General features: G+C 70.9%; 49 protein-coding genes and 1 pseudogene (1 of these 50 cut by a window edge). 24 read left to right on the top strand and 26 right to left on the bottom strand.

Going from position 1 to position 57,671, the window contains the following annotated elements:
- Window positions 1–1,511, bottom strand: partial view of an NHL domain-containing thioredoxin family protein gene (locus REH65_RS17845; RefSeq protein ID WP_406693188.1) — the 5' portion only. It extends 304 nt beyond the left edge of the window; 1,511 of the gene's 1,815 nt are visible here — the first part of the coding sequence; the start codon lies at window positions 1,509–1,511; its stop codon lies off the left edge, out of view.
- A gap of 173 nt (window positions 1,512–1,684) precedes the next feature.
- Window positions 1,685–2,596 carry a LysR family transcriptional regulator gene (locus REH65_RS17840; RefSeq protein ID WP_406688389.1) on the bottom strand — a complete coding sequence of 304 codons (912 nt, stop codon included), beginning with the start codon at window positions 2,594–2,596 and terminating at the stop codon, window positions 1,685–1,687.
- Between the two features lie 73 nt (window positions 2,597–2,669).
- Here REH65_RS17840 and REH65_RS17835 point away from each other — a divergent pair, with 73 nt between their 5' ends.
- Both REH65_RS17835 and REH65_RS17830 read left to right on the top strand, forming a co-directional pair.
- Entirely contained in the window at window positions 2,670–4,169 is a 1,500-nt protein-coding gene (locus REH65_RS17835; protein WP_406688388.1) for an MFS transporter, read from the top strand.
- Entirely contained in the window at window positions 4,108–4,809 is a 702-nt protein-coding gene (locus REH65_RS17830; protein ID WP_406688387.1) for a phosphotransferase family protein, read from the top strand. Before REH65_RS17835 ends, REH65_RS17830 begins: the two co-directional genes overlap by 62 nt.
- A gap of 573 nt (window positions 4,810–5,382) precedes the next feature.
- On the opposite strand, the gene REH65_RS17825 is transcribed toward REH65_RS17830, so the two are convergent.
- Both REH65_RS17825 and REH65_RS17820 read right to left on the bottom strand, forming a co-directional pair.
- Window positions 5,383–6,573 carry an AAA family ATPase gene (locus tag REH65_RS17825; protein ID WP_406688386.1) on the bottom strand — a complete coding sequence of 397 codons (1,191 nt, stop codon included), beginning with the start codon at window positions 6,571–6,573 and terminating at the stop codon, window positions 5,383–5,385.
- A 291-nt stretch (window positions 6,574–6,864) separates the two neighbouring features.
- A complete protein-coding gene (locus REH65_RS17820) occupies window positions 6,865–8,142 on the bottom strand; it encodes an acetyl-CoA C-acetyltransferase (RefSeq protein WP_406688385.1) in 1,278 nt (425 codons plus the stop codon).
- Between the two features lie 126 nt (window positions 8,143–8,268).
- Between REH65_RS17820 and REH65_RS17815 the strand changes: the two genes are divergently transcribed.
- Both REH65_RS17815 and REH65_RS17810 read left to right on the top strand, forming a co-directional pair.
- A complete protein-coding gene (locus tag REH65_RS17815; RefSeq protein ID WP_406688384.1) occupies window positions 8,269–9,600 on the top strand; it encodes a 3-oxoacyl-ACP reductase in 1,332 nt (443 codons plus the stop codon).
- A gap of 14 nt (window positions 9,601–9,614) precedes the next feature.
- Window positions 9,615–10,451, top strand: a complete 837-nt coding sequence (locus REH65_RS17810; protein ID WP_406688383.1) for a MaoC/PaaZ C-terminal domain-containing protein — start codon at window positions 9,615–9,617, stop codon at window positions 10,449–10,451.
- 70 nt (window positions 10,452–10,521) lie between these two features.
- Here the strand turns inward: REH65_RS17810 and REH65_RS17805 are convergent, their stop codons facing one another.
- Entirely contained in the window at window positions 10,522–11,193 is a 672-nt protein-coding gene (locus REH65_RS17805; RefSeq protein ID WP_406688382.1) for a TetR/AcrR family transcriptional regulator, read from the bottom strand.
- Between the two features lie 110 nt (window positions 11,194–11,303).
- Here REH65_RS17805 and REH65_RS17800 point away from each other — a divergent pair, with 110 nt between their 5' ends.
- From REH65_RS17800 to REH65_RS17790, 3 genes are all read left to right on the top strand, one after another.
- A complete protein-coding gene (locus REH65_RS17800; protein WP_281457567.1) occupies window positions 11,304–11,867 on the top strand; it encodes an SCP2 sterol-binding domain-containing protein in 564 nt (187 codons plus the stop codon).
- 472 nt (window positions 11,868–12,339) lie between these two features.
- Window positions 12,340–12,624, top strand: a complete 285-nt coding sequence (locus REH65_RS17795; RefSeq protein WP_406688381.1) for a hypothetical protein — start codon at window positions 12,340–12,342, stop codon at window positions 12,622–12,624.
- Window positions 12,625–12,718: 94 nt separating this feature from the next.
- The gene (locus tag REH65_RS17790) at window positions 12,719–13,189 is read left to right on the top strand and encodes a pyridoxamine 5'-phosphate oxidase family protein (RefSeq protein WP_281457569.1); all 471 of its coding nucleotides are present in this window, start codon (window positions 12,719–12,721) and stop codon (window positions 13,187–13,189) included.
- Between the two features lie 42 nt (window positions 13,190–13,231).
- Here REH65_RS17790 and REH65_RS17785 read toward each other — a convergent pair whose 3' ends face one another.
- From REH65_RS17785 to pdhA, 3 genes are read right to left on the bottom strand one after another with little or no spacing between them, the layout of a single operon-like run.
- On the bottom strand, window positions 13,232–14,611 hold the full coding sequence (locus tag REH65_RS17785) for a dihydrolipoamide acetyltransferase family protein (protein WP_406688380.1): 1,380 nt from the start codon (window positions 14,609–14,611) through the stop codon (window positions 13,232–13,234).
- Between the two features lie 13 nt (window positions 14,612–14,624).
- Complete coding sequence (locus tag REH65_RS17780; protein WP_406688379.1) at window positions 14,625–15,641, bottom strand: alpha-ketoacid dehydrogenase subunit beta; 1,017 nt, start codon at window positions 15,639–15,641, stop codon at window positions 14,625–14,627.
- Window positions 15,641–16,867, bottom strand: coding sequence for a pyruvate dehydrogenase (acetyl-transferring) E1 component subunit alpha (pdhA, locus tag REH65_RS17775; RefSeq protein ID WP_281457572.1), 1,227 nt, complete (start codon window positions 16,865–16,867; stop codon window positions 15,641–15,643). Before pdhA ends, REH65_RS17780 begins: the two co-directional genes overlap by 1 nt.
- Before the next feature lie 413 nt (window positions 16,868–17,280).
- On the opposite strand from pdhA, the gene REH65_RS17770 reads away from it, so the two are divergent.
- Window positions 17,281–17,922, top strand: coding sequence for a GPP34 family phosphoprotein (locus REH65_RS17770; RefSeq protein WP_406688378.1), 642 nt, complete (start codon window positions 17,281–17,283; stop codon window positions 17,920–17,922).
- A 54-nt stretch (window positions 17,923–17,976) separates the two neighbouring features.
- A complete protein-coding gene (locus REH65_RS17765) occupies window positions 17,977–19,392 on the top strand; it encodes a M20/M25/M40 family metallo-hydrolase (protein ID WP_406688377.1) in 1,416 nt (471 codons plus the stop codon).
- Between the two features lie 37 nt (window positions 19,393–19,429).
- Here REH65_RS17765 and REH65_RS17760 read toward each other — a convergent pair whose 3' ends face one another.
- The 6 genes from REH65_RS17760 to REH65_RS17735 all read right to left on the bottom strand — a co-directional run bounded on the left by REH65_RS17760 (window position 19,430) and on the right by REH65_RS17735 (window position 25,657).
- A complete protein-coding gene (locus REH65_RS17760) occupies window positions 19,430–19,627 on the bottom strand; it encodes a PspC domain-containing protein (RefSeq protein WP_406688376.1) in 198 nt (65 codons plus the stop codon).
- 214 nt (window positions 19,628–19,841) lie between these two features.
- Window positions 19,842–20,306 carry a hypothetical protein gene (locus tag REH65_RS17755; RefSeq protein WP_406688375.1) on the bottom strand — a complete coding sequence of 155 codons (465 nt, stop codon included), beginning with the start codon at window positions 20,304–20,306 and terminating at the stop codon, window positions 19,842–19,844.
- 30 nt (window positions 20,307–20,336) lie between these two features.
- A complete protein-coding gene (locus REH65_RS17750) occupies window positions 20,337–21,911 on the bottom strand; it encodes a glycosyltransferase family 87 protein (RefSeq protein WP_406693187.1) in 1,575 nt (524 codons plus the stop codon).
- A gap of 174 nt (window positions 21,912–22,085) precedes the next feature.
- Window positions 22,086–22,583 carry a hypothetical protein gene (locus REH65_RS17745; protein ID WP_406688374.1) on the bottom strand — a complete coding sequence of 166 codons (498 nt, stop codon included), beginning with the start codon at window positions 22,581–22,583 and terminating at the stop codon, window positions 22,086–22,088.
- Window positions 22,583–25,150, bottom strand: coding sequence for a transglycosylase domain-containing protein (locus REH65_RS17740; protein WP_406688373.1), 2,568 nt, complete (start codon window positions 25,148–25,150; stop codon window positions 22,583–22,585). The genes REH65_RS17745 and REH65_RS17740 overlap by 1 nt, the downstream gene beginning before the upstream one ends.
- A gap of 102 nt (window positions 25,151–25,252) precedes the next feature.
- Window positions 25,253–25,657 (bottom strand): DUF5318 domain-containing protein, encoded by a 405-nt coding sequence (locus REH65_RS17735; RefSeq protein ID WP_217649757.1) that lies wholly within the window; start codon window positions 25,655–25,657, stop codon window positions 25,253–25,255.
- 212 nt (window positions 25,658–25,869) lie between these two features.
- On the opposite strand from REH65_RS17735, the gene REH65_RS17730 reads away from it, so the two are divergent.
- A complete protein-coding gene (locus REH65_RS17730) occupies window positions 25,870–26,520 on the top strand; it encodes a PadR family transcriptional regulator (protein WP_406688372.1) in 651 nt (216 codons plus the stop codon).
- Window positions 26,517–27,638, top strand: a complete 1,122-nt coding sequence (locus REH65_RS17725; RefSeq protein WP_406688371.1) for an inositol-3-phosphate synthase — start codon at window positions 26,517–26,519, stop codon at window positions 27,636–27,638. Before REH65_RS17730 ends, REH65_RS17725 begins: the two co-directional genes overlap by 4 nt.
- Before the next feature lie 196 nt (window positions 27,639–27,834).
- Here the strand turns inward: REH65_RS17725 and REH65_RS17720 are convergent, their stop codons facing one another.
- Window positions 27,835–28,692: a GGDEF domain-containing protein gene (locus REH65_RS17720; protein ID WP_281457579.1), complete on the bottom strand. Its 858-nt coding sequence runs from the start codon at window positions 28,690–28,692 to the stop codon at window positions 27,835–27,837.
- A 329-nt stretch (window positions 28,693–29,021) separates the two neighbouring features.
- Between REH65_RS17720 and REH65_RS17715 the strand changes: the two genes are divergently transcribed.
- On the top strand, window positions 29,022–30,320 hold the full coding sequence (locus REH65_RS17715; RefSeq protein ID WP_281457580.1) for a glycosyltransferase 87 family protein: 1,299 nt from the start codon (window positions 29,022–29,024) through the stop codon (window positions 30,318–30,320).
- A 50-nt stretch (window positions 30,321–30,370) separates the two neighbouring features.
- On the opposite strand, the gene REH65_RS17710 is transcribed toward REH65_RS17715, so the two are convergent.
- Window positions 30,371–31,471 (bottom strand): hypothetical protein, encoded by a 1,101-nt coding sequence (locus REH65_RS17710; protein WP_406688370.1) that lies wholly within the window; start codon window positions 31,469–31,471, stop codon window positions 30,371–30,373.
- A 161-nt stretch (window positions 31,472–31,632) separates the two neighbouring features.
- A complete protein-coding gene (locus tag REH65_RS17705; protein ID WP_406688369.1) occupies window positions 31,633–32,403 on the bottom strand; it encodes a hypothetical protein in 771 nt (256 codons plus the stop codon).
- A gap of 471 nt (window positions 32,404–32,874) precedes the next feature.
- On the opposite strand from REH65_RS17705, the gene REH65_RS17700 reads away from it, so the two are divergent.
- On the top strand, window positions 32,875–34,050 hold the full coding sequence (locus tag REH65_RS17700; protein WP_406688368.1) for an AI-2E family transporter: 1,176 nt from the start codon (window positions 32,875–32,877) through the stop codon (window positions 34,048–34,050).
- Window positions 34,051–34,265: 215 nt separating this feature from the next.
- Here REH65_RS17700 and REH65_RS17695 read toward each other — a convergent pair whose 3' ends face one another.
- Entirely contained in the window at window positions 34,266–35,462 is a 1,197-nt protein-coding gene (locus tag REH65_RS17695) for a diguanylate cyclase (RefSeq protein ID WP_406688367.1), read from the bottom strand.
- A gap of 208 nt (window positions 35,463–35,670) precedes the next feature.
- Between REH65_RS17695 and macS the strand changes: the two genes are divergently transcribed.
- Together macS and REH65_RS17685 are read left to right on the top strand one after the other, a co-directional pair.
- Window positions 35,671–36,864, top strand: coding sequence for a MacS family sensor histidine kinase (gene macS / locus REH65_RS17690; RefSeq protein ID WP_406688366.1), 1,194 nt, complete (start codon window positions 35,671–35,673; stop codon window positions 36,862–36,864).
- On the top strand, window positions 36,861–37,541 hold the full coding sequence (locus tag REH65_RS17685; RefSeq protein WP_281457586.1) for a response regulator transcription factor: 681 nt from the start codon (window positions 36,861–36,863) through the stop codon (window positions 37,539–37,541). The genes macS and REH65_RS17685 overlap by 4 nt, the downstream gene beginning before the upstream one ends.
- A gap of 33 nt (window positions 37,542–37,574) precedes the next feature.
- Here the strand turns inward: REH65_RS17685 and ptsP are convergent, their stop codons facing one another.
- Window positions 37,575–39,224 (bottom strand): phosphoenolpyruvate--protein phosphotransferase, encoded by a 1,650-nt coding sequence (gene ptsP / locus REH65_RS17680; protein ID WP_406688365.1) that lies wholly within the window; start codon window positions 39,222–39,224, stop codon window positions 37,575–37,577.
- A gap of 254 nt (window positions 39,225–39,478) precedes the next feature.
- On the opposite strand from ptsP, the gene REH65_RS17675 reads away from it, so the two are divergent.
- Window positions 39,479–39,787, top strand: coding sequence for a hypothetical protein (locus tag REH65_RS17675; RefSeq protein WP_406688364.1), 309 nt, complete (start codon window positions 39,479–39,481; stop codon window positions 39,785–39,787).
- Between the two features lie 271 nt (window positions 39,788–40,058).
- Here the strand turns inward: REH65_RS17675 and REH65_RS17670 are convergent, their stop codons facing one another.
- Window positions 40,059–40,325, bottom strand: a complete 267-nt coding sequence (locus REH65_RS17670) for a glutaredoxin domain-containing protein (protein ID WP_406688363.1) — start codon at window positions 40,323–40,325, stop codon at window positions 40,059–40,061.
- 176 nt (window positions 40,326–40,501) lie between these two features.
- On the opposite strand from REH65_RS17670, the gene REH65_RS17665 reads away from it, so the two are divergent.
- Window positions 40,502–41,221, top strand: coding sequence for a TetR/AcrR family transcriptional regulator (locus REH65_RS17665; protein ID WP_281457590.1), 720 nt, complete (start codon window positions 40,502–40,504; stop codon window positions 41,219–41,221).
- A 7-nt stretch (window positions 41,222–41,228) separates the two neighbouring features.
- On the opposite strand, the gene REH65_RS17660 is transcribed toward REH65_RS17665, so the two are convergent.
- On the bottom strand, window positions 41,229–41,606 hold the full coding sequence (locus REH65_RS17660) for a hypothetical protein (protein WP_406688362.1): 378 nt from the start codon (window positions 41,604–41,606) through the stop codon (window positions 41,229–41,231).
- Window positions 41,607–42,286: 680 nt separating this feature from the next.
- On the opposite strand from REH65_RS17660, the gene REH65_RS17655 reads away from it, so the two are divergent.
- From REH65_RS17655 to REH65_RS17640, 4 genes and pseudogenes are all read left to right on the top strand, one after another.
- A complete protein-coding gene (locus tag REH65_RS17655) occupies window positions 42,287–43,486 on the top strand; it encodes an ATP-binding protein (protein ID WP_406688361.1) in 1,200 nt (399 codons plus the stop codon).
- Complete coding sequence (locus REH65_RS17650; protein ID WP_281457593.1) at window positions 43,483–43,884, top strand: roadblock/LC7 domain-containing protein; 402 nt, start codon at window positions 43,483–43,485, stop codon at window positions 43,882–43,884. Before REH65_RS17655 ends, REH65_RS17650 begins: the two co-directional genes overlap by 4 nt.
- Window positions 43,881–44,229, top strand: a pseudogene (locus tag REH65_RS17645) (DUF742 domain-containing protein). The gene REH65_RS17650 and the pseudogene REH65_RS17645 overlap by 4 nt, the downstream one beginning before the upstream one ends.
- Window positions 44,230–44,238: 9 nt before the next feature.
- Complete coding sequence (locus tag REH65_RS17640; RefSeq protein WP_406688360.1) at window positions 44,239–45,519, top strand: cytochrome P450; 1,281 nt, start codon at window positions 44,239–44,241, stop codon at window positions 45,517–45,519.
- Here the strand turns inward: REH65_RS17640 and REH65_RS17635 are convergent, their stop codons facing one another.
- The 3 genes from REH65_RS17635 to leuS form a co-directional block, all read right to left on the bottom strand.
- Window positions 45,520–46,467 (bottom strand): hypothetical protein, encoded by a 948-nt coding sequence (locus REH65_RS17635; RefSeq protein ID WP_406688359.1) that lies wholly within the window; start codon window positions 46,465–46,467, stop codon window positions 45,520–45,522.
- A 97-nt stretch (window positions 46,468–46,564) separates the two neighbouring features.
- Window positions 46,565–48,538 carry an acyl-CoA dehydrogenase gene (locus REH65_RS17630; protein ID WP_406688358.1) on the bottom strand — a complete coding sequence of 658 codons (1,974 nt, stop codon included), beginning with the start codon at window positions 48,536–48,538 and terminating at the stop codon, window positions 46,565–46,567.
- A gap of 293 nt (window positions 48,539–48,831) precedes the next feature.
- Complete coding sequence (leuS, locus tag REH65_RS17625; protein WP_406688357.1) at window positions 48,832–51,717, bottom strand: leucine--tRNA ligase; 2,886 nt, start codon at window positions 51,715–51,717, stop codon at window positions 48,832–48,834.
- Between the two features lie 278 nt (window positions 51,718–51,995).
- Here leuS and REH65_RS17620 point away from each other — a divergent pair, with 278 nt between their 5' ends.
- On the top strand, window positions 51,996–52,397 hold the full coding sequence (locus tag REH65_RS17620; RefSeq protein WP_406688356.1) for an SdpI family protein: 402 nt from the start codon (window positions 51,996–51,998) through the stop codon (window positions 52,395–52,397).
- Between the two features lie 61 nt (window positions 52,398–52,458).
- Here REH65_RS17620 and REH65_RS17615 read toward each other — a convergent pair whose 3' ends face one another.
- Both REH65_RS17615 and REH65_RS17610 read right to left on the bottom strand, forming a co-directional pair.
- Window positions 52,459–53,031, bottom strand: a complete 573-nt coding sequence (locus REH65_RS17615) for a YqgE/AlgH family protein (RefSeq protein WP_406688355.1) — start codon at window positions 53,029–53,031, stop codon at window positions 52,459–52,461.
- A 181-nt stretch (window positions 53,032–53,212) separates the two neighbouring features.
- Complete coding sequence (locus REH65_RS17610) at window positions 53,213–54,697, bottom strand: CCA tRNA nucleotidyltransferase (protein ID WP_406688354.1); 1,485 nt, start codon at window positions 54,695–54,697, stop codon at window positions 53,213–53,215.
- Between the two features lie 114 nt (window positions 54,698–54,811).
- Here REH65_RS17610 and REH65_RS17605 point away from each other — a divergent pair, with 114 nt between their 5' ends.
- Complete coding sequence (locus REH65_RS17605; protein ID WP_406688353.1) at window positions 54,812–55,390, top strand: NUDIX hydrolase; 579 nt, start codon at window positions 54,812–54,814, stop codon at window positions 55,388–55,390.
- Window positions 55,387–57,612 carry a DUF6049 family protein gene (locus tag REH65_RS17600; protein WP_406688352.1) on the top strand — a complete coding sequence of 742 codons (2,226 nt, stop codon included), beginning with the start codon at window positions 55,387–55,389 and terminating at the stop codon, window positions 57,610–57,612. The genes REH65_RS17605 and REH65_RS17600 overlap by 4 nt, the downstream gene beginning before the upstream one ends.
- Window positions 57,613–57,671 lie beyond the last annotated feature (59 nt).

Here is a 57,671-nt window from a genome sequence, read left to right as displayed (position 1 = left end):
GGCGGCGTGAACACCACCGCGAGCTCCACCTCGCCCGACCCGATCTCCGTGGAGGGCCGCTTGACCTGCTGCGACGCGCCCTCGATCAGCTTCGCGGCCAGGCCCGGCGGGACCGGGCGCTCCAGCCGGTGGGAGGCGGAGGCGACCACGACGAGCTCGCCGTCGACGACGGTCGCGCCCGAGGGCTCGGCGAGGTCGGTGGCCAGCGTGGACACCTCGCCGGTGCCGGGCTCGTAGCGGCGGATCGCGCCGTTGTAGGTGTCGCAGATCGCGACCGAGCCGTCCGGCAGCACCGCCACGCCCAGCGGGTGCTGCAGCAGCGCCTTCTCGGCGGGGCCGTCGGCGTGGCCGAAGTCGAACAGGCCGGTGCCCACCGCTGTGCGCAGCGCGAACCCGGCGCCGTCGGCCTCGACCCAGCGCAGCGCGGAGGTCTCGGAGTCGGCCAGCCACAGCCGGTCGCCGCCGTCGGCGAGACCGGACGTCTGGGCGAAGAACGCCTGGTCGGCGGCACCGTCGCGGAGTCCTTCGACGGTGGTGCCCGCGAACCGGCGGACCTGGCCGGTGCGGGGGTCGAACAGGCCGAGCGTGTGGTTGCCGGCCATCGCGATCACCACGCCCCCGGCGGGTTCCCACCAGGCGACGTCCCACGGGCTGGTCAGCGGCGTTTCCAGCGCGGGCCCGCTGTCGGAGCCGTCGCGCCACTGCTCACCGGTTCCGGCCAGCGTGGTGACGTGCCCGTCGGCGAGCCGCAGGCCGCGCAGCAGGTGGTTGACGGTGTCGGCGACGACCACGTCGTAGCCGACCTCGGCGGCGAGCTCGGTGGGCAGCAGCGCGAGACCGGCGGGTTCGGCGAAGGTCGGTTCGGTGCCGTCGGCGCGACCGCGCTCACCGGTGCCGATGCGGCGCACCACGGTCTCGCCGTCGGGTTCGAACTCCACCAGCGAGTGGTTCGCCGAGTCCGAGACCAGCAGGTTCCCGTCGTCCAGCGCGACGACCTTGCCGGGGAACCGCAGCGTCGTCTCCGGCGCGGGCGGCGGAACGTAGGGACCGTCGCCGCGGTGCAGCGTGCCCTTGGCGTCGTGCTCGGCGATGACCTCGGTGATCACGCTGCGCAGCGCCTCGACGTGCCCCTCACCTGCGGCGACGTGCACGACGTAGCCCTCGGGGTCGACGACGACCAGCGTCGGCCAGGCCTTCACCGCGTAGTTCTGCCAGGTCGTCAGCTCCGGGTCGTCGAGGACCGGGTGGTGCACGGCGTAGCGCTCGACGGCCGCGATCAGCGCGTCCGGGTCGGCCTCGTGCTCGAACTTCGGCGAGTGCACCCCGACGGTCACGACCTCGTCCGCGAACTCGGCTTCCAGCGGCCGGAGCTCGTCGATCACGTGCAGGCAGTTGATGCAGCAGAAGGTCCAGAAGTCGAGGATCACGACCTTCCCGCGGAAGTCCTGGAGCCGGAGCTCCTTCCCCCCGGTGTTCAACCACTGCCGCCCCACGAGCTCAGCGGCCCGCACCCGACCTCGACGTTTCTGCTGCTCACTCACACTAAGAGTCAACAACACGCCACCATCCCGTGTTCCCGGAGGTGGTGGGGTTCATGACGTCGACCACCCGGCCCTCGGAGGCTCGCGATTTCAATGGAAGTCGGGTCCCCGATTTCCATTGAAATCGGGAACCCCCGCACCGGTCACGGGGGCGGGAGGAGGGTTGCGGCCGTGGTGGTGAGGGTGGTGAGGGCCGTTTCGACGACCGGGTGCCGGGCGCCTCCGAGGCGGGTGGCGGCGAGGATGCGGCGGGCCGGGGCGGGTTCACCGCGCAGCGGGATGCGCACGACCGGCCAGTCGTGGAGGCGGGCGAGGCGCGGGACCAGGATGATCCCGAAGTGGTGCGCGACCAGGGCCGTTCCGGTGTCCCACTCGTCGGCGTAGTGGGCGATGTTCGGGCTGAAGCCTGCTGACGTGCAGGCCGCGCGGACCAGCTCGTGGTACGTGCTGCCCGGGCGGCCGACGATCCACTGCTCGTCGGCGACGTCGGCGAGCGAGACGCGGGAGCGCTCGGCGAGCCGGTGCCCGGCGGGCACGACCAGGTCCAGCGGATCGTCGACGAGGTGTTGCTGGTCGAAGCGCTCATCCGCGGACGGCGGCAGGTCCGCGGTGTTGATCACCAGCGCCAAGTCGGCCTCACCCGCCAGCAGCAGGTCGAAGCAGCGAGCGGGTTCGGCTTCGATCACCCGGACCCGGACCTGCGGGTAGTGCTCGCGCAGCGCGGCCGCGGCGGGCGGGAGCAGGTGGGTGGCGGCGGTGGAGAAGCCGCACAGCGTGAACGGGCCGCTGGGCTCGTCCGCCGCGGCGGCGAGCTCGGCGTAGGCGCGCTCGACCTGGGCGTGCAGCAGCTCGGCGTGCCGCAGCACGGTCCGCGCTGCGGCGGTGAGCTTGACGCCGCGCCCGGACTGCGCGATCAGCTCGGCCCCGAGCTCGTCGGCGAGCTGGCGCAGCTGGTACGACACCGCCGACGGCGTGTAGTTCAGGGCCGCCGCGGCGGCGGTGACGGTGCCGTGGTGGGACACCATCTGCAGCACCTTGAGCCGAGGATCGATCATGCAACCATTTTGCACGATCTGATGAAGGAACGTCTGATTTTCTTCAGCGGTTTTCGTCGGCAACCTGGAGACCGTGATCCCCTCGGCGTCCCCCGCTAGCTCGGTCCGCACCGGCCTCTACGTCCTCGTCGTCCTCACCGTCGGCGCCTACCTCCCGAGTCCGCTGCTGCCCGGTTACCAGCACGACTTCGGGTTCAACGACCTGACCACGACCCTGATCTACGCCACGTTCGCCCTGGTCAGCGCGCCCGCACTGGTACTCCTGGGGCCGGTCACCGACGTCGTGGGCCCGCGTTCGGTGCTGCGCGCGAGCCTCGTCGCGGGCGCGGTGGCCTCGCTCTGCTTCGCCCTCGCCTCCGGCCCGCTGTGGCTGGTGGCCGGCCGAGCGGCCCAGGGCATCGCGCTCGGCGCGGCCACCGGCGCCGCAGGCGTGCTGATCAGCGAGAACTCCCGCCGAGGCGCCTTCCTCGCCAGCACCGCCTTCGTCGCGGGCACCGCCGCGGGCCCCATCGCGGGCGGCGTCCTCGCCCAGCACGCCCCGGCCCCCTACGTCCTCCCGTACCTCCTCCACCTCGCCCTCCTCGGCTACGCCTGGCTCCGCGTCTCCGCCCTGACCGCTCCTCGCGTCGAGAACCGCGGTTCTCGCGCGGCGAGTGCAGGGGTTCTCGACGCGAGGCTCCTGTCCGGCGTGGTGCGGTTGGGGCTTCCGGTGGGGGTGCGTCGGGTCTTCTGGTTCTCGGCCGCGAGCGGGTTCTCGGCCTGGACCGCGGTGGGGTTGTTCCTCTCGTTGATCCCGGTGCTGCTCGACCGGGCCGGGAACACCGACCTGGCCGTGTCGGGCTGCGTGGTGGGGTCCGTGCTGATCTGCTCGGTCGCCGCTCAACCTCTGGTGTCGCGTCTCGGGGCGGTGCGGGCGCAGGGGCACGGGCTGGTCGCGCTGTTCGCGAGCCTCGTCCTGCTGGCCCTGACCAGCGGTGGGTCGATGGTGGTCACGGCGATCGCGGCCGTCGCGGCCGGGATCGGGCACGGGCTCGCCTACGGCGGTGCCGCCGGGGCCGTGGAGTCCGCCGCCCCCGCGGGTCGGCGGGGTGCGATCACCGGGGCGCTCTACCTCGCCTTCTACCTCGGGGCCGGGTGCCCGGCGATCGCGGTCGGACTCATCACGCTCGGGTACCCGCTGGAGACCGCGATGTCGTGGGTGACGGCCGTGGCGGCCGCGTTCGTGCTGCTGACGGCGGTGTTCGGAAAATCGCTCGCCCCGGTCAACGCCACCCGGCACCATCAGCGGAATGCGAGCGGACGAATCGGATCGCACTTCACGAGCGCTGAACGCGGCGGTGGCCGCAGGCCGGGACCTCGGCCTCGACGTGAGCGGGGCGACGGTGCTGCACGACCTGTTCTCCGTCGTCGTCCACCTCGCACCGGCGCCGGTGGTCGTGCGGGTGCCGGTGGTGCTGCCCCGGAGCAGCGACGTCACCGCCCTGGCGGCGCGCCAGCGGACGGAGCTCGACGTGGTGGCGTGGCTGGCCGAGCAGGGGCATCCGGTGATCCCACCGAGCCCGCTGGTGCCTAGGGAACCGGTTCTGCGCGACGGGTTCTCGATGACGTTCTGGCAGTTCACCGAGATCCTGGAGGCCGTCGAACCCGACTACGCGCGCAACGCCGGCCTGGTCGCCGACATGCACCGCGCGTTGCGCGGGTATCCCGGCGAGCTGCCGTTCCTGTCGGCGGCCGAACCGCAGATGATCACCGATTCCCTGGAGGACCTCGGCGGCGAGGTGGATCCGGCCGATCTCGACCGCGCCCGTCGGGAGTGGGCGGTGCTGGAACCGCTGGTGCGCTCGCGCTCGGCGTTCCAGGCGGAGTTCGGCGTCGACCTGCAGCCGATCCACGGCGACGCCCCGCCGTTCAACATCGCGCCGACCCCGAACGGCGAGCTCTACGCGGACTTCGAGCTGGTCGCTCTGGGCCCGCCGGAATGGGACCTGGCGGCGTTCGGACCGGAGTGCGAAGCCTCCTACGACGCCCGCGCCCGCGCGCTCGGCCTGCGGGAGCTGGACGAACGGGTGCTGCGGTTCGTCAACGCCGTCGGCATGCTGCGGTCGCTGTCGTGCCTGGCGCTGGTACCGCAGCTGCCGATGCTCGCCGACGCCCTGAAACCCGCGATCGAGCAGTGGCGGGAGATGCCGTTCGCCGGAGGACTGACCAGCTGAACCGGCCGCCCGGTGGTCGCGCGGCGGTTCGGGGCGGAGCGAGCTGTTCGACGAGCTTCCCGCTCTGGGCGGAGCACCCGGACCAGAACGATCCGGCGGAGGTCCGGCGCACCTGCTGGGGATGACGGGGTCCTCGTGCTGGACGAGATGCAGGGCTGATCAGGCGCTGCGCGGCCTGGAACTCAGGGCGGCCTGGAACTGCGGGAACGAGGCCCGGAAATTGGAAAGCCCCGCGATGCTGCCAGGTCGGGGGTCCGACAGCACCGCGGGGTCATCAGGAATATCGACACCCACCCAGCGTTCGTTACACACCTCCCGCAGTGTGTCTTAGGTCACTTCGAATCACCTGTACCGGCGACCCTTCGCGGCCGCACCCCCACGACCCGTGTCGATCTCACCGCCCCCGCCGACACCCCGCATCGCCCCGTATACGGGGCTCTAGATCTTGCGCTATACACCGGTAGAGAACGGAATCGAGCGGTAGCGGGTCGGGGCAGTGGACAGTTTTAGCCATAATCACCCATGATCGATGTCCTTTTTGTCCGGACAGTTATGGCTAAAACTGTCCCCTCCTCAGTCCTGGGTCAGCAGGTAGCGGCCGAAGTGGGGGACCGTGAACGCGATCTGGCCGCGTTCGCCGGAGTAGACGAGGCCCTTCTTGATCAGCGCGTCGCGGGCCGGTGAGAGCGAGGAGGGGCGGCGCTCCAGGTACTCGGCGATCTTGGCCGTGGGGGCGGGTTCGTCCTTGCCCTCCACCAGCTCGGCCATCGCGCGCAGGTACTCGCGCTCGGCCGGGGTGGCGCGCTCGTAGCGGGAGCCGAAGAACCCGACCGCCAGCTCCGACTCCGCCTCGGGCGCCGCGAGCCGGACGTCCTCCTCGGCGATCTCGGTGCGCACGGCCGCGTCCCAGGTCGCCTTGCCGTACGCCTGCACGAAGTACGGGTACCCGCCGGAGACGGTGAACAGCGTGTCGAGCGCGTCCGGGGTGATCTCGGCTTCCTCCCGCTCGATCGGCGCGATCACCGCGCGGTCGGCGTCGGAGCGGTCCAGCCGGTCGATGCGGACGTAGCGGAACAGCCGCTCCGAGTAGGACTTGCTGGCCGACAGCACCGCGGGCACGTGCGGCAGGCCCGCGCCGACGACCACCAGCGGAGCGCCCGACTGGGACAGCTCGTGGCACGCCGCGCACAGCGCCGAGACGTCCTCGGCCTGCACGTCCTGCATCTCGTCGAGCAGCAGCGCGATGCCCGTGCCGACGTCGGCGGCCAGGTCCGCGACCTCGGTGAACAGCTCCACCAGGTCGATCTCGATGTCGCCGGAGTCCGCCCGGCCGACCGCCGCGGGCACGTCGATGCCGGGCTGCCAGCGGTCGCGCAGCTTCGCGTCGTTGGGGTTCACCTTGAGCGCGAAGGCCTTGAGCACGGCCAGGACCTCCTCGACCCGGTCCGGCGCTCGGTGCCGGACGGCCAGGTCGCGGATCGCGCGGTGCAGCGCCGCGGACAGCGGACGCCGCAGTCCGGCCTCCGGACGGGCCTCGACCTTGCCCGCGCCCCAGCCGCGGCGGACCGCCATCGAGCGCAGCTCGCCGAGCAGGACCGTCTTGCCGACGCCGCGGAGTCCGGTGAGCACCAGGCTCCGCTCCGGACGGCCTCGGGCGACGCGTTCCAGCACGACCTCGAAGGCGTCCAGCTCGCGGGTGCGTCCGGCCAGCTCCGGCGGTCGCTGTCCGGCGCCGGGGGCGAAGGGGTTGCGGACCGGGTCCATAACCCTCGGACTGTATCCGCGTCTCTAGCGCAGATTCGATACTTGGCGAGATCCCGGTATCGCGTGTTGACCCCCGTCCGCGCGGGGCGACCGGATTACGGCCGCAATCCGACCCCGGAACACGGCCGCAATCGGGTCCCCGAACACGGCCGCAATCCGCCTCCCTCGGGGTGTATCGGAGTTTCTAGGAGATTCGCTAGAGAGGCGTATCAACGGGGATGGACGTGCGAAAGCCCCGGTGATGGGGGCACCGGGGCTTTCGCGGGGGGGTGGGGCTTTCGCGGGAGCGGGTCAGCGCTCGATGATCGCGGTGAGGCCCTGGCCGCCTGCGGCGCAGATCGAGACCAGGCCCTTGCCCTCGCCCTTCTCGGCGAGGAGCTTGGCCAGGGTCGCGACGATGCGGCCGCCGGTGGCGGCGAACGGGTGGCCCGCGGCCAGCGAGGAGCCGTTGACGTTGAGCTTCGCCGTGTTGATGTCGCCGAGGACCTTGTCGCGGCCGAGCCGGTTCTTGCAGAACTCCGGGTCCTGCCAGGCCTTCAGCGTCGCCAGCACCTGCGAGGCGAACGCCTCGTGGATCTCGTAGAAGTCGAAGTCGCCCAGCTGCAGGCCGTTGCGGTCCAGCAGCTTCGGGACCGCGTAGGCCGGGGCCATCAGCAGACCCTCGTCGCCGCTGACGTGGTCGACGGCGGCCGGGGCGATGTCCGACAGGTAGGCCAGCACCGGGATGTTGTTGGCCTTGGCCCACTCCTCGCTGGCCAGCAGCACCGTGGAGGCGCCGTCGGTCAGCGGGGTCGAGTTGCCCGCGGTCATGGTCGCGCCCTCGCCCTTGCCGAACACCGGCTTGAGCTTCGCGAGCTTCTCCACGGAGCTGTCCGCGCGCAGGTTCTGGTCCTTGGCCAGGCCCTGGAACGAGGTGATCAGGTCGTCGAAGAAGCCGCGGTCGTAGGCGGCGGCGAGCCGGTGGTGGCTGCGGGCGGCCAGCTCGTCCTGGGCCTCGCGGGTGATCTCCCAGGCCAGCGCGGTCTTGGCGGCGTGCTCACCCATGGACAGGCCGGTGCGCGGCTCGGAGTTCTGCGGGATCTCCGGCACGACGTGCTGCGGCCGCGCCCCGGTCAGCGCCTTGATCTTGGCGCCGGTGGTCTTGGCGTGGTTGGCCTTGAGCAGCACCCGGCGGAAGTCGTCGTTGACGGCGATCGGTGCGTCGCTGGCGGAGTCGACGCCGCCGCCGATGCCGACCTCGATCTGGCCGAGCGCGATCTTGTTGGCGACCGAGACGACGGCCTCCAGGCCGGTCGCGCACGCCATCTGCACGTCGTGGGCGGGGGTGCGCGGGTCGAGCTGGGAGCCCAGCACCGTCTCCCGCGCGAGGTTGAAGTCGCGGCTGTGCTTGAGCACGGCGCCGGCGACGAACTCGTCGACGGTCTTGTCGGCCAGCCCGAAGCGGGCGACGAGCCCGTCGAGCGCGGCGGTGAGCATGTCCTGGTTGGAAGCGCGAGCGAAGGGACCGCCGGATCGCGCGAACGGGATCCGATTGCCGCCGAGGATCGCGACTCGCCGAACGGTGGCCATACCTACTCCCTCGTTGCTGGTTCGTTCCTGGCCAATCTAACCTACCCGCGGGTAAGTTAGCCGTCGAGTGACCGTGCGACTTCGTGTCCGAACCCTCATGAACCGCCTCCTCGGGAGTGTCCAGAGATGTCCGATCGATACCAGCAGTTCACCCAGTCCGCGTTCGGGCGCCAGCTCGTCAAGAAGCTGGGGTTGCCCGACCCGACGCCGCTGCGCCGCTTCACGCCGGGCGAGCCGCTGATCGCCGGGCCGGTGCTGCTCGGCGGTTCGGGCAGGCTCGCCGACTCGGTCAACGCGACGCTGCAGGACGTCGGCGCCGACGTGCGCAAGGAGCGCGCCGACGACGAGCGCTACGCCGCGCTGGTCTTCGACGCCACCGGCATCACCTCCAGCCAGGGCCTGCGCGAGCTGTACGACTTCTTCGGCCCCGCCATCCGCCAGATCGACCGCTGCGGCCGGCTGATCGTGCTCGGCACCCAGCCCGAGAGCCTGTCCGACCCGCGCGCGGCCACCGCGCAGCGCGCGCTGGAGGGCTTCACCCGCACCGCGGGCAAGGAGCTCAAGCGCGGCGCCACCTCGCAGCTGGTCTACGTCGCCGAGGGCGCCGAGAAGGCCACCGACTCCACGCTGCGGTTCCTGCTGTCCGGCAAGTCCGCCTACGTGTCCGGCCAGGTCGTGCGCATCGGCCAGGCCGACGTGCCGGAGATCGCTCAGGACCGCCCGCTGCAGGACAAGATCGCGCTGGTCACCGGCGCTTCCCGGGGCATCGGCGCGGCCATCGCCGAGACCCTGGCCCGCGACGGCGCGCACGTGGTCTGCCTGGACGTGCCCGCCCAGGGCGGCGAGCTCGCCGAGGTCGCCAACCGCATCGGCGGCTCGACGCTGCAGCTCGACATCACCGCCGAGGACGCCCCCGCCAAGCTCGCCGAGCACTTCAGCGAGCGGTACGACGGCCTCGACGTCGTGGTGCACAACGCGGGCATCACCCGCGACAAGACGATCGGCCGGATGAGCGAGGCCCAGTGGGACTCGGTGCTCGCGGTGAACCTGACCTCGCAGGAGCGGATCGACGAGAAGCTGCTGAGCGAGGACTCGCCGCTGCGCGCGGGCGGCCGGATCATCTGCGTGTCGTCGATGAGCGGCATCGCCGGCAACGTCGGCCAGGGCAACTACGCCGCGTCCAAGGCGGGCGTGATCGGGCACGTGCAGTCCACCGCGCCGCTGGCCGCGAAGAAGGGCGCCACCATCAACGCCGTCGCGCCGGGCTTCATCGAGACCAAGATGACCGCCGCGATCCCGCTGTTCGTGCGGGAGGCCGGCCGCCGGATGAACAGCATGTCGCAGGGCGGCAAGCCGATCGACGTCGCCGAGACCATCGCCTGGTACGCCAACCCCGCCTCGGCCGGGGTGAACGGCAACGTGGTCCGGGTCTGCGGCCAGAGCCTGCTCGGCGCCTGAGGTCTGGAGGGACGATGCCGGAACTTTCCACCGCCCCCAGCCTGGGGCCGCTGTACCTCAAGGCCGCCGCGACCGGCCCGACCCGCCGCGGCGGGGAGCTGCCGGAGACCGAGTACGTGCGGCGCGGGATCACCGTCGATCCCGCGGAGCTGGCCGAGTACAACCGGGTCTGCGGGTTCAGGCTGCGCGACGAGCTGCCGATCACCTACCCCCACATCCTGTCGTTCCCCGCGTCGGTGCAGCTGATGACCGACAAGGGGTTCCCGTTCCCGCTGGTCGGACTGGTGCACGTGGCCAACCGGATCCAGCAGGACCGGCCGGTGCTGGTGACCGACGAGCTGACCCAGGTGGTCAAGGTCGCCGACCTGCGACCGCACCCGAAGGGCAAGCAGTTCGACGTGGTCACCGAGACCAGCGTCGACGGCGAGGTGGTGTGGCGGGAGACCTCCACCTACCTGCGCGTGGGCAAGCGGGACGAGAGCGCGCCGCAGAAGCCGCGCCGGGAGATCGAGCCGGGCGCGGCCTCGGGAACGTGGCGGGTGCCCGCGGGTCTCGGCCGCGAGTACGCGGCGGTCTCCGGTGACCGGAACCCGATCCACCTGCACGCCCTGACGGCGAAGGCCTTCGGCTTCCCGAAGGCGATCGCCCACGGCATGTGGTCCAAGGCCCGCTGCCTCGCGGCCCTGGAGGGACGTCTGCCGGAGGCGTTCACCGTGGACGTCGACTTCGCCAAGCCGCTGCTGCTGCCGTCGAAGGCCGACTTCACGATGCGCCGGACCGCCGCGGGCTGGGACTTCGCCCTCCACTCCCGCTCCGGAAAACCCCACCTCACGGGCTCCGTCACGGCCTGACGACCTGTCCTCGCGTCGAAAACCCCGGTTCTCATCGCGCGAGAACCGGGGTTTTGACGCGAGGGGTGGTTCAGGAGGGGGTGGGGGTTTCGGCGGTGGGGAACCAGGAGCGGCCTTCGACGAGTTCTCCGAAGCCGAGCCAGAGCATGTTCATCAGGCGCATGGCCATGCCCTCGGCCGTGTAGTCGGGGTGCTGGAACCACCACTCGACCAGGGCCTCACCGGCGCCGACCAGGGCGGCGGCGAAGGGTTCGGTCTGCTCGGACTGCATCGGCTGGGGCGAGTCCGTGGTCGCCTCGGCCAGCAGAGCCGCGATCAGGTCGGTGGCGCGAGCGCGCCACTCGGAGAGCTCCTGGACGTAGGGCTCGCCGGGCACGTCGCCCTGGCGGTGCAGCAGCTGCCACCCGGCCTTGTTGATCTTCACGTAGCCGAAGAACATGTGCAGCCGGTGCCAGAGCTGATCGGCAGGGGTCGCGGTCTCGCCGATGTCGGCGCCGATGGCCTCGACGAGCTTCGCCGCCTCGCGCCGGACGCACGCGATGAACAGCTCGTCCTTGGCACCGAGGTAGGCGTAGAGCATCGGTTTCGAGATGCTCGCGGTCTCGGCGATCTCGTCCATCGACGCGTTGTGGAACCCGTGCTTGGCGAACACCTCCACGGCGGCGTCGAGAATCTGACGCTCCCGCACCTCCCTGGGCAGGCGCCGGGACCGGGGGCGCTCGCTGTCCCGATGTTCTTCCATCTCACCTCATACGCTGGTAATTCGCCTCAGGTTAGTGGAGCGACTCAAGTCTGTGCGGCTTGCCCGCCAACCTACTCGCACGTAGTCTTACTCCCCAGTAACCAATGGAGGTGGCAGCGTTGCCGCAATCCCCACCGGACCCGATCGCCACCCTCGGCAGCGTCGATCCCCGTTCGATCGACAAGGCCGAGCTGGTCCGCCTGCTGCGCGCCGCCTCCGAGACCGCCACCTCCGGCGGCCTCGACCTCAGCTCCCTCACCCCCGAGCAGTTCGCCCGGCTGATCTCCCGATCCTCGGTCGACCAGCTCAACGCCGTGCTCGCCGAACCCGCGCTGCGCGAGAGCATCCTCGACGAGATCTTCCGGCGCATGGGCGAGCACTACCAGCCCGAACACGCCAAGCGCAGCCACGCCGTCGTGAACTGGCGGATCGGCAAGGGCGACGACCTGCTGCACTTCGAGTGCGTGCTGGCCGACGGCCGCTGCCAGGTGACCAAGGGCGCCCAGCACGCCTCGCCCACGGTCACCATCACCATGACCCCGCTCGACTTCCTCCAGCTGACCTCGGGAAACACCACCGCGCCGAAGCTGGTCATGGCGCGGCGGGTCCGGCTCGCCGGGGACATCGGCTTCGCCGTCAACCTGCCCAAGCTCTTCCAGATCCCGAAGGCGTGAATCTCGCGCACCAGACACCGGGTCGCCGGAAAGCCCCCCACGACGACCCGGGCCCAAGCGAACGGGCCGCGCTCCCGAACCCCCAGCGGAGCCCGGTCCGTTCGCGCGCTCCCCGGTGATTTCCCTAGCAGATCAACTTGTTCGCAGGGTTAACCGCAGGTCAGTGGCATATGACACGGTGCGGAATTGCACAACCCGTACCGGTGTTGATTCGGTAGAGGGCAGTATGCAGCCTGGCCGCGTTGTGAGATCGGTTCATCTCGCTGGATCGTGATCGCTGATGCACCATGTGCGTGGACAGGTGCAACGGCATTCGTCCGATTGGATGAATCGCAGACCGATGCGTCAGGATGAGCACCGGTCCGCGTCCCACCGATGAGTGAAGGGCCGACGGCCCGGAGCGCATCGAACGAGTTCTGCGGGGAGAGCTCGGCTCGGCCAACGCTTCGATGACGAACGGGAGGGCGAAGCGGTGAAGAAGTTGAGTACGCCTGAGGCGGAGACTCCGATCTTCCGAGAGATCAACAAGGAGCTCGGCGAGCTGCCGGAGATCGACATCCACGACTTCGACAAGCACGCGTTCGATTTTCTCCGCGAGTACGACGAGCAGAAGTCCCAGGAGGCCGTGCAGGAGACCCCTGCAGAGGAGGCCGAACCCGTCGCCGTGTCGGCAGGCTCCACCACCTCGGAGTCCGGTTCCGCAGGCTCCGAGACGTCCGGAGGCCGCCGAGGCGGGCGCCGCCGCAAGGGCAACTGACCAGACTTGACCGACGGCCCGCGCCATCCGGGGGGATGGCGCGGGCCGTTCGGCTGTCCTGAGGTTGTCGGACACCCGTGCCAGCCTGGTCGGCGTGACCGGATGGCGGGAGTTCACCGAACAAGCACCTGAGCTGGCCGAGGCCGCTCGGGCACGACTCGAATCCGCGCGGCACCACGTGCTGGCGACGCTGCGCGCGGACGGATCGCCGCGGGTCAGCGGCAGCGAGGTCGGCTGGTACCGGGACGAGCTCGTGCTCGGCTCGATGCCGGGCGCGCGCAAGGCCCGCGACCTGCAGCGCGACGGGCGGTTCGCGATCCACACCAATCCCGGCGACGGCACGATGACCGAGCCGGACGTCAAGATCTCGGGGCTGGCCACCGAGGTGACCGGCGACGACCAGGCCGCCTGGGTCGCCGAGGCCGGGCCGCCGCAGTCCGACGCGCACCTGTTCCGCTGCGCGATCACCGAAGTCGTCACCACCGCCGTCGCCGACGACCAGACCCACCTGGTGATCACCTCGTGGACCCCGGACCGGGGCGTTCGCGTCTTCGAGCGCGCGTGAGAAGGGGCCCCCGGGAACTCCCGGAGGCGCCCTTCGCGCGGATCAGTAGGTGAAGGCCAGGCTCGGGTTGGCCAGCAGCGCGCCGACGTCGGCGAGGTACTGGGAACCCTGCTGACCGTCGACCACCCGGTGGTCGAAGCTCAGCGCGAGCTGGCAGATCTTGCGCGGCACCACCTGGCCGTCGACCACCCACGGCATGTCGCGGATCGCGCCGAAGGCGAGGATCGCGGACTCACCGGGGTTGATGATCGGCGTGCCGGTGTCGACGCCGAAGACGCCGACGTTGGTGATGGTGATCGTGCCGCCGACCATGTCGGCCGGGGCCGTCTTGCCGTCCCGGGCGGTGTTGGTCAGCTGCTCCAGGGCCTCGGCGAGCTCGCGCAGCGACATCCCGTCGGCGTCGCGGACCTTGGGCACCACCAGGCCGCGCGGCGTGGCCGCGGCGACCCCGAGGTGCACGTAGTCCTTGTAGACGATCTCGCCGGCCGCCTCGTCCCACGTCGCGTTGACGTCCGGCGTGCGGCGGGCGGCCAGGCACATGGCCTTGGCCGCGAACGCCAGCGGCGTGATCTTCACGCCGCGGAACGCCGGGTCCGACTTGAGCTGCTCGCGCAGCTCCATCATCGGCGTGACGTCGACGGTCAGGAATTCGGTGACGTGCGGCGCGGTGAACGCGCTGTCCACCATCGCCTGCGCGGTCGCCTTCCGGACGCCCTTGATCGGCACCCGCCGCTCGCGCGCACCGGACGGGGCGGCCGCCGGTGCCGCGGGGGCGGCCGCGGTCTGGACGTCCTCGCGGGTGATCACGCCGCCCGTGCCGGACCCGGCCAGCGAGCGCAGGTCCACGCCGAGGTCCTTGGCCAGCTTGCGGACCGGCGGCTTGGCCAGCGGAACGGAGCCGCGCACCTCCTCGACCTGCGGAGCCCGCGGTTCCGGCGGCGCGGCGGTAGCCGTGCCGCGGGTGTCCGTGCCGCCGGTGTCCGTGCCGCCGGTGTCCGTGCCGGGGGTCGCCGTGCCGGGGGTCGCCGTGCCGTTGACCCGGTCCTTGCGGGGACGCCGCTTGGCCGACGAGGTCCGCGGGCCGTAGCCGACGAGCGTGGCGATCCGGCCGTTGGACTCCTCGCCGATCTTGCCGGAGCTCTCCTGCGGTTCCGGTTCCGGCTCGGGTTCGGGCTCGGCACCGGCCATCTCGATGCTGATGATCGGCGTGCCGACCTCCACGGTCTGGCCCGGCTCCACCAGCAGGTCGCGGATCGTGCCCGCCCACGGGCACGGCAGCTCCACCGAGGCCTTGGCGGTCTCGATCTCCACGATCACCTGGTTGACGGTGACGTTCTCGCCGGCCTGCACCTTCCAGCCGACGATCTCCGCCTCGGTCAGCCCCTCACCGACGTCGGGCAGGGGGAACTTCTTGAGCGCCATCGATGAACTCCCCTCAGTACGCCAGCGAACGGTCGACCACGTCCAGCACCCGGTCGAGGTCGGGCAGGAAGCCCTCCTCCAACTTCGACGGCGGGTAGGGCGTGTCGAACCCGGTCGCCCGCAGCACCGGGGCCTCCAGCGAGTAGAAGCACTCCTGCTGCACCCGGGTGGCGATCTCGGAGGTCACCGACGACTCCGCCGGGGCCTCGCTGACCAGCACCAACCGGCCGGTGCGGCGCACCGACTCGAACACCGGTCCCAGGTCCAGCGGGGACAGCGCGCGCAGGTCCACGACCTCCAGGTCCAGCCCGTCCTCGGCCGCGGCGGCCGCGGCGTCCAGGCAGGTCCGCACCATCGGGCCGTAGGCCGCGACGGTGACGGCCGAGCCGGACCGCGCGACGCGGGAGCTCAGCAGCGGCAGCGGGTCGATCGAGGTGTCGAGCTCCGCCTTCTCGTAGTAGCGGCGCTTGGGCTCGAAGAACAGCACCGGGTCGTCGCACTCGATGGCCTGCTGCAGCATCCAGTAGGCGTCCACCGGGTTCGAGCAGGACACCACCTTGAGGCCGGCGATGTGCGCGAACAGCGATTCCGGCGACTCCGAGTGGTGCTCGACCGCGCCGATGCCGCCGCCGTAGGGCACCCGGATCACGATCGGCATCTTGACCTTGCCCTGGCTGCGGTAGTGCAGCTTGGCGAGCTGGCTGATGATCTGGTCGAAGCCGGGGAAGATGAACCCGTCGAACTGGATCTCGCACACCGGCCGGTAGCCGCGGATGGCCAGGCCGATCGCGGTGCCGATGATCCCGGACTCGGCCAGCGGGGTGTCGAGCACGCGGTGCTCGCCGAAGTCCTTCTGCAGTCCGTCGGTGATCCGGAAGACGCCGCCGAGCTTGCCGACGTCCTCACCCATGATCAGCACCTTCGGGTCGCGCTCCAGCGACGCGCGCAGGCCCATGTTCAGCGCCTTGGCGATGGTGACCGTCTGGGTCCCCGACGGGGTGGTCGGGCGTTCGAGAGCGGGCGCGGCCATCAGCGAACACCTCCTGCCACGGTCTCGTCGGCGAATCCGGCCAGGTAGGACAGGTACTCCTCGCGCTGCGCGGCGAGCTGCGGGCTCTCCTCGGCGTAGACGTTCGAGAAGATCCGCTCCGGCGGCGGCTCCTGCATGGTGAAGCAGAACTCGCGGAAGCGCTCGGCGAGCTGGTCGGCTTCGGCGTCGACGGAGTCGAAGAACTCCTGGTCGGCGGCGTGCTCGCGGATCAGGTGCACCCGCAGCCGCTCGATCGGGTCCTTGAGCTTCCAGGCCTCCTGCTCGTCGGTCATCCGGTAGCGGGTCGGGTCGTCGGAGGTGGTGTGGGCGTCCATCCGGTAGGTGAACGCCTCGATGAGCACCGGGCCGTTGCCGTTGCGGCACTCGTCCAGCGCCCACTTCGAGACGGCGAGGCTGGCCAACACGTCGTTGCCGTCCACCCGGATGCCGGGGAAGCCGTAGCCGCTGGCGCGCTGGTAGAGCGGTACTCGGGTCTGCCGCTCCAGGGGTTCGGAGATCGCCCACTGGTTGTTCTGGCAGAAGAAGACCACCGGCGAGTCGTACACGGCCGACCACACCATCGCCTCGTGCACGTCGCCCTGGCTGGTGGCGCCGTCGCCGAAGAAGACCATGGTGGCCTCGCCGTCGGGGTCGCCGACCTTGCCGTCGAAGCGCTGCCCCATCGCGTAGCCGGTCGCGTTGAGGCACTGGTTGCCGATGACGATCGTGTACAGGTGGAACCCGGTGCTCGTGGGGTCCCAGCTGCCGTGGTCGGTGCCGCGGAAGATGCCGAGCAGTTCGGTGGGGTCGATGCCCCGAGCCCAGGCCACGCCGTGCTCCCGGTAGCTCGGGAAGGCCATGTCCTGCGGTTTCAGCGCCCTGCCCGCCCCGATCTGGGCGGCTTCCTGGCCCAGCAGCGGCACCCAGATGCCGAGCTGGCCCTGGCGCTGCAGCGCGTTGCCCTCCCGGTCGGCGCGGCGGACCAGCACCATGTCCCGGTAGAGGTCGCGCAGCTGCTCGGGTGAGATGTCGATGTCGAAGTCCGGGTGCTGGACCCGCTGACCTTCCGGGGTGAGGAGCTGAACGAGGTCAGCCCCACCTTCACTCGTCGCGCGCAAACCGGCGATCACCTGCTCCCGTGTGGGCTTGGCTGCGGTTGCGGCAGGGAGGTCGGTGCGCTTCGCGGGCGGTTCGCCGGATGAGGACGTCCATTGCTCGGGGGACATGTGTGATCTCCTCGTGTCGCGCCGATGTCACCGCTTGTGGCGGTGCTGATCGGCTGCCCCGCCGGCCTGCCGGTGACCTGGTGGGTCACCCGGTCGGCCGAGCGGAGCGGTGGATCGCTCCTCGTCATCCTGGCACGAAAACCCCGTGATCCGTGAGCCCTGCCACAGGGAGTGGATCGGTACAGCGGCGAGCGATCAACTCCCGTGCGGTCACGTTAGTTCTTCTGAGGACAGTGCGAATTCGCAGGTCATCGAATTAATGGAGGACCGACTAACGAGTTCCGGACCATTGCGGTACCGATATTGGGTCCGCCCTCGCTCCCGTTGCGGGAATACGACAACCGCCCACCCCGGTGACCGTGACCCGAACAGAGCAGCCACCATCCCGGCACCCCCGGTGCCACACTGCGCTCATGACGCACCTGAGCCTGCCCGAGGAGTTCGTGCTGCTGCTGCACAAGCCCCGCGGCTCCTACTACGCCACCGCCGACCACACCGGCGCCGCCGAGCTGGGCGAGCTGGTGCTCACCGAGCGCTTCGCGCTCACCGACAAGAAGCTGACCGTGCTCGACCCGGCGTCCACCGGCACCGCCTGGATCGACGAGTCCGTCGAGTTCGTGCAGCGCAAAGCGGGACCGAAGGGCAGGCCGCTGGCCGCGACGACGTTCATCCAGAGCCGCCGCAAAGCCCGCGAGCGGCACGCCGAAGCGCTCGTCGAGCGCGGGCTGATGCGCCGCGAGCGGCGGAAGGCGCTGTTCATCCCCTACGACCACTTCACCCCCGATCCGGGGACGCGGGACGCGCTGGCCGCCCGGATCCGGGCCGCCGCGCGCAACGAGGTCCAGCTCGACGAGCGCCTCGCGATGCTGGCCGCGCTGGTGCAGGCCACCGGGCTGCAGACGCACCTCGGCCTGGACAAGGCCGAGCGCAAGCGGCTCAAGGAGATCAGCAAGGGCGAGGAGCTGGGCGGCGCGGTTCGCGACGTCATCGCCCAGACCACGGCCGTGCTCACCGCCGTGACCGTCGCGGGCGCCGCGGCTGCGTCGGGCAGCTGACCGACTCGCGCCAGGTCCGGACGCGTCCCACCAGATGGGCATAGGATCGCGCTCGTGGATCGAGCTGCTGTTGCCAAGACCGTTGACCAAGCCTGGGACCAGGCGATTCTGCCGAGCCTGTCCGAGCTGGTGAGGATTCCCGCGGTGTCGCCGTCGTTCGACGCCGAGTGGGAGACCACCGGGCACCTCGACGCCGCGATCGAGCACGTGCGGGCGTGGATCGACGGCCGGGGCATCGAAGGCGCGGCGATCGAGGTCGTCCGGCTGCCCGGCCGGACGCCGCTGCTGCTGGTGGACGTGCCCGGTTCGGCCGGGGCGCCGGACGAGTCCGTGCTGCTCTACGGCCACCTCGACAAGCAGCCGCCGGTCGGCGGCTGGTCGGAGGGCCTGGGCCCGTGGACGCCGGTGGTGCGCGACGGCAAGCTCTTCGGCCGGGGCGCCGCCGACGACGGCTACGCGGGCTACGCGGCGGTGACCGCGATCGAGGCGGTCCGCGCGCACGGCGGCGAGCACGCGCGCTGCGTGGTGTTGCTGGAGACCGGTGAGGAGTCCGGCAGCCCCGACCTGCCCGCCTACCTGGAGCACCTGCGCGACCGGCTCGGCACCGTGTCGCTGGTCGTGTGCCTGGACTCGGGCGCGGGCGACTACGAGCGGATGTGGCTGACCAACTCGCTGCGCGGCATGGTGCAGCTGGAGGTCACCGTGCAGGTGCTCGACTCCGGCCTGCACTCCGGGATCGCCAGCGGCATCGCGCCCAGCTCGTTCCGGATCATGCGGCAGCTGCTGGACCGCTTGGAGGACTCCGCGACCGGCGAGATCCTGGTTCCGGAGCTCAACGTGGACATCCCGGCCAACCGGATCGACGAGGCCCGCTCGGCCGTCGAGGCCGTGCCCGGCATGATCCGCGACTCGGTGCCGTGGCCGGAGGGCATGCGGCCGGTCGCCGACGACGAGGTCGAGCTGGCGCTGAACAACACCTGGCGACCGACTCTGTCGATCATCGGCGCGGACGGGCTGCCCAAGCCCGCCGACGCCGGCAACGTGCTGCGGCCGTCGACGACGCTGCAGCTGAGCTTCCGGGTGCCGCCGACCGCCGACCCGCAGGCCGCGCTGGACGCGGTGCGCGCGAAGCTGTCCGCCGACGTCCCCTACGGCGCTCGCGTGACCTTCGGCCACTCGGAGGCCGGACTGGGCTGGAACGCCCCCGACCCGGCCCCGTGGCTGTCGAGCGCGCTGGACGTCGCGAGCGAGGAGATCTTCGGCGCGGGCTGGCGGACGATGGGCCTGGGCGGCTCGATCCCGTTCATGGGACTGCTGCACGAGGCGTACCCGGACGCGCAGTTCGTGGTCACCGGCGCCCTCGGCCCGGACAGCAACGCCCACGTCCCGGACGAGAGCCTCGACCTGGCCTTCGCGACCAAGATCACCAGCGCCATCGCCTGCATCCTCGACGCCCACGCCACCCGGTGACGGGTCGGGGCGGTGCTGGCCAGGAAGTCCCGGGCGCTCAGGACTTGGGGATGAGGAGCCAGAGGACGAGGTAGACCACGAACTGAGGTCCGGGCAGCAGGCAGGAGAGCAGGAAGAGGATGCGGACCGTCGTCGGTCGCATCCCGAAGCGGCGGGCGAGTCCCGCGCAGACCCCGGCGATCACCGCCTGGTCCTTGGGCCGGGACAGGGACTTGTTCTGGTGGATCGTCGTCATGTCCCCACGATGCGCCGCGCGCCGTCGCGGGACCTCAGGGACGAGCCCTGACCGCTCCCGGAGACGTCCCCGGCCGTGCGGACGGTTTTAGCCATAATCAACCATGATCAATGTCCGTTTTGTCCGGACAATTATGGCTAAAACTGTCCAGCGGCCGGGGACGGCACTCTCGGCGGAGAGGACCTCAGCGGGAGTCGAGCCGGTGGTGGGGTGGTCAGCAGGCGGGGGTGTAGGTGCGGGTGGCGAGGACCTGGTCCCCGGAGGTGACCTCGACCGTGCTGCGGGCGTTGTTCGGCAGCGGCGTGCTCGCCAGGACCAGGCCCTTGGCACCGACCGAGCCGGAGCCCTTGGTCTCGCCGTTGACCTTCACCGCGTAAGGCGTCGTCGGGGCGTCCGGGGCCGCGGTGATGCGGTACTCCACCGACGGCGTGTGCGCCGGGTCGGGGAACGCCGCCGCGAGCATCGGCATCGAACCGACCAGCGCCGACATGTCCTGGCACCGGGCGTCGCCGAGCTGGACCTGGACCGGGGCCGGAGCGGTAGCCGCGAACGCGGCGGGAACCGCCGCCGCAGCCACAGGAACGGCTGCCGCCGCGGTGACAGGAACGGCTGCCGCCGCGGTGACAGGAACGGCTGCCGCCGCGGCGGCGAGAACGAAGGTCAGCGTGCGACCGGGCATCTGCGAAGCACCTCCACGAGAACGAGCGGATCAGCGCCTCGAAGCTAGAGCTCCCCGGGTCAGCGCGACCGTCCGTTGCCCCCAACGAGCGACACCGGGTAACACGAACCGGTCGCGAGCACCGTCGAGCACTCCCCCGCACGGGTCGTCGATGCCGCCGGCGTGCTCGCCCCGCGTCGCCAGGGCGGTGCGCACCTTGTCGCGAGCCGGGTCGAGGATCTCGCGGACGATCAGCGCGCACAGCAGCACGACCATCGCGTCCCGGACCAGCACCGCGCCCAGGAACCAGTCCTCCGGCAGCCCCTTGTTGGCCGTGCCCAGGTAGTAGTACATGCGCGGCGCCCACACCGCGGCGTCGATGATCATCCAGGTCAGCAGCAGCCGCCAGCGCGGCAGCGCCAGCACCGCCAGCGGCACCAGCCACAACGAGTACTGCGGGCTCCACACCTTGTTCGTCAGCAGGAACGCCGCCACCACCAGGAAGCACAGCTGCGCCACCCGCGGCCGCGTCGGCGCGGCCATCGCCAGCCAGCCGATCGCCAGGCAGGCCACCAGGAACAGGCCGAGGCTCACCGCGTTGAGCACCACCGGCGTCGCACCCGGCGCCAGGTGACCGTCGAAGCCCTCCCAGGAGGTGAAGTACATCAGCGCGTTGTACAGCGAGTCCGGGTCGGCGGGACGCGAGCTGTTCAACCGGAAGAACTCGCCCCAGCCATCCGGGTAGGCCAGCAGGATCGGCACGTTGATCGCCAGCCAGGACAGGGCGGCGGCCAGCACCGCCCGCATCGCGTCGGGCAGCTTGCCCGCCCGCCAGGCCAGGACCAGCAGCGGACCGAGGAAGAACAGCGGGTAGAGCTTCGCCGCGCCGCCGACGCCGATGAGCACGCCCGCCAGCACCGGTCGTCGGCGCGCCCACGCGAGCAGCCCGGCGGTGCCCAGCGCCGTGGCGAGGGTGTCGAAGTTGGTGAAGGCGTGCGCGAACACCAGCGGGGACACCGCTGCCAGCGCGACGTCCCAGACCCGCCTGCGGGCCAGGAGCACCAGCGCCCAGATCGTCACCAACCAGGCCGCCGCCAGCCAGAACGAGGTGATGTTGAAGTACAGGACGCTGAGCAGTCCGCCCGGCAACCAGCCGAAACCGGCCAGCGTCGCCCAGCCGTCGGCGGCCCGCGCGTTGATCCACTGGAAGATCCCGGTCAGCACCGGGTACTCCATGTACCGGGTCTTCTCCTGCGGCGTGCCCTGGTTCTCCACCCAGCCCGTCTTGTACGGGAACGCGTTGTCGGGCGCGAGATCGCCCATGCCGTAGCGCGGGATGATGTCGGTGTAGCACATGGCGGTGTACTGCTTGCTGTTCCGCCAGTCCAGCTGCGGCCCGCTGGTCGTGTCGTAGGTGATCTGGCAGGGAGCCTTGAACAGCCACGCCGCCGCCAGCGTCAGCACCGCCAGCAGCAGGATCACCCGCAGCGGGGTCCAGAACCACTGCCGCCCCACCTGCGCGTGCCTGCCCAGCGGCCCGCCGATGATCCGGCCGGCCTTGCGGCCCAGCGGTTCGGTCCACGTCGGGGAGACCCGGTCGGCGGGGGAGAGCGACGTCGAGTCCACCGCCGCCGCAAAGGCTTTGCCCGACGTTGCCGCCGCACGAGCGTTGCCCGATGGTGCCGCTGCTTCCGGATCGGCGGTTTCGTTGGTGGACACGCCCGGATGCTACTTGGCCCGGAAAAGCCCGAGGGGCACCCGCCGGGTCGGCGGATGCCCCTCGGGACGAACGGGATCGGGCTAGCCGCCCCAACCCCCGTCGCGCGTGGGCGCGACGTCACCGGGCTGGTCCGGTTCGCTCGTGGACGACTCGCACGGCGGCTCGAAGAACCCGCCGCAATCACTGCCGCCCCCGCCCGGACGCGTCCGGGTGGCCGTCGGGTCCTGGCTCTCCGACTCGCTCGGCGGCGTGGTCGGGGGCATCGACGACGTCGGCGGCTCCGAGGACGTCGGAGGCGGCGGCAGCGGGATGTCCTCGAACTGACCGATGGTGTCGGTCTTCTTGAACTGCTCGACCTTGAGGCCCTTGTGGTAGTTGTTCATGAACTGCTGCCACACCATGGCCGGGTACTTGCCGCCGTAGAAGCTCGTGCCCGAGTTGTCCTCCAGCGGCACGTTGCGGCCGTTCTCGCTGGCCAGCATCGACACCGAGGTGGACAGCTGCGGCGTCGCACCGATCATCCACGCGGTCGCGTTGTCCTTGGTGTCCAGGTACTGGTGGGTACCGGTCTTGGACATCACCGGCGGCCGCCTTCGAGACCGCGCTTGGCGTGGTCGGCGACGTCGAACATCGACGCGATCGTGTTGTATGCCAGCTTCGCGGCCTCCGAGTCCGACTCGTCGTAGAGGTTCTTGGTCGGCTCGTTGTGGATCTTGATCGCCGGGCCCTCGCGCGGCGTGATCTCCCGGACCATGTGCGGCACGTGCGACTTGCCCTGGTTGGCCAGCGTCGCGTAGGCGTTCGCCATGTCGATCGGCTTCACCGGGTACATGCCGAGCGCGATACCGGACTGGGTCTGGCCGTCGGCGTTCTGCAGGGTCTTGGTCTCGCCCTTGCCCGACTTGTAGGCCTCCGGGACGCCCGCGGCGTGCGCGGCCTCGGCGACCGCCGGCGGACCGACCCGGGCGGCGATGTTGACGAACACGGTGTTGACCGACTTCGTCATCGCCTCGCGGACGCCGCACCGGTTCGGGATGTCGCAGGACACGCCCGGGGCGTTGGCGAAGTCCGTGCCCGCGATCTTCTGCGGGCTCGAACCGTCGTAGAACTCGCCGATGCCCAGGCCCTTGTGCAGACCGGCCAGCACCGCGAACGGCTTGAACGACGAACCGGGCTCGGTCGGCGCGACCGCCCAGTCGTAGCCGCCGACGTCACCGCCGCCGCCGTAGTAGGCCTTGACCTCGCCCGTCTTGGGCTCGACCGCCACCAGCGAGGTCTTGATGTTGTCCGGCAGCGTGTTCTCGGCCTGGCTCGTGGCGGCGTCGACCGCGGCCTTCTGGGCCTTCGGGTCGATCGTCGTCTTGATCTTGTAGCCCTCGCGGGCCAGCGTGTCCTCGTCGTAGCCGGCCTCTTCCAGCTCGCGGAGCACCTGGTCCTTGATCTTGAACTGGTCCGGCGTCAACCGCTTGTCGATCCGCCAGTCGCTCTGCCCGCGGGTCTCCGGCGGCGTCGTCAGGGGCTCGCGCTCGGAGGCGGGCAGGAACCCGTTCTGGACCATCTGGTCGAGCACGTAGTTGAACCGCGAGGTCGCCTGCTCCATGTCCTCGCGCGGGTCGTTGCCCTTCGGGCGCTGGACCATGCCCGCCAGGACCGCGGCCTCGCCCGGAGTGATCTCGCTGGGCTTCTTGCCGAAGTAGGCGTTGGCCGCCGCCGTGATGCCGTTGGCGCCGCGGCCGTAGTAGGCGGTGTTGAGGTACGACAGCAGGATGTCGTCCTTGCTGCGCTCGTTGGTGATCTTGAACGCCAGCACGATCTCCTTGACCTTGCGAACGTAGTCGGGGTCCGACTTGTTCAGCTCCAGGTCGAGCTTGATGAACTGCTGGGTGATCGTGGAACCACCACCGACGCCGGAGCCGGTGAACATGAAGAACACCGACCGGGCGATGCCCTGGAAGTCGAATCCGGGGTTCGTGTAGAAGCTCGCGTCCTCAGCGGAGATCGTCGCGTCGCGCAGCGGCTTGGACACCTGGTTGAGGTCGCGCACGACCTCCCGGGACCCGTCCGAGCTCACCGTCGCCAGCGGCGAGTCGTCCGCGTAGGTGATCGTGATCGGCTGCTTCATGTTCAGCAGCTTCTGCTCGTCCGGCGCCTCCCAGAAGAGGTAGCCGTAGATGAACACGATCGTCGGGATGATCACTCCCGCGGCCGCGGCCACGTAGCAGGCCCTGCGGACGCGCCGCCATATGACGGCGCGCTTGGCTTGAGCGGCACTCATGTCGTCGTCCGGATCCTCGCTGTCATCCGTGCCTCGGCCGTCCCCGCCCCGGAAACCGGCGGCGCCGACGTCGGCGGCACCCCCGGCCCTGCGGTCGCCGAGCGAATCGTTGTCGCCGTACGGGTCGTCATCAAGATCGTCGGCGTAGTAGTTGTACGTCGCCTGATCGGAGTGCGTGAGCAGGTTCGGCTCGCGACCGACACCCGCACCAGCGCCGGCTGCTCCAGCAGCACCAGCGGCACCAGCGGCTCCACCGGCGGCAGCCGCGCCGGACGCGCCGGAGCCTCCCCGGTCATCGCCCGGGGTCTGCGGGATGTTCTGGGTGGGCGCCTCACCGGGCGGCGGCGCGGGGCGGCCGGGGGGAGGCTGCTGGCCGGACGGGGGCTGGCCCGGACGTCCCGGAGGCGGAGGAGGAGGCGACGGCGAGTAGCTCGTCGCGTCGTCCTCCCCGTTTAACCTGCTGGTCAGCGGTGACGAGCCCGAACCGGGTGCGGAGTCGTCGTCGAACGACGGCGTCCACGCACCGGTCGTCTCCTCCGGCGCCTCGGCACCGGGCCCACCAGCACCGGGCCCACCAGCACCGGGCCCACCAGCGGGGGCTCCCTCGGCACCGGGCCACTGCGGCTGTCCGCCGGACGGCGCGCCGGGACGCCCCGGCGGGGGCGGCGGCTGCTGGCCACCCGCTCCCGGACGGGGACCGGGCTGCTGCTCGCCGGGCCACGCGGGACCACCGCTCGGGGGCGGCGGAGGTCCGGACGGGCGCTGCGGCGGCTGGCCCGGGTTCTGCGGCGGGGGTGGCGCGGGGCGACCGTCGGGGTTCGGATGCCGGGAGTGGCGGCCCTTGGCGTGGTCGTCACGCTCGTCGTTCACGAGTTGGCCTCCAGGACAGGCGTCGGGGCGACGCCGGTGATGCGTTCACGTCGGGGGTGCGCCGCATCGGCGCATGCGGTCGTGCCGGGTGCACGAACGATCTCACTCCGCTGCAGTCTTGCGTCCCGAGCGACCGTCGTTCAAGCCGTCGGTCCCGAGAACGTAAGACAGCACCAGGTGGTTCCAGTTACATGTGCGGCACACCTCGACGACGTAGACGTTGAACTCCTCGAACAAGGTGGCCATCCGGTCCAGCTCCTCGGGCTTGCGCGCCGATCCGGACGCGTGCTTGAGGGCGTCGCCGAACACCCAGGAGACCTGGGTCAGCTCTTCCTTCCTGCACACCGGGCAGGTGGTGTCGCTGGGCTCACCGTGGAACTTCGCCGCCTGCAGCAGGTACGGGTCGGCGTCGCAGACCTCCATCACCCCGACGCGACCAGCGTGCAACTGCGCCAGCAGCGCTCGGCGCTGCAACGCGTAGTCGACCACTTGCCGTTGGGTCCGCACGACCACAGGGTACGTGCCGCCCCGACGCGCTCCATGCGCCGTTCAGGGCAGGCGGGCACCCCCGGCGTCACGTGCGGTGATGCCGAACACCCCCGGCACCGCTCGACGGCGTGGTCCGATATATCGGCGCGATATAATCCGCCGGGTGACCCGGTCGGCGTTGACAGTCCTTATTATTCGCGGCGCCTATTAGACGCTGGTGGGAGGTGCAGATGCTCGAACTCGCGGTGCTCGGGCTGCTGCACAACTCGTCCATGCACGGCTACGAGCTGCGGAAACAGCTCAACGACACGCTCGGCGTGTTCCGGGCGCTCTCCTGCGGATCGCTGTACCCGACGCTGCGCAGGCTGTGCCGCGCCGGGCTGATCGAGGAGCAGTCGGACGCCGACGAGTCCAAGGCCTGGGGCCGACGCGCCCGCCGCGTGTACCGCATCACCGCCACCGGCGAGCAGCGCTTCGCCGAGCTGGTCGCCGACAGCAGCCCCCGCGCCTGCGAGGACAACGCCTTCGGCGTGCACGTGGTGTTCTTCTCCCGCACCCCCGCCGACGCGCGGCTGCGCATCCTCCTCGCGCGGCGCCGCCGCGTGGAGGAGCGGCAGGAGGGCCTGCGCAGCGCGCTGGCCCGGTCCGGCGAATGCCTGGACCGCTACACGCGGGAGCTGCACCGGCTGCGGCTGGACCACAGCGAGCGCGAGGTTCGCTGGCTGGACGACATCATCGAGACCGAACGAGCCGAGCAGGCCGCTGCCTCGGCGGCAGTGCCCGATTCGACCAGGCCCGATTCGACCGGGCCCGAACCCGGTGGCTGCCCGCGCGCGGGCGATCCGCCACCGGCGCAACTCAAGCAAGGACACGACAGATGACCAAGAAGGAGGGCCCTGCCATGGGCGGAGATCGTCCCGGTCGCTCGGTGCGAGTGGCGATCGTCGGCGTTGGGAACTGCGCTGCATCGCTGGTGCAGGGTGTGCACTACTACTCCGACGCCGAGCCGGACACCCGGGTGCCCGGTTTGATGCACGTCGCCTTCGGCGACTACCACGTCAGCGACGTGAAGTTCGTCGCCGCGTTCGACGTGGACGCCAAGAAGGTGGGTCGGGACCTCTCCGAGGCCATCGTCGCCAGCGAGAACAACACCATCAAGATCGCCGACGTACCGCCGCTGGGCGTCACCGTGCAGCGCGGCCACACCCACGACGGTCTGGGCCGGTTCTACCGGGAGACCATCGAGGAGTCCGACGAGCAGCCGGTCGACGTGGTCCAGGCGCTGCGCGACGCCGAGGTCGACGTGCTGGTGTCCTACCTGCCGGTGGGCTCCGAGGACGCCGACAAGTTCTACGCGCAGTGCGCCATCGACGCGGGCGTGGCCTTCGTCAACGCGCTCCCGGTGTTCATCGCCTCCGACCCCGAGTGGGCCGCCAAGTTCACCGAGGCCGGCGTCCCGATCGTCGGTGACGACATCAAGTCGCAGGTCGGCGCCACCATCACGCACCGCGTGCTGGCCAAGCTCTTCGAGGACCGGGGCGTGCACCTGGACCGCACGATGCAGCTCAACGTCGGCGGCAACATGGACTTCCTGAACATGAAGGAACTGGAGCGCCTGGAGTCGAAGAAGACCTCCAAGACGCAGTCGGTGACCTCGCAGGTGGACCGCGACCTGGGCAAGCGCAACGTGCACATCGGCCCGTCGGACTACGTGCCGTGGCTGGACGACCGCAAGTGGGCCTACATCCGGCTGGAGGGGCGCGCCTTCGGCGACGTGCCGCTGAACCTGGAGTACAAGCTCGAGGTGTGGGACTCGCCGAACTCGGCGGGCATCATCATCGACGCGATCCGCGCCGCCAAGATCGCCAAGGACCGCGGCATCGGCGGCCCGATCCTGTCGGCCTCCTCGTACTTCATGAAGTCGCCGCCGGAGCAGTACTCCGACTCCGACGCCTACCAGGCCGTCGAGGACTTCATCGCGGGCGACGCCGAGCGCTGACCCGGACCGGAAGCCAGAAGCGGGGCACCCACCTCACCGTGGGTGCCCCGCCTCGTTCAGCAGGGGTTACATGACCCAAGGTGTACCTCCTTCCGGGTCGGCGACCAGGTCTTTTTCAGATTCCAATGGTCATCTTGCGTGCTGCGGGGGTGGGGTTCCACGCCTCGCGGCTCCGCCGCTCGCACTCACTCCTCATTCAGGACCGCACCTTCGAAGTCAGCTGGTGTTCGGCTCGGGCGAGGACCGAGTGGACCGAGGCGTGGCCGTCGGTGGTGACCCAGGAGACGCGCAGGCCCGGGCGGACGCGCTTGCGCCCGACGCGCATCGGCCAGCCGGCGACCTCGCGGGCCTGCGCGGCGATCCGCTCGCCGGTGCCGCTCGGGTGCTCGGCGACCACCGCGAACTCGTCGCCGCCGTAGCGGGCCACGGTGTGCTCGTCCTTGAGCCCCTCGCGCAGCCGTCCGGCCAGCGTGGACAGCATCTCGTCGCCGCGCTCGAAGCCGTGCGCGGCGTTGAAGTCGGCCAGCCGCTGCACGTCGATGAGGACCAGGGTCGACAGCGTGCCCCGGGAGCGGGAGCGGACCAGCGACTGCTCCAGGCGGTCCAGCAGCAGCACGCGCCCGGGCAGCCCGGTCAGCGGGTCGAGCAGGCCGGAGGAGTGCGACACGTCGGTGTGCACCGACTGCAGCAGCACCAGCACTCGCCTGCGACCGCCGACGGTGACCGCGTGGTAATCGGCCCAGATGCGGCTCTGGGTGTGACCGCTGATGATGACGAGCGGGATGGACAGCGGGCAGCCCGCCCGCAGCACCTGCCCGGCCAGGTCGGCCCAGTCCGGCATGGGCGAGCCGGTGTCGTCGCGGACCTCCCAGTCGTGCGGGCGGGTGCCGGTGAGCATGTCGGCCTTGTCGAGCTGCATCAGCCCGGCGGCGACGTCGTTGGTGGCCAGCACCTGGCCGCGGTCGTCGGTCAGCAGCATCCCGACGTTGAGCCCGCTGACGAGTTCGTCCCACACCGGCGCCAGCTGGGCAGCAGCCACGTCGAGGACACTCATTCGGCCCCTCCCTCCCCACCAAACGGAGCAGTCCGTTCGAGCCTCCCCTTGTGACCGGGCGTTTTTCAAGAGCGAAGCGACCACCCGTAACGGTGGAATAACCGTCCGTCCAACACAGAGCGTCAAGGCTCTTGTCACACCTTCCCCACGCGTCACCTCGATCTTCGGAAATTGATCATTCGTGCAGGTGAAACACGATCGGGAAGACCTCGCCGAAACGCCACGAGTCCACAAGCGATAGAGAGAGCGTCACAACCGGACTCCGACCGTCGGAGACGACCGGACTCATCTCTACCCTGGGGCGGCAGTGGTAGCCGAGAGGATGGTGCATGTCCATGCCCGGAACCGCGGACCTGCGTCCGCTGGCCGAGCGACTGCGTGATCACAGGTCGTTGCTGGCCGTCATCGCGATCGCCGAGCTGATCGCCGTGGTGGTGGTCTCGACCGTCAACACCCACGACCACATCGACGGCGAGGTCTACCGGCAGGGCGCTCAGGCGCTGCTGGCGGGCCGCGATCTGTACCACGGCCTGCCCCCCACCGAGTCCGGGCTGCGGCTGCCGTTCATCTACCCGCCGTTCGCGGCGATCGTGTTCGCGCCGCTGGCGCTGGTGCCGAAGGCGATCTCCACCGCGGTGATCATGCTCGTCAGCCACCTCGCGCTGCTGACCACGCTGTACGTGGTGCTGCGCGAGTCGACGTTCCTGCAGGCGCACCGCGACAAGGTGCTGCTGGTGACCGCCGCCGTGCTGCCGATCGCCACGATCAGCGAGCCGATCATGGAGACGATCACCTACGCGCAGATCAACATCGTGCTGATGGCGCTGGTCGTCGTGGACTGCCTGTGGCGGGTCGAGGGCACCAAGAAGCTGCCCTACCCGCGCGGCCTGCTGATCGGCATCGCCGCCGGCATCAAGCTCACGCCGCTGGTGTTCCTGCTGCTGCCGCTGCTGCGCAAGGACTTCCGGATGATCGCCGTGTCGCTGCTGGGCTTCGCCGGCACCGCGCTGCTCGGGCTGCTGGTCACCTTCGACAACGCCCGTCGCTTCTGGCTGCACGAGATGTTCGCGACCAGCAACGTCAACTTCGGGCCGAAGTTCACCGGCGACGCCTCGACCTACGCGGGCAACCAGTCGATGAAGTCGCTGCTGGCGAAGCTGAGCGTGCCGCACCTCGGCCTGCTGCTGGGCGTGCTCGTGGTGCTGGTGCTGGGCCTGGCCGTGCTGGGGATGCTCAACGCGATCCGGCAGCGCGACCTGCCGACCGCCGTGGTGATCAACGGCGTGCTCGGGCTGCTGCTCTCGCCGATCTCCTGGTCGCACCACTGGGTCTGGGCGATCCCCGGCCTGGTGCTGCTCGGCGGCGCGGCCGTCGTGCGCCGCGACTGGGCGATGCTGCTGATCACGACGATGATCGGCTGCTTCTTCATGATGGGCCCGCACTGGAAGATGCCCCAGGGCAAGGGTCTGGAGCTGACCTGGAACGTCTTCGAGCAGTTCGTCGGCAACTCCTACGTCTACTTCGGGCTCGCCTTCCTGATCTACAACGTCGTCCTGTGGTGGCGGGAGCGGGACCGGGAACCGGTGGACATCCCACGGGTGGAGAAACCGCCTGCTGTGACGCCCTGAGACGTGAAGAAGGCCCCCTCCGCCGGAGGGGGCCTTCTTCGCTCTCGCCATCAGATGCGGTTCATGACCACGGTCTCGGCGTTGTCGAAGCGGTGCATCATCTCGGGGCTGACCGCCGGCATCGGCAGCGTGACGTCCGGGGCACCGGACAGCAGCGGCAGCTCGGAGCGGGAGGCGACCATCGTCCGCTCCGGCAGGACGGCGTCCTCCAGCGCAGCGGTGATCCGGTTCGGCGTCGGCGCCGAGGCCGAACCGTTCTGCAGCGCGTTGAGCTCGCCGAGGCCCGGCAGCGGCGCGGACAGGCCCGGGCCGCTGCGCTCGACGGCGCCCGGGACCTTGGACAGCTCCAGCAGCGACAGGCCGTCCAGCAGCGGCACCTCGGTGACCGGGGCCTGCCGCTCGCCCGGCACGTGCAGCGGCACGAATTCCGCGGGCGAGGCCGGGGGAGCGGGCGGTTCGGCCAGCGCCGCGGACAGCACCAGCGGCGGCACCGTGTGCAGGTCGCTGCGCAGCCCGCCCACGTCGGAGGCGGTCAGGTCGACGGCGTCGGTGGCCAGCAGGCCGCCTTCCAGCAGACCGGCGGGCTCGGGCTGCTCGCGGGAGGCCAAGGCGCCCTCGTAGAGGTCCATGATCCCGTCGGCCTGGCCGAAGCCGTCGAAGTAGACGAGGTCGTCGTGCGGGATGACCAGCTCGGCGGTCTGCGGCCCGCTGTCGCCCGCGGGATCGCGGACGACGTCGCCGATCGAGGCGGACCAGCTCAGCGAGCGGTGGAAGCCCTCGGCCGGGGTGACCGGCGCGGGCCCCTGCGCCGCGCGGCGCAGGTCCAGCGGCTTGGCCTCGGCCGGGTCCGCGGCCCACCCCGCCAGCTGCAGCGGCGACTCCTGGAAGCGCAGCGCGGGGATCTCGCGGGTCAGCTCGTTGGCGGACTCATCGAGGTGGTCACGACGCTGCGCACCCTCTGCGAACAGGTCTCCGGCCAGGCAACGGCCCAGCGGCGCAGTGTCGTCGAGCGCGGGCGGGAACACCGACTCTCCCAACGGCATCGGACGCTGCTGACAGGCGTCCCCGGCGGAAGCGACCCCCGTTCCGACGGCCAGCATGCCACCAGTGACCAGCGCGGTCTGAACGCCGCGCTTCGCCCAAGTCTGCATGGATCTTCTCCTTCACCAGGCTCCCCGCGTTCGGGGGGAAAATCAACTTCGAGCGCCGCACCGAAATCAGAACTTGATCATGGTCGGTCGGCGGTGGACTCAGATCGCGAAGTGACCGGCGCGCGGCATCGCCACGCTGCGAGTCGCGGCCGGTCAGCGGGTCAGTCGGGAGTCGCGCCGGGCTGCGGGGCCGGGACGCCGCGCGGCAGCTCGTGCCGATCGCCGGCGCAGGCGTCCGGCCGGGCGGCGTCGGCCCTCGGGACCGCCGGGTGCCGACCGAGCAGACCGGTGCCGTGCTGCTGCCCGTCCGCCGTCTTGGCGCACCCGGCGGGCGCGGGCAGCGCGGAGCCTCCCTCCGGGAGCTCCGGGTCGGGGGTGTCGGGAACGGGGTGTCCGCCCGTCCGGACCGGGTCGTCCGCATGCACCGCGGACGCGGGCTCCGGAACGGGGGCGTCCGCGGCGGGCCGCGGGACGTCCGCCTGCCGGTCCGGCGCGGCGGCGGTGTTCGGGGTGGGTTCCGCCGGATCCGCGGGCCCAGCGGCCTGCGGGGGTTCCGCGAACTCCGGCGGCTCGGCGGCGGTCTCCTCGTCGAGATCGCCGGTGAGCAGGTGCCCGACGGGTTCGGCGGGCACCAGGGAGAGCGGGTCGACGCGGTCGAGCGGGAACGAAGCCGGACCGGACACCCGCTCCACCGCCGCGGCCGGAACTCGCGCGACCTGATCGGTGAGCGCGGCCGCCCCGGACAGCGCCGGGGAGTCCGACAGGACGGGGGCGTCGGTGAGCGACTGCGCGGGCTCGTCCGACGCCGCCTCCGCGGGCTGGCCGATCAGCAGGGCCGCGGAGGTCCCGGCAGCCGCCGTTCCGGCCAGGACCAGGGCACGACCGAGCCACCGCCGTGCGGCGGTGAGCGTCGTGCGGTCGCGGACGGACATCGCGGTGCCAGAACCTCCTCGGCCTGCTGTGACTCCCCCACGGAGCTTCGTCCTCCCTCGCGTCCGGAACTCTGTCAAAACAAGGTCGACTTCCGTAAGCGCACGGAAGCCAGTTCGCTACATCGTGTTACACACCCCGACTTGCCGAACCCCCCGAACCGGACGTCCCGATCCGGGCGATGACCCCCGATCCCAATGGAGATCGGGTTCCTGATCTCCATTGAGATCGCGTCCCCGACGGGGCGGGGTGTCCGGATTGCGCCGGTGTTCCGGGTCCCGATTGCGGCCGCATTCCACGTACGACCCGGATTGCGGCCGTGTTCGGGTTCCGGAGAACGGCCGTAATCCGCGTACGACCCGGACTGCGGCCGTGTTCGGGTTCCGGAGAACGGCCGTAATCCGGTCGCCCCGGGCACGACGGGTGGCGGCGTTGGGGGGTTGCGGAATCAAGATCGGCGATACGGTGGCGGGGTGAGCGAGCCGAAGATCAGCGGGCCGGACGACGCCTCGACGTCGATCCCACGGGTGCTGCGGGTGTCCGCGGCGGTGAGCTGGCGGATGCTGGTGATCGCCGCCGCTCTCTACGTGATGGGCGTGATCATCACCCGGATCTACGTGGTCGTGATCCCGGTGGCCATCGCGCTGCTGCTGTCGGCGCTGCTGGCGCCCCTGGTGTCGTGGCTGGCCCGGCACAAGGTGCCCCGGTCGCTGGCGACGGTGATGGTGCTGGTCGGCGGCCTCGCCGTGGTCGGCGGAGTGCTGACCGGCGTCGTCAACGCCTTCATCAACGGCTTCCCCGACCTGCAGCGCCAGGTCGTGGCCAGCCTCGAAGCGATGCGGCAGTGGCTGGCCGTGTCGCCGCTGCACCTCAACGACGACCAGATCGCCAACTACATCCAGCAGGCGCGGGACTGGCTGCAGTCCAACCAGGCGGTGCTCACCAGCGGCGCCCTGTCCACGGCGAGCACCTTCGGCAACCTGCTGACCGGCCTGGTGCTGGCGCTGTTCACCCTCATCTACTTCCTGCACGACGGACGCCGGGTGTGGCTGTTCGTGATCCGGCTGGCCCCGCGCCACGTGCGCGACAAGGTCGACCGCGCCGGCATCGCCGGGTTCACCTCGCTGGTCGGGTTCGTGCGGGCCACCGCCCTGGTCGCGGTGGCCGACGCGCTCGGCATCGGTCTGGGCCTGGTGATCCTGGGCGTCCCGCTGGCGATCCCGCTGGCCGCGCTGGTGTTCCTCGGCGGTTTCGTGCCGATCGTCGGTGCGGTCGCCTCGGGCGCGGTCGCGGTCCTGGTGGCGCTGGTGACCAAGGGCTGGGTCGTGGCGCTGATCGTGGTCGGCATCGTGCTGGCCGTGCAGCAGCTGGAGGGCAACGTCCTGCAGCCGCTGATCCTCGGGCGCGCGGTGCAGATCCACGCGCTGGGCGTGGTGCTGGCGATCAGCATCGGCGTCGTGATCAACGGCATCGTCGGCGCGCTGCTGGCGATCCCGATGGTCGCGGTGCTCAACGCCGCCATCCGCGCGCTCGTCGCCGTCGAGGAGGAGATCCCGGACACCACCGGCCTCCCGCTCGAACCGTCCGATGAGGAACCCGAGGACGAACCCGCCGACGAGACCGAGGACGACGAGAAGAAGAAGGACTAGGCGATTCTGCGGCATGCGGCGGAGCCGCGTTCTCTTCCACCACCCCGGCAACTGGCACCGGAGCGGGTTCTGAGCGCCTTCGCGGCGAGCACGCCGGGACGCCGCGTATTCGAAATGCTCAAGGAGCGGCGCGCGGAGTCCACGGAGGCGCGGCGCCGTCCCTTCGGGGGTTTCCGCCACCCGCACCGCTGAGCAACGCGAGTCCTCAACAGTCCCTAGGCCACCGTCACGGCGTTCCGGCCCGCTGCCTTCGCGGCGAGCATGGCGGCGTCGGCGGCGAGCAGGAGGTCGGTGAGCTCGTAGTCGAACCGGCCGGTGACCGCGACGCCGATGCTCACCGTCAGGCCGGTGAGCTCGCGCTGCTCGCCCCGGATGTCGCGGACGGGCACCGACAGGGCGGTGGTGGCCGCGCGGATCCGGTCGGCCACCCGGTAGGCGGTCTCGCACTCGGTGCCCGGCAGCAGCACCACGAACTCCTCACCGCCGAAGCGCCCGGCCAGGTCCTCCCGGCGGACGTTGTTCCTGAGCATCCCGGCGAACCTGCCCAGCACGGTGTCGCCCGCCACGTGGCCGACCTCGTCGTTGACCCGCTTGAAGTGGTCGAGGTCGAGCAGCAGCACGGCGACCGGCTGCTGCCGCTGCCGGGCTCGCATCAGCTCCAGCCGCGCGAGCCGGTCCCAGTGGGTGGCGTTGGCGAGCCCGGTCTTGCCGTCGCTCTGCGCCGACCGCCGCCACTGCGGCAGCTGGCTGGCCAGGTCCAGCAGCACCATCGACGGACCGGCCAGCAGCGCGGCGAACGGCGCCCACTGCATCGCCACCGCCAGCAGACCGCCGAGGCTCGCCGCGACGATGCCCAGCAGCACGTCGATCGGCTCGCCCAGCACCGCGGTGCGGGTGGCTTCCGGCCTGCGCAACCGGATCCCGCCCGCGACCACCGAGGACCGCACGACCAGCAGCACGACGCCGGTGACGAAGAACCCCGGCGAGGTCCACACCGGCTCGTCCCAGCCCATCACCAGCCGCGCGGCGAACGTGGCGACGGTGGTGGCCGCGGTGGTGAACAACCAGCGGTGGGGTTCGGGCCGGTCGTGCAGGACCCCGTGCAGCGCGGGCCCGAGCAGCAGCAGGGCCAGGAGATTCGGTGGCAGCAGCAGGATTCCGGCCGCGAGGTAGACGATGTGCAGCGTCCAGGGGTTGCGCCGGATCTGCCGCCGGAGGTTGATCGATACCGAGGTGACCACGATGGTCGCGCCCGCCGTCACGGCCAGCGCCGCGAAGTGGGCGAGGTCGTCGGGATCGGGCCGCCGCCCGGTGACGAACACCAGCACGACGAGGGCCAGCGCGAGCGCTTGGACGAGCAGGACGTAGCCGATCGCAGCAGGGCGCATCCGCCACAGCGACCAATGCCCCATCTCTCACCTCCCGTCCGGAGCCTCGCACAGCGATTCGGCGGACCGAAGCACAACGTGAAAACGGTGAACGGCGTTTCGCGCCGAAGACCCCCGACCGGGCGTGACGGCTCGGCGGAACGGAGCAACGCGACGCGCGTCGCTTTCCCTCCCGCGCGATTCCGCCGCGGGCCGCGCGTGGGGCAGGATGGTCGGTCGGGAGGAGTTCGAGTTGACCGGTTCGCAAGCAGCGCCGACGCCACCTCAGGTGGCCGACGGGCGCACCCCGCTGTGGCGGGGGCACAACGTCTTTCGCGTCGTGACGTTCCTCTACGCCGCGTTCTGGTTCGGCATGAACTACAGCTCCTACGCGCGGCCTTGGCTGGCGGCCATCTGCATCAGCTGCATGGCGGTGTGGACGGTGTTCACGATCTGGCGCTACCGGACCCGGGCCGGGCGCACGAACCTCCTGGTGGCCACCGACGTGGTGGTGGTCAACGCGCTGTTCCTGCTCAACGAGTTCATCCTGACCGAGGCGCACATGAACACCTCGGACCCGTCGGTGGTGACGGTCTGGCACTCCACCGGCGTCACCGCGGCGGCGGTGCAGTGGGGGATGAAGGGCGGTGTCGTCGCGGGGGTTCTCGCCGCGGGGGCGAACCTGCTGATCCGCGGCCGGATCGGCTCGGACATGGCGATGGACACGCTGCTGCTGGTCGGGGTCGGGCTGGTGATCGGTCTGAACTCGGACACCGCGCGCCGGTCGACCGAGCGGCTCGCGCGGGCGCTGCGCGCCGAAGCCGCCACGGCGGAGCGGGAACGGCTCGCCCGGTCCATCCACGACAGCGTGCTGCAGGTGCTGGCCCGGGTGCGCAGGCGCGGCGCCGAACTCGGCGGCGAGGCGGCGGAACTCGCGGAACTGGCGGGGGAGCAGGAGATCAAGCTGCGCTCGCTGATCGCCACCAAGCCGGAATCCACTGAGGACGGTGAGACGGACCTGGCGGCCCGGCTCCAGGTGCTGCGCACCGCGCGGGTGCACGTGTCGGTGCCGGGAAACCCGGTTCGGCTGACGGAGCAGCTCAGCGCGGACCTCGCGGCGGTGGTCCGGGAGGCGCTGGCCAACGTCGACAAGCACGCGGGCGAGAAGGCCCAGGCGTGGGTGCTGCTGGAGGAGCTGCCGGAGGAGATCGTGCTCAGCGTCCGCGACGACGGGCCGGGCATCCCCGACGGACGGTTGGACGAGGCCGCCGCCGAAGGGCGGATGGGAATTGCGAAATCCATCCGGGGTCGGGTCACCGCCCTGGGTGGGATGATCACCCTCGACACCGCGCCGGGCGAGGGAACCGAGTGGGAGGTGCGCGTCCCGCGCGCTCCCGAGACCCCCCGCGCCCCCAGGAATGCACGCCGCAGAGGAGGAGAGCGATGAGCGAACCGCCGGTCACCGTGATGGTCGTCGACGACCACCCGATGTGGCGGGATGGGGTCGCGCGCGATTTGGGCGAGCGCGGTTTCGAGGTCCGCGCGACCGCGGGCGACGCCGCGTCGGCGCTGCGCATCGCGCAGGCCGTGACGCCGGACGTGGTGCTGATGGACCTCAACCTGGGCGACACCTCGGGCGTGCAGGCGACGCTGCAGATCACCCAGGAGATCCCCGGGACGCGGGTGCTGGTGCTCTCGGCGAGCGGCGAGCACGCCGACGTCCTGGAGGCCGTCAAGGCCGGCGCCTCGGGCTACCTGGTCAAGTCCGCCTCTGCGGAGGAGCTGGTGGACGCGGTCCGCCGCACGGCCGCCGGCGACGCGGTGTTCACCGCGGGCCTGGCCGGCCTGGTCCTCGGCGAGTACCGCCGCATGGCGATCACCCCCGACTCGGAGCACCAGGCCCCGCAGCTCACCGAGCGCGAGACGGAGGTCCTGCGCCTGGTCGCCAAGGGCATGACGGCCCGCCAGATCGCGACGAAGCTGGTCATCTCCCACCGCACGGTCGAGAACCACGTCCAGTCGACGCTCCGCAAGCTCCAGCTCCACAACCGCGTGGAACTCGCCCGCTACGCGATCGAGCACGGCCTCGACCAAGACGGAGACCCCGACCCCGAGGACTCCTGACCCGGCGCCACGTTGCCGCGTGCGGCGTCGAGGTCAGACGAGGGTCGTCTTGGTGGTTTGCCGAGCTGCTGCTGCGCTGGGGGCTTCGAGGGCTGCTTCAGCGGCCTTGCGGAACGTGTCGAGGGGGTGTTGGGCGAGGGCTGCGCCCACCGCTCGGACGGCCGAGGCGTTCATCGAGAGGCTGGTGACCCCGAGACCCGCGAGAACGCCCGCCAGGTGCGGGTCGGAGGCGGCTTCGCCGCAGACACCTACCGATTTGTCGACATGTCGACCCGCCTGCCCGACAATCGCGATGAGCCGCAGCAGCGCGGGCTGCCAGGGGTCGTTGAGCCCGGCCAGCGCGCCGGCCATCCGGTCGGCGGCGAAGACGTACTGGGCCAGGTCGTTGGTGCCGATGCTGACGAAGTCGACGGCCTGCAGGATCTCCGCCGCCGACAGCGCGGCGGCCGGGACCTCGATCATCACGCCGACTCGATCGATTCCGCGGGCGCGAGCGCGCTCGGCGAACCACGCGGCCTCGTCCGCGGTGGCGACCATCGGCGCCATCACGGACACCTCGGCTCCGGAGTCCTGAGCCGCTCCGGCGATCGCCTCCAGCTGGGTGTCGACCAGGTCCGGCCGGTCGAAGGCGACCCGCAGGCCGCGCACGCCCAGCGCCGGGTTCGGCTCGACGCCCATGTCCAGGAACGCCAGCGGCTTGTCCGCCCCGGCGTCGAGGGTGCGCACGACCACGGGCTTGCCCGCGAACGGCGCCAGCACCTCGGCGTAGGCGGCGCGCTGGGTGGCCACGTCGGGTTCGACGTCGGCGCCCAGGTAGCAGAACTCGGTGCGGAACAGCCCGACTCCCTGCGCACCGGCCTCGACGGCCGCGGTCGAGTCGGTGGCCGAGCCGACGTTGGCCAGCACCTTGACCGGCGCGCCGTCGGAGGTCTGCCCGACGCCGTCCCAGTCGGCGTGCTCGGGTCGCTCGGCGGCTCGGACCGCGACCTCGGCGTCGGAGAGCTCCACCGTCCCCTCGTCGCCGTCGACGGTGGCGCCGGAGGCCGGGACACCGGAGGCGGGGACACCGAGCACGCCGCGCACCGCGACGACCGCCGGGATCCCGAGCGCGCGCGCCAGGATCGCGGTGTGGCTGGTGGGCCCGCCCTCCTCGGTGACCAGCGCGAGCACCAGCTCGGGGTCGAGGTCGGCGGTGTCGGCGGGCGCGAGGTCGCGGGCGACCAGCACGCTCGGCGCGGTGATCTCGGGGACGCCGGGCGGGGTGACGCCCTCGATCACGGCGATGATCCGGTCCCGCACGTCGTGCACGTCGCGGGCGCGCTCGGCCATGTAGCCGCCGGCGGCGCGCAGCGCGTCGGCGAAGCCGTTGGCGGCCTCGAAGACGGCGCGGGCGGCGGGCAGCGACCGGGTCGTCACGAGCTGCTCGGCCTGGGAGGTCAGGGCCGGGTCCATGGCCATCGCGGCGGTGGTCTCCAGCACGGCCTTGGCGTCGCCGCCGACCTTCGCGGCGCGCTGGAACAGCCCTTGGGCCACCGCGTCGGCGGCGGGGCTGATCCGGGCGGCCTCGGCGACGAGATCGGCCGGGGCGGGCGTGGCGGCGGGCTCGGGCAGCGGGTCGGCGACCCGGACGATCGGCCCGGCGGCACGGCCGGAGCTGACTCCGACACCAGTCAAACGCGACATGGTCTAGACCATACCTTTCCGAGTTGCTCAGCAGAAGCGCGCGGCGCGGATACGACACGCACCTCAACACCCCGCTGAGACCAGCGTAGGGACGGTTTTCCCATTTGGCTTGATCGTGTGAGCCAGTGGGCTCCCGCGGGTCCGCCGCGGGTTCCTACGTCACCCGGATGCAGCAGCGGGTGGCGTTACTCATAGGTAACAACTGAGTAGCCGTACGGATCCGGCTCGCACCCCTGAAATCGCAGGCTGTGGGCATGACATTCACCGCGACGCTCACCGAGCCGAAACTGGACGCGCACCGCTTCACCGAGCGACTGGCCGCCCTCGTGACCTTCTTCGCGGCCCAACCCTCACCGTCCGACGACGACCCCGCGAGCCACCGCTTCCGCGCCGCCCAGGCCCCCCGTTCCCGGGCCGACGAGGACCGGGCCGAAACCGCCCCGGGCGAGCCGGTCGACACGAGCCACCACGACGAATCCCAGTCCCCGGTCGCCTCGACCGGGGAACCCGGCGAACGCGAACAGCGGAAAGGCCGGAAAAGACCGGGAAGGAAACGCGAGTAACGCCCTCACCAGGGAAAACACTCTGAATGCAAAATTTGATGTGCTTTCGGACACAGCGGATTATTCCGCTTGTGATCCACCGTTCGAGCGAATTCCGCTGTCAAGGTGGATCTTTTCCCCGGGCGTTGCCGTCAAACTGAACGGGTTGTCGCTCGTCGGTAATCGCGCCATCGACGATCGCAACCTGCTGTGGGCCGGCCGCAACGCCCCCCGTGCGGTCGGCCCACGGTCTCAGCTCCCCGGGCCCGCTTCCCGGGTCAGGACGACCCGCTCAGGCGGGCAGCAGGTGCGGAGCGCGCTCGGCCACCGCGGCCAGGACCTGCCGGGTCGACGGGTTGACCGCCTGCCAGTCCCCGATCACCACGGTGGGCACGGTCTCGTTGCCGTCGGCGATGGAGCGCACGACGCCCGCCGCCTCCGGGTCCTGCCAGATGTCGACCTCCTCGAACGCCAGACCGGACCCCTGCAGGCCAGCGCGCAGCGACATGCAGAACGGGCACCCCGGCCTGCTGTAGACGGTGACGTGTTCCGCGGACATCCGACCTCCAGTTCGCCAAGCTCCTCTGCAAGCTTCAACGATCCCGGCGCCGAATTCATCCGCCGGGAGACGCAGCTCATGTCGTCCACACAGGACCCCTTCCAGCGCAGCGGTGACGCCCGTTACGGTCTGACCGTCCGGCCGAGGGGCCGGGCCGGGACCGAGGGGTGGAGGACATGACGGAGCTGTCCCCGCGCGAGACGGAGCTGTCCCCGCGCGAGCGGGCGCGGGCGGCCACCGAGCAGGACATCCGGCACCACGCCCGGACGCTGCTCGTCGAGCACGGCAGCGACGCGGTGACGCTGCGCGCGATCGCGCGCGAGCTGGGCATCACCGCGCCCGCCCTCTACCGCTACTACGCCTCCCGCGAGGACCTGCTGCGGCAGCTCTGCGACGACGTCTGCGCCGACCTCTCCGAGGAGCTCTCGGCGGCGTTCGACCCGGTCACCGAGCACTTCCTGGACCGCACGTTCGCGGTCTGCCGCCGGTTCCGCTCCTGGGCGCTGGCGCACCCGAAGGAGTTCGCGCTGGTCTTCGCGACCCCGAAGGACCGCTCCCGGCAGCCGGACCGGTTCGCGGGCGTGTTCCTGAGCATCGTCGCCCCGATGATCTCGGAGAACCCGAACGCGCAGGAGAAGGTGAAGGCGTCGGTGGACCTGCCGGACCTGTCGGTGCAGCAGAAGTCGTTGGCCGACGCCTTCTCCCACGAGGGCATCGACATGCCCCCGGAAGCCCTGGACGCGGAGGCGGTGTACTTCCTGATGCGCTGGTGGGTGCGCCTGTACGGGCACATCGCGCTGGAGGTCTTCGGCCGCTTCCCGTTCGAGGTGATCCACGCCGATCAGCTCTTCGACGCGGCGCTGCAGGAGCTGGCCGAGGAGAGCGGCCTGATCTGAGCCTCACTCAGTGTGGTCGGATCAGCGCGGGCCCGAGCTCGACCTGCACGCGCGGGTGACAGACGTCCGCGTGGAACCTCTCGCGCAGGCGATGCGCCCCGATGTAGGGCGGCGGCTCCGTCCGAGCCCGCATCCGCGCCGTCCCGGGACGCCGGTCCGCCTCCAGCACGGCGATGAAATACCTTGCGAATTCGGAGAGTTCGCTCCGCTCGCGGATCGACTTCTGCAGCGCCCACACGGTCAGCGCGCCCGGCCCTGACCCCGCGTGCTGGCCGTTCCCACCGCGCAGCGGGAAGGTCAGCAGGACAACGGCCGTCACCAGGAGTGCACCCACTCCCACGAGCCACCCGGTTGAGAACACCTGAAGCGTGATTTCGTGAAACATGCTGTCATACCTCCACTTTCATCAGTCCGATGTGGAGAGACTAGCGACGCGCCCCCGAGGCCCCGCAGCGGCTCCGGCGGCTCTCCGGCCGCGCGGCATTGTCCCGTCGTTCCCGGGTTGCGGAGGGGGACGGTTTTTCCTCGAATCACCCATGATCAATGTCCGTTTTGCCCGGACAGTTCGAGGAAAAACCGTCCGCTGGCGAGGCGCGGCGCAGCGCGGAACCACCGCATGATCGTTTTCGGGTGATCGAAATTCGGGGGATTGTAGCCGTTCGGCAGGCGGTTCCGCGGAGGTTCATCAGATCGGGAAAACGGGGGCGATGGGGTCGTGTTCGCGGTCATGAATTCGGTTGCGCCGGTTCGCGGATTTCCGTCGTTCGGCGGAGCGGGAGGGCACCTGGGCGGAGTTGTCACAGAGCGCATCCGAATGGCGATCAGGAACGTCTCCCAGATCACGCGAGTGTCGCAATGGCACGCTACCTAGGCCACATCTTCGCTGGTCATACCGCCCATCTCGTCACGATCAGTGTTTGATTGCGCGGTAAATCGCTTTCGATCGTCGCCCCAACAGCGTGGTAACTTCGTCGTTCCCGGTGCTTTCGAATTCATTCACGCACGCTAACGACGGAGCACTCCCCAGTGGACGTGGCATTGTGGGTTGCCCTCGCGGCAATCGTAGTGATTCTGCTCGCCTTCCTGGTTTCCCTGCAGCGCCTCAAGTTCCAGATCCGGCTGCGCGATGAGGAAGCGCACCACTTGGTCACGCGGCGACTCCCGGCGCTGATGGACGCCGAGCGCGGCCTGCCCATCGACGTGCCCGGGCCGCTGCGCCCCAACCTCGCCGACACCGCCTTCCAGCACGAGCTGCAGACCGTCATCGGCCAGTTCGCGGGCTTCGCCGACGAGACCCGGCAGCGCGCCGACCGCGCCGCCAAGGCCACGCTGATCTCCACCATGCGCGGCGTGCAGAGCCTCGCCAACGAGCAGCAGCTCGCCATCACCGAGATGCAGCACGAGCACGACGACCCGGGCGTGCTCGCCGGGCTGATGAAGATCGACCACGCCAACTCGCAGCTCGTGCGGCGCGCCCAGGCCACCGCCGTGCTGTGCGGAACGTGGCCCGGCCGGCAGCGCTCCGCGGCGCCGGTGCTCGACGTGGTGCGCGGGGCGACCTCCCGCATCCGCGACTACCTGCGGATCGAGGCGCACGCCGAGAGCGAGCTCGCCGTGTCCAGCCGCGCCGTCGAACCCGTCGTGCTCGCGCTCGCCGAGCTGCTCGACAACGCGGCCCGCTACTCGCAGCCCGCCACCCAGGTCCAGGTGCACTTCCAGCCCGCGCACAACGGGCTGTCCATCGTCGTCGACGACGCCGGTGTCGGCATGAGCCCCGAATCCCGGGAACGCGCGAAAGCGCTGCTCACCGGCCGGGAAGTCGTCGACATCAACAAGCTCGGCGACCCGCCGCAGATCGGGTTCGCGCTCGCCGGGGTGCTCGCCGCGCGGTACGGGTTCAAGGTCTTCGTGGAAGCCGCCTCGCCCTACGGGGGCATGCGCGCGGTGCTGTTCCTGCCCAACGAACTGCTCACCAAGACCGAAACACCCGCTCCCGCACCGGCGATGAACGAACCGGCCGCGAACGAACCGGCCGGGCAGCAGGAGACCAGCAGCGGACTGCCCAAGCGGCAGCGCCGCAGCAGCACGACCGTGCCGACCCGGGCCCGTGACCAGGGGAACCGACCTGACCAGGGGAATCGGGCCGAGCAGGGGAACTGGGGAAGGGGCAAGCCATCGGTGATGGGGGCGTGGCAACGCGGCAGCCTCACCGGTCGCGGGTCCGAGGACAAACCGGACGACGAAGAGGGAACGACCGCATCATGAACCGACAACACGACCTGGGGTGGATGCTCGACGAGGCGCTGCGGATCCCGGAGGCCAGGCACGCGATCCTGCTGTCCTCCGACGGGCTGCTCATGGCCCACTCCGCGGACATCACCTCCGACGAAGCCGAGCGGCACGCCGCGGCCATGTCCGGCCTGCAGTCGCTGGCCCGCGCCAACGCAGCGTTCTGCGGCTCGACCGAGAAGTCCTGGCAGCAGACCATCACCGAGTACGACCACGGCTTCGTCTTCCTCGTCGCCGCGGGCCCGCGCGCCTACGTCGCCGCCTCCGCAGGTCACGGCGTGGACGTGGAGAGCATGACCCACCGGTTGATGGAGCTCGTCCAGCGGCTCGGGAAGGAACTCAGCGCCGGTCAGCGCGTCGGTGAGTTCGCGTGAAGCGCCGCGAGAGCGCGTTGGTCCGACCGCACGTCGTCACCGGCGGCCGAGCCCGACCGTCGCGCAACACCTTCGAGATGGACACCCAGATCTTCGCGGTCCGCCAGGCCTCGCCCGGCACCGCCGGACCCGAGATGCGGCGCGTGCTGGGGCTGTGCCGGGAGCGGCCGATGTCGGTCGCCGAGCTGTCCGCGCACCTCGCGCCCGCTCAGCGTGACGAAGGTGCTGCTCGGAGACCTGCTGGACAGCGGTCACATCGTGACGCGCAGCGCCCAGCGCGACCTCGAAGCGCCACGGCTGGAACTGCTGCAGGGCGTCCTCGACGGGCTCCGCGCCGGCCTGTAGGGAGCACTCGTGACCGACAACCGAACCCGGCTGCACGCACCGGAATTCGCCGCCGACCCGCAGACCGCCTACCGGCGGCTGCGGGAGGCGGGGCCGACCGCACCGGTGGAGATCGCGCCGGACGTGCCCGCGACGCTGGTGCTCGGCTACGCCGAAGCCCTGCAGGTGCTGCGCGATCCGGCGAACTTCCCGAAGGACCCGAGGTCCTGGCAGCGCACCGTGCCGCAGAGCTGCCCGGTGCTGCCGCTGATGACCTACCGGCCGAACTGCCTGTTCACCGACGGCGCCACGCACACCCGGTTGCGCGGCGCCGTGACCGACGCGCTCGCCCGCGTCGACACCCGGGAACTGCGCACCAACCTGGAGGAGACGGCCGACGCGCTCATCGACCGGTTCGCCGCCGACGGCAGGGCCGACCTCGTCGAGCAGTACGCGCGGGTGCTGCCGCTGCTGATGGTGACCCGCATCTGCGGGGCACCGCCGGTGATCTCGGAGAAGATCGTCTCCGGCGCGCTGGCACTGTTCGACGGGGTGGACAGCGGGCGGGGGATCGGTGAGGCGGTCGCCGAGCTCGTCGCCGCGAAGCGGGGCAAACCCGGCCCCGACGTGGTGTCCTGGCTGCTCGCCCACCAGGCCGGGCTCTCCGACGAGGAGGCGGTGCACCAGGTGGCGCTGCTGTGCGGGGTGGGCAGCGAACCGCTGCAGAACCTGATCGCGAACACGCTGCGGCTGCTGCTGGTCGACGAGCGGTTCGCCGGTGATCTCTCCGGTGGGAGCCTGCCGGTGGGCGACGCGCTCGACGAGGTGCTGTGGACCGATCCCCCGATCGCCAACCACGGCGCCGTCTTCCCGCCCCGGGAGGTGCAGGTCGGCGGCAACCCGGTGCCCGCGGACCAACCGCTGCTGATCAGCTTCGCGGGCGCGAACACCGATCCCGCGGTGGATTCCCCCGGGAGAGCGGGGAATCGGGCGCACGTCGCGTTCGGCGCGGGCAGGCACGCGTGCCCGACACCCGCGCAGCGCATCGCGCGGATGACGGGCACCGCGGCCGTCGAACGCGTCCTGGACCGGTTGCCGGACCTGGAACCCGCGGTGCCCGCCGACGCGCTGGAGTGGAAACCCGGCCCGTTCCACCGGTCCCTGGCCTCGCTGCCGGTGACGTTCCCGCCACCGCCCCAGCAGATCCGGCCGTGGCTCGGCTCGCCGACACCGGTCGTGCGACGGGAACCGGGCCCCTACCAACCCGTCGGGCGCTGGGGAGCGCTCCTCCGCTGGCTGCGCGGGGGCTGACTACAGCGAGCCGACCTTCGCCTGGTGCAGCTTCTTCACGACGTTGAGCGCGTCCGGGTACTGGCCGGAGCCGGATTCGTGCAGCACGTAGGCGGTTCCGCCGAGGTCGTCGATGCCCTCGGACATGCTCGGCGAGCGGAAGCAGTGGGTCGCCGGGATGTCGATGTCGGTGGCGCCCTTGGTGGTGACGTAGAGGTTGCTGCGCACGTCGCGGGACAGCGAGGTGCTGTAGACGAACTTGTCGCCGGTGACCATCAGGCCCTGGGTGCCCTTCGGGACCTCGTAGGACTTGCCGGTGGTGAGGTCTCCGTTCTCGGCGACGCTGTAGGCGTACATCTTCTCGCGGCCCTCGCGGCTGTACTTGCCCGCGTAGACGGTGTTCCCGTCGCCGGCCAGGAACGACGCGCCGTAGACCTCGCGGGCCTGGCCGGTCTGCTTGAGGTACGGGCTGCCCTCGGCCTTCAGCGCGTCGGCGATGCGGGAGAGCTCGTACTTGCGGATCGTGTAGTGGCCCTCGGAGTTGTTGCGGCCGGTCACGAACGCCCAGCCGCGGGCGATCGCGATGCCGCTGGCGTGGGTCTCGGCGATCTCGACGTCGCCGACGGTCTTGCCGGTGGCCGGGTCGACGCCGTAGATCTTGGCGTTCGAACCGTCCTTCCCGTACGCGGTGACCAGCAGCAGGCCGTGGCCCGCGCCGTCCCAGTCGTTCCAGGCGGCCAGGCCCTGCGGCGTGTGCTCGGGGATGCCCGGGATGTCCGGGCCCGCGCTGAACTTCTCGTCGTAGGTGTAGCCCGCCGAAGGCCCGCCGTAGAAGGAGGCGTCCTCGCCGCTGGAGTCGGAATCGCAGGTGATCGCCGCGCTCTCGGCGGCCGACCCCGTCACCGGAACCCCCAGCAGCAAGGCACCGCTCACCGCGGCCACGACGCTCTTCCGGACCAGCGCTCTCATCGTTTCTCCCTCAGTGGTGTTCAACGCGGACACGGTTGAGACGCAGCGGAACCGTTTCGGTTCCCTCCGCTTCGAACACCACCGGGGAAAAATCGCGTCAGGGGAGCGGGTTCGCCCTGTCGTGGGCGATCTGCGCGCCCTGGCGCGCGGATTCGGCCCCGGTCGCGATGGGGGCCGTGAGCCACTGGCGGGGCATGCCGAAGGCCTCGACGAGGTCGACCGCGTGCGGGCGGAGTTCGCCGCAGAGCGTGTTGATCGCCTGGGTGATGGCCTTGGCGCGGCGCGGGCTGATGCGCTCGTGTTCCAGGAACCAGGCCTTGTCCTCCTCGACGATCGACAGCGCGTAGAGGTCGCAGAGCTTGTCGAGGAGTTCGGCGTTGCGCGGGTCCCGGCACCGGTCGACGGCGGCGACGAACGCGTCCAGCACCAGCCGGTCGATGTGCACCCGCGCGGCGCGCAGCACGTGGTCCTGGGCGTTGTTGAACACGTCGAAGGCGTTGTCCTTGTTCGCCTTTTGCAGCCGGCGGCCGAGACCGTCGAGCACGTGCTCCTCGCGGTCCTGGAACGCCTTGAGCTGCCAGCCGCGGTCGAGGATGTCGTCCTTGTTCGAGGCGTCGATGATCCGCTGCACGATCGAGTGCGCGGCGGAGCGCTCGATGACCGCGCCGACGAACTGGTCGGCGACGAACTTCGCCAGGCCCAGCGTGCCGATCCCGTCGAACTGGTCCTTGTAGTTGGTCAGCAGGCCCTTGGCGACCAGCTGCAGCAGGACCGTGTTGTCGCCCTCGAACGTGGTGAACACGTCGGTGTCGGCCTTCAGCCCCGCCAGCTGGTTCTCGGTGAGGTAGCCCGCTCCGCCGCAGGCCTCGCGGCAGGTCTGGATGGTGTGCGTGGCGTGCCAGGTGGTGACCGCCTTGAGCCCGGCGGCGCGGGACTCCAGCTCGCGCTGGGCCCGCTCGTCACCGCCGCGCTGCACCTCGTCGAGGGCCTGCACCAGCTCCTCCTGGGCGAAGTGCAGGGCGAACGACTTCGCCAGCGCGGGGAGGAGTTTCCGCTGGTGCGCCAGGTAGTCGAGGACCACGACCTCCTCGTCGCCGCCCGGCCGGTCGAACTGGCGGCGCGCGTCGGCGTAGCGCAGCGCGATCTCCAGGGCCAGCTTGGCGGCGGAGCCCGCGGTGCCCGCCACCGAGATCCGGCCGCGGATCAGCGTGCCGAGCATCGTGAAGAACCGCTTGCCCTCGCTGTCGATCGGGCTGCTGTAGGTGCCGTCCTCGGCGACGTCGCCGTAGCGGTTGAGCAGGTTCTCCCGCGGCACCCGCACCCGGTCGAAGTAGAGGCGGCCGTTGTCGACGCCGTTGAGCCCGGCCTTGCGCCCGCAGTCCTCGATCCGCACGCCCTCGCAGGGGTTCCCGGCCTCGTCCCGGATCGGGACCAGCAGCGCGTGCACGCCGTGGCTCTCGGCCCCGGTGTTGCCATTGCCGCCGGTGATGAGCTGGGCGAACACCACCGCCATCCGGCCGTCGCGGGCGGCGTTGCCGATGTACTCCTTGCGCGCCGCCTCGTGCGGGGTGTGGACGACGAACTCCTGGGTCGTCTCGTCGTAGGTGGCGGTGGTGCGCAGCCGCTGCACGTCGGAACCGTGACCGGTCTCGGTCATCGCGAAGCAGCCCGGCAGCTCGACGCTCATGATGTCGCGCAGGTAGCGCTCGTGGTGGCGCTCGGTGCCGAGCGCGACGACGGCGCCGCCGAACAGACCCCACTGCACGCCGGACTTGACCATCAGCGACAGGTTCCCGGCCAGCAGCTCCAGCGAGACGACCGATCCGCCCTGGTCACCGCCGCCGCCCTGGGCGACGGGGAACCCGAGCTCGGGGACGCCGGATTTGGCCAGCAGCCGCAGCTGCTCCAGGGTCCGCGCCCGGTGGCTCTCGGTGTCGAGGTCGTCGGCGTTGGCGAGGTCGTTCTCGCGCAGCGACGCGCGGACCTTCTCGCGCACCGACGCCCACCGCCCGTCCAGCAGGGCGCGCAGCTCAGCGGCGTCGAAAGCGGGCCCCGCCGCGGCGGAACCCACGTCAGCGGACCTCGTTTCAGCGGGCCTCGTGTCAGCAGGCTGGGTCATCTCGCGGCCTCCAGGTTCTCCGTCCGACGCCGCCCACCGTAGTTACCGACGGGTAACCCCGCCATGCGACGAAACTCACCACGCACCGTAATACCGGACACCCCGCACCGGACCCGGCACACGCCCGAGACCGAACACCGCGGTTCCCACCCGCGTCGTTCGACCCGAGGACGTCCGGAACGCCGAGAACCCCGGTTCTCGTGCGACGAGAGCCGGGGTTCTGGGCGTGCGGGGTGCCGGGTGGGTCAGGCGACGATGTTGACCAGGCGGTTGGGGACGACGATGACCTTGCGGGGGTCCTTGCCGTCCAGGGCCGCGGCGATCTTGTCGTCGGCCAGGGCCGCGGACTTGACCGCGTCCTGGTCGGCGGACGCCGGGACCTGGATGCGGGAGCGGACCTTGCCGTTGACCTGGATCGGGTACTCGATCGAGTCCTCCACCAGGTACTGCTCGTCGGCGACCGGGAACGGGCCGTGGGCCAGGCTCTCGGCGTGGCCCAGGCGGGTCCACAGCTCCTCCGCCAGGTGCGGCGTCAGCGGAGCCACCATGAGCACCAGCGGTTCCACCACCGAGCGCGGCGTGCCCGCGGCCGACGAGTAGACCTTGGTGATCCGGTTGTTGAACTCGATCAGCTTCGCCACCGCGGTGTTGAACCGCAGCTCCGCGAAGTCCTCCCGGACGCCCGCGATCGTCTTGTGCAGGGCGCGCAGCATCTCGGTGTCCGGCTCGTCGTCGGTCACCCGCAGCTCACCGGTGCTCTCGTCGACGACGTTGCGCCACAACCGCTGCAGGAACCGGTGCGAGCCGACGACGTCCTTGGTCACCCACGGGCGCGAGGCCTCCAGCGGGCCCATCGACATCTCGTACAGCCGCAGCGTGTCCACGCCGTAGGCGTCGGCCATCTCGTCCGGCGACACCGAGTTCTTCAGGCTCTTGCCCATCTTCCCGTACTCGCGGGAGACCTCTTCGCCCTGGTAGAAGAACTTCCCGTCCTTCTCCTCGACCTCCTCGGCCGGGACGTAGACGCCGCGCGCGTCGGTGAAGGCGTACGCCTGGATGTAGCCCTGGTTGTACAGCCGCCGGTACGGCTCCTCCGAGGACACGAAACCCAGGTCGAACAGGATCTTGTGCCAGAACCGCGAGTACAGCAGGTGCAGCACCGCGTGCTCCACGCCGCCGACGTACAGGTCCACGCCGCCCGGGTCGTTGCCGCCGTGCACCTGCGGGTTCTTGCCCATCCAGTACTGCTCGTTGGCCGGGTCGACGAACCGCTCGGAGTTGTCCGGGTCGATGTAGCGCAGCTGGTACCAGCAGGAACCCGCCCACTGCGGCATGACGTTGGTGTCGCGCTCGTAGTGCTTGAGCCCGTCGCCCAGGTCCAGCTCGACGTTGCGCCACGCCTCGGCCTTGGCCAGCGGCGGCTCCGGGCGGGAGTCGGCGTCCTCCGGGTCGAAGGTGCGCGGCGAGTAGTCCTCGACCTCCGGCAGCTCGACCGGCAGCCGGTCCTCCGGCACGCCGCGCGGCACGCCGTCGTCGCCGTAGACGATCGGGAACGGCTCGCCCCAGTAGCGCTGGCGGGCGAACAGCCAGTCGCGCAGCTTGTACTGGACCGTGCCGCGGCCGTGGCCGTGCTCCTCCAGCCAGGCGATGACGGTCTTCTTGGCGTCGGCGATGTCCAGGCCGTTCAGGCTCAGGCCGGTGGACTCGGACGCGGAGTTGATGGCCGGTCCGTCACCGGTGTAGGCGTCGCCGTCGAACCCGTCGGCCGGCTGCACCGTCCGGATGATCGGCAGCCCCAGCACGGTGGCGAAGTCCCAGTCGCGCTGGTCCTGGCCGGGGACGGCCATGATCGCGCCGGTGCCGTAGCCCATCAGCACGTAGTCGGCGATGAAGATCGGGATGCGGGCGCCGTTGACCGGGTTGGTCGCGTGCGCGCCGGTGAAGACGCCGGTCTTCTCCTTGTTCTCCTGCCGGTCCAGGTCGGACTTCATCGAGGCGGCCCGCCGGTAGGCGGCCACGGCGTCCGCCGGGGTGGCCGCGCCACCGGTCCAGCGCTCGTCCGCGTCGTCCGGCCAGGAGGCGGTGACCAGCTCGTCGACCAGCGGGTGCTCCGGCGCCAGGACCATGTAGGTCGCGCCGAACAGGGTGTCCGGACGGGTCGTGAAGACCTCGACGGAACGGCCGGAGTCGCCGACCGGGAACACCACGTTGGCGCCCTGCGAGCGGCCGATCCAGTTCCGCTGCATCGTCTTGACCTTGTCCGGCCAGTCCAGCCGGTCCAGGTCGTCGACCAGGCGGTCCGCGTAGGCGGTGATCCGCATCATCCACTGCTTCAGGTTGCGGCGGAACACCGGGAAGTTGCCGCGCTCGGTCAGCCCGTCCGCGGTCACCTCCTCGTTGGCCACCACGGTGCCCAGGCCCGGCGCCCAGTTGACCGGCGCCTCGGACAGGTAGGCCAGCCGGTACGGGTCGACGATCTCGCGGCGCTCGGCCTCGGACAGCTCCGCCCACGGGCGGCCGTCCGGGGTGGCGCGGTCACCGGAGGCGAACTCGGCCTCCAGCTCGCTGATCCGCCGCGCGCGGCCCCGGCCGCCGTCGGCGTCCGGGTCGTACCAGGCGTTGAAGATCTGCAGGAAGATCCACTGCGTCCACCGGTAGAACTCGATGTCGGTGGTGGCGATGCGGCGGCGCTCGTCGTGCCCCAGGCCCAGCCGGCGGATCTGGCCCAGGAAGCGCTCGATGTTGGCCTCGGTCGTGGTGCGCGGGTGCGTGCCCGTCTGCACCGCGTACTGCTCGGCGGGCAGGCCGAACGAGTCGAAGCCCATCGTGTGCAGCACGTTGCGGCCCTGCATCCGGTGGTAGCGGGCGTAGACGTCGCTGCCGATGTAGCCCAGCGGGTGACCGACGTGCAGACCGGAACCGGACGGGTACGGGAACATGTCCTGGACGAACAGCTTGTCCGCGGGCACCTCGCCATCGGCCAGCGAGCCCGCGGGGTTCGGCGCGTGGAACGTGCCGCGCTCGGTCCACTCCCGCTGCCAGCGCTGCTCGATCTCGGTCGCGGTGCCCGCCGTGTAGCGGTGCGCCGGCACCTCTTCGGTCGAAGTGGCCTCGTTGGGCTGGCCAGTCATGTCGTTTGCGTCCTTCCCTGCTCCGCCGGAACGCGCGCGTTCGTGCGCCCTAGTGTGCCGCCCCCGGAAAACGGAAAACCCCCCAGCCCTGGTCGGGCATGAGGGGTCGCCGCGCTGAACCGTCTCATCGGCTCAACGCGGCCTCGCAAGAAGCAGCTGCGCGCTCATGGGTCCAGAGTAGCGGACCAGGCAAAACGGTTTCCGCTCGGCGTGTGGGACAGCGCACCCGCAGCCGGTGTCCGGCCGATCTCCGCCGGGCGGAGGTTTAGGCTGCGGGGGTGCTCGCTGTTCAGGTGATCCTTTGCGCGGTTCTGATCCTCGGCGGAGCGGCCCTGCTGCTGCTCGGGTTCCGGGGCCTTCGGGGTTCGCTGCCCCTCAACACCTACGTCGGCGTGCGGACACCCGCCGCGATGCGCAGCGAGGAGGCCTTCGAGCTCGCCAACCGGGCCGCAGGTCCGGCGCTGCTGGCCGGCGGCGGGATCGCCGTGCTGGCCGGGGCGTCGCTGCCCGCGCTGGCGAGCGGCTTCAGCGTCGGGATGGTCGCGGTGCTCGGCCTCGTCGGCGCCTTCGCCCTGATGACCGTCGGCGGGGTTGTGGGCAACCGGGCCGCGGAGACGGTCCCGGCACCCGCTCCGGCCGGTGGCTGTGGAGGCTGCGCGGGCGGCTGCTGCGGCGCCTGACCAGCGCGAACACACTTCTCCCCAAGTTCTCCACAGGCAGTTCTCCACAGGCTGTGGAGAACTAGTTCAGCTTCACGTCTCCGGGGTGCGTGGCGAGGAACGCCAGAGGTGGGCCCTGCCTGCGGAGGACTCTCGACCAGAGCTCGTCGTCGGGGTCGGCGATGACGTCGTCGGGCAGCGCCGGGACGACCAGCCAGTCGCCGCGCTCGATCTCCCCGGCCAGCTGGCCCGCGTCCCACCCCGAGTAGCCGGCGAAGAACCGCAGCCCGCGCGCCCGGGGCGCCAGCGCCTCCGGGTCGCCGTCCAGGTCGACCATCCCGACGGGCCCGCGCACGCCGACCACGCCGTCCACCGCCGCGATGTCCTCGCCCGCGCGCAGCGTCGCCAGGCAGATCGCCGTGCGCTGCTCGACCGGTCCGCCCACGAACAGCGACTGGGGGAGCGTCGCGTGATCACCCCACTTCGGGAGCACGTCGTGCACGGCGACCTCGCTGGGCCGGTTGAGCACGACCCCGAGGGTGCCCTCCGAGCGGTGGTGGATGACGTAGACGACGGTTCGCCGGAAGTTCTTGTCCATCAGCTGCGGAGCAGCGACCAGCAGCGTCCCCGGCTCCACCCCAGCATCTGGGCTCACAGCGTCTGGGCCCACAGCGTCTGATCCCACCTCCGCATGATCTCACCGGATCACCGGAGCTGACCCCGTCCTCGCGCAACAAGATGGGCGGAAAACCGGGAGAAGATACGAATGAGTGGTGACCAGTGAGCATTACTCCCCACCAATCACCACTCAGTAGTAATAGTGAACCTGCTCCGGGTCACTGACCTGCGGTTTCGATGCCCTGCTCGCGGGCCCAGCGGTGCAGTTCCGCGATCGCTTCCTCGCGCGACATGGGCCCGCGGTCCAGCCGGAGCTCCTTGAGGTGCTTCCACGCCTGCCCCACGACCGGCCCCGGATCGACGCCGAGCAGCTGCATGATCTCGTTGCCGTCGAGGTCCGGGCGCACCTTCGCCAGGTCCTCCTCGGCAGCGATCCGGTCGATCCGCTCCTCCAGGTCGTCGTAGGCGCGCTGCAGCGCGTTGGCCTTGCGCTTGTTGCGGGTCGTGCAGTCGGCGCGCACCAGCTTGTGCAGCCGGGTCAGCAGCGGGCCCGCGTCGTTGACGTAGCGGCGCACCGCCGAGTCCGTCCACTGCCCGTCGCTGTAGCCGTGGAACCGCAGGTGCAGGAACACCAGGTCCGAGACCTGGTTGATGACGTCCTTCGGGTAGCGCAGCGCGCGCAGCCGCTTGCGGGTCATCTTCGCCCCGACCACCTCGTGGTGGTGGAAGCTCACCCCGCCGCCGGACTCGAAGCGCCGGGTCGCGGGCTTGCCGATGTCGTGCAGCAGCGCGGCCAGCCGCAGCACCAGGTCCGGCTCGGCGTCCGGATCGGCGGCCCGCTCCAGGTCGATGGCCTGGTCCAGCACCGTCAGCGAGTGGCTGTAGACGTCCTTGTGCTGGTGGTGCTCGTCGATCTCCAGCTTCATCGCGGGCACCTCGGGCAGCACGTGCTCGGCCAGCCCGGAGTCCACCAGCAGCTCCACGCCGCGCCGCGGGAACTCGCCGCACAGCAGCTTCGACAGCTCCACCTGCACGCGCTCCGGCGTGATCCGGGCGATCTCGGCGGACATGGCGGTCATCGCCTCGACCACGCGGTCGCTGGGGGTGAAGCCGAGCTGGGCGACGAAGCGGGCCGCGCGCAGCATCCGCAGCGGGTCGTCGGCGAAGGAGTCCTCCGGCGCGGCCGGGGTGTCCAGCCGCCGCTCGACCAGGTCGGTCATGCCGCCGTGCAGGTCGACGAAGGTGCGCGCGGGCAGCTCGATGGCCATCGCGTTGACGGTGAAGTCGCGGCGCACCAGGTCGCCGGAGATGGAGTCGCCGAAGGCCACCTCGGGGTTGCGCCCGACGCGGTCGTAGCTGTCGGCGCGGAAGGTGGTGATCTCCACCGTCGTGCCGTGCCGGAAGGCGCCGAGCGTGCCGAACTGGATGCCGGTGTCCCAGATCGTCTCCGCCCACCCGGTCAGCAGCTCGCGGACCCGCTCGGGGTGGGCGTCGGTGGTGAAGTCCAGGTCCGTGCCCAGGCGTCCCAGCAGCGCGTCCCGCACGCTGCCGCCCACCAGGTAGAGCCGGTGACCGGCGGCGGCGAAGCGCTCACCCAGCTCCTCGGCGACCGGTGCGACCTTGATCAGCTCGACGACCGCGTTGCGCTGGGCGTCCAGCTCGGAGGAGGCCTGAGGGGTACCGGGTTGCTGCTTGGTGGACACGATTCACCAGGGTATCGGCCGGGTGAGACCACCCACGACGCGCGCCCGAGGTTCCACCGGCCGGGGCCCGTGCGAGACGACCACGCGATCCGACCACGCACTACCATCGGGGCCATGCCCCCGTCGCCCGGCCGCTCCGGCGGTTCCCAGCCGGGGCGTCGGAACCGGCGCCGGCGGCGTCGGCTGCGGACGGTCGACGAGACCTCGGCCGGCGGACTGGTGATCGACGGCGATCACGGGCTGGCTGCGATCATCGGGAGGCTGGATCGCAGGGGGCGGCTGTTGTGGTCGTTGCCGAAGGGGCACATCGAGCCTGGTGAGACGCCGGAGCAGACCGCGGTGCGCGAGGTCGCCGAGGAGACCGGCATCATCGGCCGCGTGGTGACCGCGATCGGCACCATCGATTACTGGTTCGTCGCAGGGAATCGGCGAATCCACAAGACCGTTCACCACTTCCTGCTGGACGCGGTGGGCGGAGAGCTGTCCGACGAGGACGTGGAGGTCACCGAGGTGGCGTGGGTGCCGCTCGGTGAGCTGGACGAGGTGTTGGCCTACGCCGACGAACGCCGGCTGGTGCGCCGGGCCCTGAGCCTGCGCGACCGCGGCGAGCGCGACGGCGACGCGGACGGTCTCGCGGGAGGCGAGCGCCTCGGGGCACGACCGACGAGAGGGAGCGGGACGGAGCAGACGTGAGGTTTCTGCTGGCCGCGCTGTGCGCGGTGCTGTTGTTCGCGATGCTGCCGGTCACCCAGGCGACCGCGCAGAGCGGCAACTCAGCCGACTTCGACGTGACCAAGGTCACGCCATCGGTGGTGGGTGGCGGATCTCCGGGAGAGGTCGTCGTCAGCGGCACGCTGACCAACCGCAGCGGCCGCGCGCTCACCGGGATCCAGGCCCACGTCGAGCGCGGCGCACCGCCCACCAGCGAACCCGCCGTGCAGCGCGCCATCCGCGAGGGCTCCAGCGGCATCACCGAGCCCGCCTCCGCCCCGATCGCCGACCGGCTCGAACCCGGCCGGTCGACCCCCGTCCAGATCCGCGTCCCGCTGACCGGCGCGAACTCGCTGCAGCTGAGCCAGCCCGGTGTCTACCCGCTGCTGGTCGAGATCCAGGCCGGGCGCACCGGCGTCGCCGAGACCCAGTTCCTGCTGCCGGTCACCGCGGTTCCCGGCCAGCCGCCGATGCGGCCCGCGCAGGCCACCCCGACGAGCCTGATCGTGCCGATCGTCGACACCCCGCGCCTGGAGCGCGAGGCGCTGCCCGGCGGTCGCGCGGTGCTCGTCGACGACCAGCTGTCCACCTCTCTCGCGCCCGGCGGGCGGCTCTACGACCTCGTGCAAGCCATCAGCGACAGCGCCCCCGCCGGGTCCTCGCTGGGCAACGCGCTGTGCTTCGCCATCGACCCGGACCTGCTCATCACCGCCAAGGCGATGCAGGGCGGCTACCAGGTCCGCCAGCCCAACGGCAGCCTCGTCGAGGGCATCGGCCGCTCCGCCGCCGACCTGTGGCTGACCAAGCTCCGCCAGGCCACCACCGGCCGCTGCGTCATCCCGCTGCCCTACGCCGACGCCGACGTCGTCGCGCTCGGCCGCGCCGGGCTGCCCGACCTCGTCAACGGCGCGATGGACGGTTCCCAGCTGCTCAGCGCGCCGGACGGGCTCGGCGTCGACCCCCGCGACGTGCTGTGGCCGATCGAGGGCGCGATCGCCGACCCGAAGGCCGGCGACCTGCCGTCGACGATGCTGCTCGACACGCGCGCGATGAACATCCCGGTCGGCTCGCTGACCCCGGTCAAGCTGCGCGGCAGCAACACCACCGCCATCCCGATCGACCCGCTGATGGCCTCCGCGCTGGACCCGAACCGCGACACCCAGCAGGAGGTCACCCAGCCCTCGCCGCCCGGCGGCGGGTCGCTGACCTCGCAGAACGCGCTCGGCGCGCTCGCGTTCCGGGCCACCGGCGGCTACATCCCCAACGCCACCTCGGTGCTGGCGCCGCCGCGCCGCTGGAACATGCGCGCCGACGACCTGCGCGGCCTGCTCACCGGGCTGTCCAAGCTCGACGCCGACGGCCTGATCCGGCTCACCGCGCTGCCCGAGCCGAACCCCGCGACGCTCGCCGAGGCCGACCTGACCTACCCGGTGCAGGCCGGCGGCTCGGAGATCCCGCGCGAGGTGATCGACCAGCTCGCGGCGCAGAACTTCAAGGTCGGCGACCTGGCCCGCTCCTCGGAGTCGGACCGCGCCCAGACCGTCGAACCCGGCCGGGTCACGACACCGCTGCGCAACGGTCTGCTGCACGGCGTCTCCAGCGCCTGGCGCGGGAACTCCGGCGCGGCCGAGGACTGGGTGCGCCGCGCGACCTCGCCGATCAGGGACATGCTCGGCAAGGTCCGCATCGAGGAGTACCCGGGCACCACCAACCGGCTGTCCTCGGACAGCCCGATCCCGGTCACCGTGGTCAACGACCTGCCGTTCACCGTCGGCATCCGGTTCAAGATCCCGAACGTGCCCGGCGTCGAGGTGCAGCACGACTTCGGCGGCGGCCTGGCCACCGTGCCCGCCAACGGGCGGCGGCAGTTCATGCTGGAGGCCTCCGCGCAGCGCGCCGGCCGGTTCATGGTCGACATCAGCGTCACCGCCGGCGCGGGCACCCCGCTGGGCGCCACCAAGCGGATGCCGATGGAGTCCACCGAGTACGGCGCGCTGATCCCGTGGCTGACCGGCATCGCCGGGGCCGTGCTGGTGCTGCTGTCGGTGCGCCGGATCCTGAACAAGGCCAGGGCCCGCCGCGAGCGCAAGACCGCAGCTCAGCAGGCGGCCGACGCGGCCCAGACGCAGCCGCTCGCGCACGCCGTCACCGGCACCCCCGCCGCGCAGCGGCCCACCACCGAAGGCGACCGCGACCGGGGCTGAGATCCTGGTGCGCACGTCCCGGAACGCCGGGCGGCGCAGGCGCGGGTAAGGATTGAGGT

The organism is Saccharopolyspora sp. ID03-671, from assembly GCF_045278815.1.
Lineage (GTDB): Bacteria > Actinomycetota > Actinomycetes > Mycobacteriales > Pseudonocardiaceae > Saccharopolyspora > Saccharopolyspora ipomoeae.
The sequence above is the reverse complement of the archived record's forward strand: the minus strand, read 5'-3'. Positions and strand labels throughout refer to the sequence as shown.

Coding starts and splice junctions, on each gene's coding strand:
- REH65_RS17705 (WP_406688369.1), bottom strand. CDS start 32,403: ATGTCCGTCCGCGACCGCACGACGCTCACCGCCGCACGGCGGTGGCTC.
- REH65_RS17695 (WP_406688367.1), bottom strand. CDS start 35,462: ATGGGGCATTGGTCGCTGTGGCGGATGCGCCCTGCTGCGATCGGCTAC.
- REH65_RS17675 (WP_406688364.1), top strand. CDS start 39,479: ATGACATTCACCGCGACGCTCACCGAGCCGAAACTGGACGCGCACCGC.
- REH65_RS17685 (WP_281457586.1), top strand. CDS start 36,861: ATGAGCGAACCGCCGGTCACCGTGATGGTCGTCGACGACCACCCGATG.
- REH65_RS17710 (WP_406688370.1), bottom strand. CDS start 31,471: ATGCAGACTTGGGCGAAGCGCGGCGTTCAGACCGCGCTGGTCACTGGT.
- REH65_RS17670 (WP_406688363.1), bottom strand. CDS start 40,325: ATGTCCGCGGAACACGTCACCGTCTACAGCAGGCCGGGGTGCCCGTTC.
- REH65_RS17805 (WP_406688382.1), bottom strand. CDS start 11,193: ATGGAAGAACATCGGGACAGCGAGCGCCCCCGGTCCCGGCGCCTGCCC.
- REH65_RS17815 (WP_406688384.1), top strand. CDS start 8,269: ATGTCCGATCGATACCAGCAGTTCACCCAGTCCGCGTTCGGGCGCCAG.
- REH65_RS17745 (WP_406688374.1), bottom strand. CDS start 22,583: ATGTCCAAGACCGGTACCCACCAGTACCTGGACACCAAGGACAACGCG.
- REH65_RS17725 (WP_406688371.1), top strand. CDS start 26,517: ATGACCAAGAAGGAGGGCCCTGCCATGGGCGGAGATCGTCCCGGTCGC.
- REH65_RS17715 (WP_281457580.1), top strand. CDS start 29,022: ATGTCCATGCCCGGAACCGCGGACCTGCGTCCGCTGGCCGAGCGACTG.
- REH65_RS17780 (WP_406688379.1), bottom strand. CDS start 15,641: ATGGCCGCGCCCGCTCTCGAACGCCCGACCACCCCGTCGGGGACCCAG.
- ptsP (WP_406688365.1), bottom strand. CDS start 39,224: ATGTCGCGTTTGACTGGTGTCGGAGTCAGCTCCGGCCGTGCCGCCGGG.
- REH65_RS17785 (WP_406688380.1), bottom strand. CDS start 14,611: ATGGCGCTCAAGAAGTTCCCCCTGCCCGACGTCGGTGAGGGGCTGACC.
- leuS (WP_406688357.1), bottom strand. CDS start 51,717: ATGACTGGCCAGCCCAACGAGGCCACTTCGACCGAAGAGGTGCCGGCG.
- REH65_RS17730 (WP_406688372.1), top strand. CDS start 25,870: ATGCTCGAACTCGCGGTGCTCGGGCTGCTGCACAACTCGTCCATGCAC.
- REH65_RS17770 (WP_406688378.1), top strand. CDS start 17,281: ATGACGCACCTGAGCCTGCCCGAGGAGTTCGTGCTGCTGCTGCACAAG.
- REH65_RS17760 (WP_406688376.1), bottom strand. CDS start 19,627: ATGACGACGATCCACCAGAACAAGTCCCTGTCCCGGCCCAAGGACCAG.
- REH65_RS17635 (WP_406688359.1), bottom strand. CDS start 46,467: ATGAGAGCGCTGGTCCGGAAGAGCGTCGTGGCCGCGGTGAGCGGTGCC.
- REH65_RS17825 (WP_406688386.1), bottom strand. CDS start 6,573: ATGGACCCGGTCCGCAACCCCTTCGCCCCCGGCGCCGGACAGCGACCG.
- REH65_RS17650 (WP_281457593.1), top strand. CDS start 43,483: ATGAACCGACAACACGACCTGGGGTGGATGCTCGACGAGGCGCTGCGG.
- REH65_RS17810 (WP_406688383.1), top strand. CDS start 9,615: ATGCCGGAACTTTCCACCGCCCCCAGCCTGGGGCCGCTGTACCTCAAG.
- REH65_RS17840 (WP_406688389.1), bottom strand. CDS start 2,596: ATGATCGATCCTCGGCTCAAGGTGCTGCAGATGGTGTCCCACCACGGC.
- REH65_RS17720 (WP_281457579.1), bottom strand. CDS start 28,692: ATGAGTGTCCTCGACGTGGCTGCTGCCCAGCTGGCGCCGGTGTGGGAC.
- REH65_RS17605 (WP_406688353.1), top strand. CDS start 54,812: ATGCCCCCGTCGCCCGGCCGCTCCGGCGGTTCCCAGCCGGGGCGTCGG.
- pdhA (WP_281457572.1), bottom strand. CDS start 16,867: ATGTCCCCCGAGCAATGGACGTCCTCATCCGGCGAACCGCCCGCGAAG.
- REH65_RS17665 (WP_281457590.1), top strand. CDS start 40,502: ATGACGGAGCTGTCCCCGCGCGAGACGGAGCTGTCCCCGCGCGAGCGG.
- REH65_RS17820 (WP_406688385.1), bottom strand. CDS start 8,142: ATGGCCACCGTTCGGCGAGTCGCGATCCTCGGCGGCAATCGGATCCCG.
- REH65_RS17660 (WP_406688362.1), bottom strand. CDS start 41,606: ATGTTTCACGAAATCACGCTTCAGGTGTTCTCAACCGGGTGGCTCGTG.
- REH65_RS17755 (WP_406688375.1), bottom strand. CDS start 20,306: ATGCCCGGTCGCACGCTGACCTTCGTTCTCGCCGCCGCGGCGGCAGCC.